Origin of the sequence: Pseudoalteromonas sp. SG44-8, assembly GCF_014164125.1 — a bacterium.
Classification (GTDB): Bacteria; Pseudomonadota; Gammaproteobacteria; order Enterobacterales; family Alteromonadaceae; genus Pseudoalteromonas; species Pseudoalteromonas rhizosphaerae.
On record NZ_JACJEQ010000033.1, the window covers coordinates 1 to 44090 of the forward strand.

Consider the following 44090-nt stretch of genomic DNA (forward strand, 5'->3'; position numbering starts at 1 on the left):
CCCGACTAGCAATAGTCGGGCTTTTTTACGTCTGGAATAAAGTAAAATGAAGGTTCGAGGTGAAAGGTAATAGTTTAGAGGAAAAGAATAAGCGCCTAATGCCGACTCTATACATTTGCTATGTGACTTTTTATCGCTGTAGGCACCACGACATTGCTAGGCTCCAAATTGAGAAAGCCGCTTCAGAAATGAAGCGGCTTTTTTACGTCTGTAGGAAAGCTAATGGCTTCGAGCCGTCAGTGTTAACCTTTGACATGTATGCGCCATTTTTAATCTTGAGAAACTAGCGCCCTTTAAAAGGAACTGCTATCTAGAAAATGCACTTCTAAAACAACCCATATTCTGCTGTTTCTTCAGCATGTTGATGCATTAAGTGATCAGGTCTAAAGATTGCACTTGGGTCTATGAGTACGCTATGTTTATGCTCAAGTTTTATTAATCCTCGCATCATATTTTTGGTCTGCGGGTCAATGTCAAAACCTACATCTGTTAGCTTATCTAAAGGCTTGATATCTTCTTTTTTATAACTGATATTATCCTCGACTTTATCAACAAGTAGTCCTATATGTGGGTTTCTACCATCTTTAGTTGTGAAAATGATGATTGGTTTATAATCTAAAATAATTTGTTCTTTGGCTGATTCGAACAGTCTAATTAATTGCATAAAATTGCTGTTTCGCTCAATATTTAGGTCAATAAGAGCTTGCTTTGGATTGCCTTTTTTTACTAGTTCAATTAGCTTATTAGCACGACTATACAAGCGTGCATGAGGGATCTTAAATCGTTCTATAATTGCTTTAAGATCTTCATTTTCGGTTTTAAAGCTGCTGTACCATTTTGCAAAGTTAGATTGCTGAATGTCAGTGTTGTGGTTAAAAGGTTGATTTTGGTTAATGCTATTTTCAAGTGCGAAAAACCATTCGTGTTGTTTTTGTTCCCACTCACTAAATAAATTCACTAATGATAAGTTGGTATCTTGTGTTGATTGTTTGTTGAGAATAATACCTAGATCAAATATTGGAGTGGGGGTTTCCATATAGTCTTTAACACCAATAAAACTTTTATTGTCGTTAGGTAATGAGGTTAAATTATCTTCAAAGCGTTCAGTTAAAAGTATGTCGAGAATTTTTAATGAAATTGTTTTCTGGCCTACTCTAAAATTAATTAAGTCCATAGTGTCCTCACCTCCTAAATATATAGCTTAATAATAGAACATTATTTAGAAAGCGCAGCTATTTTGTTAAAACACAGAGCGATAGACAGTATGCTTATTCTTATCAGTTTTATTGACGAATAACGCGTTTATTTGTTTATCTTCACTAAAAATAATATTTAGGCGCTGCATTAAACAATTATGTTGCAGTGGTTGCGGGCAGCGTTGTGCTGCGGCGCTAAACACCATTGCATTGAGATAGCCTTCAAAGTGCAGACGACTAGGTGTGCTAACTTGCGCTGCAGCCATATCTTTGAAGAATTCAGTGCACCAATAAGCGTTACATTTATTAGGGTTAGGAATTACTTCGGTCGCCATAAGTTTACTGGGGTATTTTAGGCGAGCAAATAAGTCATTGCTTGAGGCAAAAGATATACTGGTGTAGTCAGGCATAAACTGTTGTTCATATGCGCTATTTATAAATTCAGATAATGGTTTGTATGTGCCGACTAAGCAAATGGCAGTAGCACCGCTGGCTTTTAGTGCTGTGAGAGCATCCTTAATATCATTACTATTTCGTTGATAGCGAGCGACTTTAACTGGCTTTAGATTGTGTTTGGCGAGCGATTCTCGCAATCCAGATTCTACTACAAGACCAAATTCATCTGCTTGAATTAAAAACCCAATACGTGTGTGATTGTTTTCTTCGACTAGGTATTTTATTTGCTCGTCAGCTTCATCATCGTAGCTAGCTCTTATGTTGAATACATTAATTGTTGGCTGATAATGCAAAAATTTAGCGCCGCTGTAAGGCATTAAATATGGAATTTGCAGTTGTTCAAGGATTGGTAAAACAGCAAAGCTTGTTGGAGTTCCCATTGCACCGAATAGCGCATCTACTTTGTCTTGATAAATAAAGTGACGAGTATTACTTACTGCGCGTTTTGGTTCATAGCCATCGTCGGCGACTATTAATTCTACGTGTGCTCCGTTGATACCTCCGTTTTTATTTAGCTTGTTAAAATAGATATTACTACCTAGGTAAAGTTGTTCACCAATTTGTTTGGCAGGTCCTGTTAACGCGGTAGACATGCCTAATTTTATCGCTGGCTTGTTCTCGGCATAGGCGAAATTGCTATGTGAAAATGAAAAGAAGAAAAGAACGCTAAGGTAATTTTTTAAGTAAGTATTGTTCATACCAATTAGTAACAGCCTGTTTGAATAGTTTATCGAGTGATTTTTTACCACGGATCTGTAAAACTATTTGTGCCTTTTGTGATGACCAGTTTTGTAATATTAGTCTAATAAAAAGACATTTGGTATTTTCATCGCAATTAGATAAGCTGCTTGGTGTGCACCAAAGTGTCCGCCACAATAAAGGTTTGATGGTAAAAATTTGGTAATCTGTTGTTAGTAATGCAGCTAGACGTGTATCTTGGATGTTATCAGCGTTATGTTGAGCACAGTCACGCAGTACTTGTTCGACTAATTGTTGATCTAACTGATTGAAATGATCAAGTAGTTGCAATGCAAAGTCTGATTGAAAATCAGTTTTCAGATTTTTAATTAGCGAGCTGCGATCAGTTAAACTTTTAGCCACAAGAGCTGCATGTTCTGCAGTCGCTTTATCTTGCATAAAGCCTAGTTTAACTAAACTAAACCCCGCCATTTGCCAAAACTTGAGTAGGCTCGCATTAGCGCCAAAACTGGCTCCAAACCAGTCACAGCTTGATGCTAGTTGCTGTTCACAATGAGTAATAAGTTGTGAACCAATACATTTACTATGCTGTGATGGAGCTACAGCAATGCGCACAACACGAGCACACAACCTTGTTAGTACGTCAGCATTAGCACTTAACTGTGCTAATGTTTGCGCCATCAAATGCCCCTGTGGGCGACGTTGACCACTAACAACCTGTTGACTCAAGTCTGCGGTTAAACCGCCTTCAATCGCAATTAGGCATACTGCAATAATAACGCCTTGTTGCTGACATACAAAGATGCGTTGCTCTGTCGCGTCGAGTAAGTGGCGCAAGTCATTCACGCTAGTTTGATAATGCGCTAATGCTAATAGCCCAATGACTTGACGCAGTAGTGCTTCATTTTTAGCAAGGTGTTGGGGAGTCAGTTCAGAATAGAGCAGAGCGCTGGTGTCTAGCGTAATATCTTGATAATCGGCGTCAAGTGCTAACAAATTACAAATATGCTGTTCTAGCGGATCATTCGCTGCGAAGCGAATTGGTTGCTCTAGAGTAACACTATGCATATTTTTATAATGTTGCTCTAGGTAACGTTTGAATTTTAAAGTATACCCGCGGCCATTCCCTTCATAACCTACCATAGTGCTGGCAAATATAATGCGGGGATAATGCGTGAGCATTTTAATTAATAATGGTACTGGGATCGCAGCAGCTTCATCAACCAACAATACATCACAGTCAGGTAGTTCATTTAGTAATTGATCGGGTGCAATATAATGCAAGTTGGCGAGTTGTTTATCCCGAGTTTGATAGCTTAATCCTCGTGCTGCGGCAAAGTGTTTAAAACAGCTGTGTAGGGCGTTAAACTGCTGTGCACAAATGAGTATTTTTTTATCGTTAAGTGTTGCAGCAGCAAGCCCTAAAGCCGCCGATTTTCCGCGGCCACGATCTGCGCTGATCAATAAAGGGCGATTGGCTCTACCGTTGGCAGTTCTAATGATTTGCTCGATGCAAAATTGCTGTTCAGTTAGGTTTATTTTACCTGCTAGCTGGCTTGTTTCTGGTAACGTTTGCCAGCCTGATTGTTGGCTGAGGTGCAGATACAAATTACTCTGGAGTAAGTGTGCAAAGCGTTGGTTAAAATAACTCTGCTGTTGTTGTTGAGCAAATGATTGAAAGGCGGTCAGTGCTGGGTCACACCAATAGTGTAAATCATCAAGTTCTGGCAACAATACAATAAATAAACCGCCAGCCTGAACAGTGCCACTAAGAGCAGCAAATTTGTCTGGCACTAAGCCACTAAAACCGTCATAAATAACATGCTGAAATTCTTGGCCAAGAATTTGATGAGTATGTTCAGGCCAGCTACTGTCAGTGAGTTCGCCACTAGTTGATAATACCTTAACAAGCGGATGGCAAAGTTGCTTGAGTAACTCATTAGCCTGTTGATAACACCAGTTTTGTTCGCCAGTAATGAGTAGCAATTGCCTATGTTTAGCATAGGCAATTTGCGGTAGGATATTACTTATTAACGAGTTAAATGGCTTGTAGTCGTGCATAAACAGTTACTAACCACTTACTACCAAAGTCATCAAAATTCACTTGTACGCGAGATTGAGCGCCACTGCCTTCGTAATTAATAACCGTTCCCATACCAAATTTTGCATGTAATACGTGTTGTCCTAAGCTAAAGCCACTTTCTTCAAATACGGCATGACTTACTGATGAGCTAAATCGTCCTGCTGCGGGTGGTCGCGATACTTGAGTTTTAATACGAATTTCTTCAATACAATCTTCAGGCATTTCACGTAAAAAGCGTGATGGACTGTGGTACTTTTCTTGACCATAAAGACGGCGGCTCTCGGCATGGCTAATATAGAGTTTTTCCATGGCGCGAGTCATGCCGACATAACAAAGACGACGCTCTTCTTCTAACCGACCTGATTCTTCATTACTTTGTTGAGATGGGAACATGCCTTCTTCAACACCAACCATAAATACGAGTGGAAACTCTAAGCCTTTCGCTGAGTGCAACGTCATCATTTGCACTGCATCTTCATGTTCTTCAGCTTGACCATCACCGGATTCCAGTGAGGTATAAGCCAAGAATCCTTGCAGTGGTGAGCTAAACTCTTCATCTTCCGGGAGTTCGTATTGGCCACAGGCGCTGATCAGCTCTTCTAAGTTTTCTACCCGAGCGCGGCCCTTTTCGCCTTTTTCTGCTTGATACATCGCCATTAAACCAGATGTTTGAATAGCGTATTTCGCTTGCTCTTCTAAAGTGAGATCACCAATTTTATCTTCAATATGTTCTACCAGTTCAACAAACTTAGTAACAACCGTCGCCGCACGTCCTGATAAATGTTGTTGTTCTACGATGGCTTTGGCGGCGTACCATAATGGCAATGATTCGCTACGCGCACAATCGCGAATATGGCTTAAGGTTTTATCGCCAATGCCACGAGCAGGAGTGTTAATCACTCGCTCAAATGCAGCATCATCCTGACGATTACCTACGAGCCGTAAATATGCCAGCGCATCTTTAATTTCCTGACGTTCAAAGAAGCGCATACCGCCGTAAATGCGGTACTTCAAGCCTTCTTGTAACATGGCTTCTTCAAGTACCCGCGATTGCGCGTTACTACGATATAAAATCGCCGCATCTTGTAGGGCATTACCAGCGTTTAACCAGCTGCGTAATTTGCTGCTTACAAAGCGCGCTTCGTCTAATTCGTTAAAAGCGGCATAAACAGAAATAGGTTCACCATCATTGCCATCAGTCCAGAGGCTTTTACCCATTCGGTCTGAGTTATTTTGAATAAGTGCATTAGACGCTTTTAGAATAGTGGCAGTAGAGCGATAGTTTTGTTCAAGGCGAATAGTTTCGGCTTTAAAATCGGTCAAAAAGCGCTTAATGTTTTCAATTTTAGCACCACGCCAACCGTAAATACTTTGGTCATCATCACCTACGATCATGATGCTGTTGGTATCGCCGGCTAATAATTTAAGCCATGCATATTGAATGGTGTTGGTATCTTGAAACTCGTCTACTAGCATATGGGCAAAACGTTGCTGGTAGTGACGTAGTAAGGTTGGATTATTTTTTAGTACTTCAAAACTACGTAATAAGATTTCGGCAAAATCAACTAATCCTGCTCGATCACATGCTTCTTGATAAGCGGTGTAAACTTTAAGCATCATTTGTTCGTTGATGTCGTAAGCTTGGATATCTTTGGGGCGCAGACCTTCATCTTTCTTGGCGCTGATATACCAGCCAAACTGTTTTGCAGGCCATTTTTTGTCATCAATATTCATGGCTTTTAATAAGCGTTTGATCATTCTAAGTTGATCATCAGAGTCTAAAATTTGAAACGCTTCTGGTAAGTTTGCTTCGCGATGGTGGGCGCGCAATATACGGTGTGATAAGCCATGGAAAGTACCAATCCACATACCACCTACTGGTGCTTGAAGGGCTTGTTCAACGCGCGTGCGCATTTCTTTAGCTGCTTTATTGGTAAAGGTTACTGCAAAAATACTATAAGCGGAGGCTTGCTCAACCTGCATTAACCATGCGATACGATGAACGAGTACTCGAGTTTTCCCAGAGCCTGCGCCAGCAAGCACCAGCATATTTTGGAGTGGGGCTGCAACTGCATCCCGTTGTTTATCATTTAAACCGTCGAGTAATTCTGAAACGTCCATCATCACGCCTTTTCAATCAATATTAAAAGCAGTATAACAGGTGTTTTTGTTAGGCTAAATAAAATACTGTTTTTATAACCAGTTAATTTAATACATAGTCTAAAGGCTTTAAAAACTTAATGATTCATTTATAGTCATTTTTTAGCTAAGCTAGATCAATGGTGTGAAGTGATATCGCCAATTTGACTTATATTTAGTAAAAATCACGATTTTAGCTAGTTCTTCGTATTACCGTTGATTTTAACATATTGATTTTTAATAACTAAATAATTGGCATGAAGAATGTAAGTAGATAAGAATAAAATTAAATTAATAATTGAGGTTAACATGGCAGAGCAAGGTTCAGGCGGTAATGTTATCGCAGCGATTTGTAATATATTTTTCCCAGGTTTAGGGCAGTTAGTTCAAGGCCGGATCATGGCGGCAATTGGTTTCTTCCTAGCGTGGGTTATTAGTGGCGCGCTTATTTATGTTGCGATTGGTTTTATATTACTGCCGATCGTCTATATTTGGGCAATCATTGATGCCGCGCGGTTTAGATCTTATCGGTAGCTGTATCACTTCAAAGAATAGCGCTTTTTAGCGCTATTTTTGTCACTGGCTTTATTTATTCAGCACTGACTAGGGTATAATCCCGATCATTAGTTGTATTTAGGTAAAGTTATGGAATACCAATTTATACGCGATCCAATAAGTGGCCTGCGGATTAAAATTAGCAGTGAACATGCGGTTATTGGCCGTTGGTTAAATGAAGAGATCGGCAAAGACAAAATTGCTATGGTACAAGCTTTAATAGCCTCAGTATCAAGTAGTTTTGAGCCGTTAACGCTACAGGGCCAAGAAATTGATTTGATCTTAAATAAAGATGAAGCCATTTTTGAAGCCCATGCCTTGCACCAAGACTCTGAAGATTTATTTGCTTATCAAGATGATGAGCTTATGCTCGAGGAAAATGGTTTAAGTAGTGGCTGTGGTTTTGAAGATTTTGTTGATCTGATTAATTCATGGCAAGAATTTACTACAGGTAGGTAGCCGTCAGTTTTCAGTTAGCAAAATATCCTCGGGTGCCGCGTAATGAAATGCTCTTAGCTATATTGGCAATATTTGTGTTAGCGACCTCTGCGTATTAACCACAATCAGCACGTAGAATCGATTTCATCGAAGAGTATTTATCTGTATTATTAACTACAATTAAAAAATAGTAACCGGAAGAGATATGTCTGCCAATTTAAATAAACTCGTGGTGATGCTAGAAATGCAAAATGCCATGAACACCAAAGTTCATGATCAATGGTTTAGCCAAGGCTTTGAATGGTATCGCGCTATTTGGGTTGAATGCGCTGAAATGCTTGATCATTACGGTTGGAAATGGTGGAAAAAGCAAACTCCAGATACCGAGCAAGTTATTTTAGAATTGGTTGATATTTTTCACTTCGGTTTATCGTTACGCATTGATGGTGAGACCAGTTATTTAGAGCTTGCTAAGCAGTTGGAACAACAGTTAAGTGCACCGCAACAAGCTGATGATTTCAAACAAACGTTAGAAATTCTCGCCGCGTCAGCCGTCGCTGAGAAAACCTTTAACGCCGCAGCCTTCGCTGGATGTATGGCGCAAATAGGTATGGATATTGATTATTTATATCGAGGCTATGTAGGTAAAAATACGCTTAATTTTTTCCGCCAAGATCATGGTTATAAAGATGGTAGCTACATTAAAGAATGGCATGGCAAAGAAGATAACGAGCATTTAGTTGAGGTCGTTAAAAGCCTGAATACGGAACATGCTGATTTTGCAAAGCTTGTATATCAAGGCTTAGAGGCTCGCTACCCTAAAAATTAAGGCAGCATGTCACGAAAATCAGTGACGCTCAAATAGTCACTGATTTCATTGTGCGGTTGTTTACTATCTGGGTTTGCAACCGCCAATAAATGGCCAATACCATATTCTTTTGCGGCGTTTAGTACCGCTAAACTGTCGTCAACGAACAGCGTACGCTGCTTATCAAAACCTAAATCGAGTTGTACTTGCTGCCATAAGCTTTGCTGCTCTTTACTCACACCATATTGATGAGTCGACACCACACCATCTAAATAGTTATCAATACTGGTTTTTTCAAACTTGAGCATGACACTTTCCGGGTGTGCGTTGGTAAGTAAAATCAACTCTTTACCCGCTTTTCGCAACGATGTTAAAAATGCAGGTACATCCTCACGCATTTTAATGAGGTGCTGATGCTGATATTTTAGCTCCATAATAGGTAAATTAAGTTGTTGTTCCCAGTAATCTAAGCAATACCATTGGATTTGACCGCTAACGGCTTGATAGCGTTTTAATATATCCGCTTGGGCTTGTGCCAAACTAATATTCTTTGCGATAGCGAGTTGCTCAGGGATCACTGTCAGCCAAAAGTGATTATCAAAATGGAGATCGAGCAAAGTGCCATCCATATCTAGCAGCACAGTATCGATTTTTGACCAATTTAACATAGGAATTTCATCTTATAGGGTTTATTATTGAACTAACTGCCATGATAGCAAATTAATGCCAATGACACAGAAAAAGCACCCAACACCACCACAAATTCTTCGCACCGAAGTTGTTGCTAAAAGCCGATTATTTACGGTGGAATCACTTGAATTAAAATTTTCAAATGACGAACAGCGTCAATACGAACGGATCCGCGGCGGTGGCCGAGGGGCTGTAATGATAGTGCCATTAACAGCTGATAATGAATTACTGTTAGTACGAGAATATTGTGCTGGCACTAATGATTATCAACTAGGCTTCCCAAAAGGCTTAATTGATCCTGGTGAAACACCAGAACAAGCAGCAAACCGAGAATTAAAAGAAGAAGTTGGCTTTGGTGCTGAGCAACTTCAGCCACTTAAAGTGGTTTCAATGGCACCCAGTTACTTTAATGCGACTATGCACATATTGTTTGCGCAACAACTTTATCCGCAAACTTTAGTTGGGGACGAGCCAGAACCATTAGTGGTTGTTAAGTGGCCATTAACCGATTGGCAGTCATTATTACAACAATCAGACTTCACCGAAGCACGAAGCGTTGCAGCTTTGCTATTATTAACTAAGCATTTAGAATCAGGAGCTGCGAATGATTGAATTACTTGAGCCATGTATTGAGCTTGCGCAAAGCGCTGGTGCTGCGATTATGGCTATTTACAAGAAAGATGATATTGGCCAGCAAGAAAAGTCAGATCACACACCTGTCACTAAAGCCGATTTAGCCGCTAACGATGTGTTAGTTGCTGGATTAAAAGCACTAGCGCCAGATATTCCTATTATGTCAGAAGAAACACCAATCCCTGCTTTAGCGGATAGGCAAGATTGGCAGCGCTATTGGTTACTCGATCCAATGGACGGTACCGGTGAGTTTATTTTAGAAAGCGGCGACTTTGCGGTAAATATCGCTTTGATTGAAAACAATCGCCCAGTGCTTGGGGTGATTTATTGGCCAGCGAAAGAGACAACTTACTTTGCCAGTTATCAAAATGGTGCATTTAAGCGTGTCGATGGCGTAGAGCAGCAGATCAATGTTGCCACTCCAGATAACTTAACTTTGGCTGTTAGTCGTCGTCAAAAAATTGAAGCTGTTAGTCAATACTTGAACGCGCAGTTTACAACAGTTGCTGTAGGTTCATGCTCTTTAAAAGCATGTATTGTTGCTGAGGGTAAAGCTGACTGTTTTTTACGGATAGGGCCAACAGGTGAGTGGGATACGGGAGCATCGCAAATAATTGTTGAAGAAGCAGGTGGCTGTATTACTGATGCTGAATTTAATCCATTAACCTACAATCAGCGTGAGAGTACAGAGAACCCTGACTTTATAGTGATGGGTCACCCTGATTGGGAGTGGCAAAAAATGATCAGTCCACACCAAAGAGCGCTTTAATTACTCTGTTTGTTTGCTTTTTGTTCGGTTGAACAGCTTTAGGCAGTTTAACTGTTGCATTATAATATGATTCCTATACTATAGCGCTCTCTTCGAAACAGGCTCGCAAATAACGCGAAACCGTTGAAAAAGAAATTACAGGCGCGGGATGGAGCAGCCTGGTAGCTCGTCGGGCTCATAACCCGAAGGTCGTCGGTTCAAATCCGGCTCCCGCAACCAATTCTTTTTAAGAAGCGGTTACTGTAAACTCTAGGTGAGAGTTAAAAATCACTAGTCGATAGACTTAAAATATACAGGCGCGGGATGGAGCAGCCTGGTAGCTCGTCGGGCTCATAACCCGAAGGTCGTCGGTTCAAATCCGGCTCCCGCAACCAATTTTTATTGGAAGCCAAGTTGTCATGTATAGCAACTATAAATAAATCTGCAATTTCAGGCGCGGGATGGAGCAGCCTGGTAGCTCGTCGGGCTCATAACCCGAAGGTCGTCGGTTCAAATCCGGCTCCCGCAACCACTGAAATCAAGTAATAATGAATCGACACTCTTAATGAGTGTTTTTTTATGTCTAAAATTCAGTGAAATAAATAGCTCGTCGGTCTCAGCTCTACATTAGCCAGCAAAGGCCATCTATTTAAATCCGGCTCCCGCAACCACTGAAATCAAGTAATAATGAATCGACACTCTTAATGAGTGTTTTTTTATGTCTAAAATTCAGTGAGTGCAAAGATTGGGCTACTCATAACCCGAAGGTCGTCGATTCGTTCTTCATAAATTCTGGCTCCCGCAACCATTGAAATAAAGTAATAATGAATCGACACTCTTAATGAGTGTTTTTTTTGTCTGAAATTTAGTAACACGCATAAGTTGGGTTACTCATAACCCGAAGGTCATCGATTCGTTCTTCATAAATACTGGCTCCCGCAACCATTGAAATAACAAGTTCTATTAAATCGAAACGCCTAAAGCGTGTTTTTTTATGTCTAAAATTCAGTGAGTGCAAAAATTGGGCTACTCATAACCCGAAGGTCATCGATTCGTTCTTCATAAACACTGGCACCCGCAACCAACTGAAATAAAAATTAAGAATGAATAGACACTCTATATGAGTGTTTTTTATGCCTGAAATTCAGTGAAGATCTTGATGTTGCTATATAACCCGAAGGTCGTCGGTTCGCTCTCCATAAACTCAGGCTCCCGCAACAACTGAAATAAAGTAAGACAAATTAAATAGGTATTGTTGATGAGTGCTTTTTCATGGCAGTATTTTGATAGAACCTAGAGCTTTGGCTATTTCCAAAGATCAGGATCTTCTTCTGGACGGGAATCTTTTCTGTCTAATACCTGCGAAAAGCGATTAGCAAAGATACCTAAGTAGCCCCAAGCGGCGAAGAATAGTGCGATGGCTAAAATTACTAAGCCGATGATTTGTAAGCTGTAGTGGCTATAATAGCCGAGGGTGATTAATATCACGGCTAGCACAAACAGTGCTAAGCCGCGTAAAAAGCGCTTTAAACTGAGCTTAGGCTCTGAACCTAAGCGATATATCAGCGGCTTTAGCATGACTGCCTACTATTAATAGTAAGAATGATCGCCAGCTTTGTGATCAGTAATATCAGCAACACCGGTGATTTCATCGAACTTAGCAATCATTTCTTTTTCAATGCCTTCTTTTAGTGTGACATCGATCATAGAACAACCATTACAGCCACCGCCAAATTGAAGAACAGCAATACCTTCAGCAGTTACTTCTACAAGGCTAACTTGGCCGCCATGGTTAGCAAGCTGAGGGTTAACCTCTGTTTCTAACATGTGTTGAATACGTTCGTTAAGTCCTGCGTCATCACCGATTTTACGGGCTTTAGCATTGGGGGCTTTAAGTGTTAACTGAGTGCCCATTTTGTCGGTAACGAAGTCAATTTCAGCTTCTTCTAAAAATGGCGCGCTTTCTGTGTCAACTACAGCATCAAAGCCGTTAAAAGGAAGACGAATATCGGTGGCTTCTACTGCATCTTCAGGGCAGTAAGATACACCACATTCCGCTTGTGATGTGCCAGGGTTAACAACAAATACGCGAATATTTGTTTTTTCAGCTTGGTCAGCTAATAATTTTGCAAAATGCGATTGTGCGGTTTCGGAAATAGAAATCATAAAACAACTATACTTGACTAAATTACTCGGATACTGGTTATCATACTCCGCTCATCGCGTTGTCGCCAGTGTTGAGCGTAAAAATTTGGCATCTATTTTAAGCAATGGTAGCGTGCAAACATTGATCATTTACTGAGTGTTTTCTATGCGTTTGATAATAACAATCTTTACACTATTGCTAAGCTTTTCTTGTTTAGCACAACCGCTTTCATATTATTTCAATGATGATGTGAAATTTGATCCAACTATTCCCACTCCAGAGCAGGTTTTAGGCTATGAAGTCGGGCAGTGGCACGTACGTCATGATCAACTCGTTCGTTATATGGAAATATTGGCACAAAAAAGTGACCGTATTAATTTTGAAGTCATTGGTCGTACCCATGAGCAGCGCCCGCTCGTTATGATAACTATCACCGCAGCTGATAAGTTGGCGAATGTGGAGCAAACACGTAAGGCGCACTTGGCGCGTTTAGCCGATCCAGAAAAAGCCAAAGAAACCGATCAGCCAGCGGTCGTTTGGATGGGTTATAGCGTTCATGGCAATGAATCTTCTGGTAGTAATTCAGCCTTGCTAGTGGCTTATTATTTAGCTGCGGCGCAAGGTAAAGAAATTGATACGCTATTAAATAACACGGTTATTTTACTCGATCCTTCATTAAACCCCGATGGTTTAGCACGCTTTGCGAATTGGGCGAATAGTAATCGCGGTATGAACTTATCGTCTGATCCACAAACTCGGGAGCATATTGAAAGCTGGCCAAGTAGCCGTACTAACCATTACTGGTTTGATTTAAATCGTGATTGGTTGCTGCTACAACACCCTGAATCTCGTGCTCGTATTGCTAAGTTTCATTACTGGAAACCCAATATTCTTACTGATTTCCATGAAATGGGTCCCAATAGCACTTTTTTCTTTCAGCCAGGTATTCCATCACGTAAGCACCCGATCACCCCTGATGAAAATGTCAGTCTCACGAAGGCAATAGGTAACTATCATGCTAAAACATTGGATGAACACAACGCGTTATATTTTACCGAAGAAAGCTTTGATGATTTTTACTATGGCAAAGGTTCAACTTATCCAGATGTAAATGGTGGTGTGGGTATTTTATTTGAGCAAGCAAGTTCTCGTGGTCATCTGCAAGAAACCATAAATGGACCGCTGAGTTTTGCATTTACGATTAAAAACCAGCTGCTTACGAGCCTATCTACATTTCAGGCTGCGATAGATAATCGCCAAGCATTACTCGATTACCAAGCTAGTTTTTACAATAATGCTATAGAGCTTGCTAATGATGAAGATTATAAAGGTTATGTAGTGCAAGGCGGTGCAGATACAACACGTAGCGCACTTTTTTTAGATTTATTGAAACAGCATCAGATCAAAGCTTATCCACTTAATAAAGCAGTAAAAGCGGATGGTAAGAATTTTTCTGCGAAAAGTTATTTTGTGCCATTAGCCCAGCCGCAATATCGCTTAGTTAAAGCCATTTTTAGTGAGCAAAAGCGTTTTGTTGATAACACTTTTTATGATGTATCCGGCTGGACGTTAGCCCATGCTTTTAACTTGGAGTTTGCAGCAATTAAAAGTGGCTGGGGCTTAGACGTTAGTAAAAATGCATGGCAACAGCCTGAAAAACCACAATTTGCTGCGTTAGATGCACAGTATGCGTTTGGCTTTAAATGGGATAATTATTTAGCTCCGAAAATGCTTAATAAATTATTACAGCAAGGTGTGCAAGCTCGTGTGGCGCTCAGCCCGTTATCAGCTAAATCGCTTGCAAGTACACAGGAATTTGCTGCGGGTAGTATTATTATTCCTGCTGGGATTCAAAAAAATCCGCAATGGGTGTCGTTATTAAATAGTGCACAAAATGAGTTTGGTATTGCAATTACGCCTATTACTTCTGGCTTAACGGCAAAGGGTGTCGATTTAGGCTCGCGGACGTTAGCGGTAGTTAAAGCGCCTAAAGTATTACTCGTTGGTGGCCAAGGGACTAGTCAATATGAAGTAGGTGAAGTGTGGTATTACTTAGATCGCTTTGTTGGTGTGGCACCTACCATTGTGGAAATGGAACGTTTTGGTGATCTTGAACTTAGTGATTACAGCCACATTGTTTTGGCTCATGGAAATTACAATAAGCTTTCAGATGCTGACAAAATAGCAATTAAAACTTGGGTACGTAAAGGTGGAGTTATTTGGGGCCACAAAGGTGGGGCTAAGTTTTTAGTCGATCAACAACTATTAAAAACCAGTTATTTATCACGCCGAGATGTTGCCAGCGCCTTCAAAACGGATGGCTTAAACTATGGTGATAAAGATCATTTAGCTGGGCGTCAACGTATTGCTGGAGCGATATTTAATACTAAAGCCGATTTAACGCACCCACTTACTTTTTCATTACAGCGTGACACCTTACCAGTATTTAAAAATAGTACTTGGTTACTTGAAATGTCAGCTGCACCATTTGTAAATGTGTTGCAGTATACGCAAAAGCCATTACTAGCGGGCTTTACCGATGATGTGAATGTTGAGCAAGTAGCGGGAGCGGCTGGTTTAGTGGCACATTCGTATGGTCGTGGCAGTGTGATTGGTATGACAGATGATCCGGTATTTAGGGGCTATTGGTACGGTACCAGTCGTTTATTGAGCAATGCATTGTTTTTTGGTCACACATTTAGAGCGAATGCCGATTAATTAATTAGCTTAAGTATTAATGTCCTAATGGTGTTAAGCAGGTTACAAATGCCCAAACTTGCTTAGCACCAGCCTTTTTAAGGGCGATGGTAGCTGCATTAAGAGTTGCTCCTGTTGTCATCACATCATCAATTATAGCAACTGTTTTTCCGCTCATATCGGTATTACATATAAATGCGCCATGTAAGTTTTTTACTCGTTTAGCTTTGCTAAGTGATGACTGTGCTTGGGTTTTCTTTGTACGCTGTAAACTCTGAGAATCAATATTTTCATTTACTAAACATGGCAACCAGCATTGTGATACTTGGTTAAAGCCTCGCTTTAAAAAACGCTGCTGATGTAGAGGTAAAATAATAAATAAATCTGGCCATATTTCGCTATTTTTTTTACTAACAGTCAGTTGTTGGCTAATAATTAACGACAATGCGTTTTTATAATGAATCTGGTTACTAAATTTAAGTTGCGTGAGCCAACCATCAAAAGGGGGACGATACCACGCGCAAGCGAACAGGTAATCGAATTGGCAATCAGGAAATAACTCAACCACATCTGGGCGATACAGTAAATTAGCATGTGTGGTTATATCTAATAGCGGCAAATCAGCTAAACAATGTTCGCATAAACTATGTTTGGTACGGATAATACTTTGGCATTGCACACAAAAAGAAGGAAAAAACCAATCGCCCAGCTGTTGAAAACATTGATGAAAAGCAGTCATTGCATTCATTCCCTCAAACGCTATTATGAGCGCTAAGTTTGGAGCAAGGTTATAAAAAATGCAAAATGAGCTGGTGTTATTACATGGTTGGGGGATGAATCAAGGCGTATGGCAGTTGATCTTGCCGGAGCTTCAATTTATGCATAACGATACAGTACGCAGTGTTGATTTACCCGGTTACGGTAATAATCAAACATCGCCAAAGCCGTATACTTTGCATGCCGCTGCATTACAATTAAGCAATCAATTACAGCCAAACACTACCTTAATGGGCTGGTCTTTAGGTGGTTTATTTGCTCTTTATATTGCAAAGCACTGGCCTGAAAAAGTCGCGAAAGTGATATTAGTTGCTGCAACTCCATTATTTGCTGAAGGCGATGATTGGCCAGGAATAAAAGCAAATGTATTAGCTGCATTTAAAGAGCAGTTAGTCACTCATCGCGAGAAAACCATCGATCGCTTTTTGGCAATACAGGCGATGGGCAGTGAAAATGCCCGAGATGATATTAAACAACTTAAACAGTTACTCAATGAATTTCCGGCTCCACAAGAGTGCGCATTAACTGCTGGTTTGGATATTTTACAGCAAGATGATTTACGCGATGCTTTTGCCTGTTGTCCAGTGCCAATCCGTGCTGTATTTGGCCGTTTAGATGCATTGGTACCGTATCGCGCAGTAACCAAAATGAAAGTTTTAAAACACGATTTTGAGTATGAAGTGATCGATAAGGCGTCACACGCACCTTTTATATCCCATAAAAAAGAGTTTTTATCTGCCGTCAAATCAATGCTTTGAAAAGTAACTTTACGGTGGTTTGAAAAACTCTGCAGTAAAGCTTTATTTTGACTGTTTTATGAGCGATAATTAACCAATATATCATTGGTTGAGGTGTTGTATGCCAATCGGATCTGTGTTTAATAACGGTGTTGAAGGTTTTAATCGTGCCAGTCAGGGTATAGAGAAAGCCAGCGCAGAAATAAATCGCGCCAGCATTGAGCAACAAGACGACGCTCAGCTTGCCCAACAGCGCCAGCTGCAAGCTGCTCGTCCGGAAGAAGCGGTAACCGCTCCTGTGTCACAACCACCACGTATTGATGAAGCCTTGGTCAATTTAAAGGTCGAAGAGTTTAATGCCAAAGCCAATACGCAATCAATTCAAACCGCGGACGAAGTACTGGGGACTTTGATTGATATTCGTGTTTAATTTGCCATGAACATTGTCACGCCATTTCCAAATATTAATATAAACACCGCAAATGTTTATACGGAAACCGCTCGGCGTGACAACCAACTTCGGGAAGTTATCCCGCCACCTGCAGCTACAAAACCGACTAATGCTGAAAACAAAGCGCTCGGTGATAATGAAAAAACTAAACAACCCGGTACAACTGATACCGGCACTTATGATGCCAAGGGTAAACTTGCCGACGAAAAAGTAATTCAAGAGCGTCAGCAGGGAGATGCAGAGCAAAATCCAGAGCAAAATGAACAGCAACAACAAGATAAAGAGAAAGAGGCAAAGCAAAAAGAGCAAGTAGCTCAGCAAGAGCAACAAGACGCTGAGCAAATTAAAGAGTTAAAAGCGCGTGATACTGAAGTACGTATTCATGAGCAAGCTCATTCATCAGTTGGTGGTCAACACGCAGGTTCGCCAAGTTATGAGTACCAACGTGGACCTGATGGTACCAATTACGCTGTTGGCGGCGAAGTACAAATTGACGTTGCTGAAATAGCAGGTGACCCGCGAGCTACAATAGAGAAAATGCAAACGGTACGTGCTGCAGCTTTAGCGCCGGCAGAGCCTTCTGGTGCTGATCGTTCGATTGCTGCTGATGCCACTCAAAAGCTCGCTGCAGCGCAAGCAGAGCTTAGTAATATAGACAGTGATGATGAAAGCAGTACGCAATCAGCATCGTTCAAAGTAGATAACGAATTAACAAAGGATGAGAAAGTTGCAACTACTGCTGAATCAGAAACCGCAACGGCTAAGCGCGATATTGAAGTTGAGCAGCGTGCAGGTCGCATTGCGCAGTTTTATCAAGCCGCCACCTCGCCTTATGGACAGTCTGGCTTTTCTGCAACCATATAGTTGCTCCCTCGTAATATGTGTTTCCTCAATTTAAATCCAAATAAATCATTTTTTAAGTGTGGTTATTCACATTTATTTACCTAAAGATGTATGCAATTAATTGTGAAATATTACTGTAACTGCTATTTTCCCTACGATTTTTATTATGGAAGACAATTAAATGAAATATGCAGTAATCGCAGGTGCTTTATCACTTTTTTCAATAACAGCGGTGGCGAATGAAACGGCTGGCTTAAGTTATGACTATGTCGAAGTTGGCTATGCAAAAATGGACGTAGATGACTTGGATGAACTTAGCTTTGATGGTTATGCAGTTAAGCTTAGCAAGCAAGTAAGTAGTAATTGGTATCTAACCGGTTTATATGCAAGCACATCAGATGATCTGTCAAATAGTGTCTCTGAGGATTATCGTGATATCTTTCAAAACGGTGAGTATGTAGGAACGTCACAGTTATACACTGAAGGAAAGCTAGACGCTGAATTTACTAGATTAGAGCTCAGTGCGGGTTATATTCAACGTTTATCTGCAGTTACCAATTTAGATTACAGTATCAATCTAGGTAGACTGAAGTACAGCACTGACTTCATAAACCTCGTCGAAGAAAGGTTTAATGGCCAAGTATTCTCATCGTCAGAATCAGCTTACTCGGACTCAGATAGTGCTGATATCCTCTCTGCTAATGTGCAAGTTAGGCATTTAGTCACGGATAAATTCGAGGTAAATGCAGGCTTAGGTTACGAGCGTTTACATGATGAAGAAAGTGACAATAACGTTGTTTTAAAAGCGGGTTTTAATTACACCTTGACTGAAAAAGCAATTTTAGGTGCTTCATACCGTTACGTTGATGAGTATGCTGATATTGCAGCGACCTTACGTTATTACTTTTAAATCAGATTTAAATAGCAGAATTGCAAACGCCACAAACTGAGTTTGTGGCGTTTTTGCTTAAGCGTTATTTTTTCACTTTTGCATTTGCGAAGGCGTCTGCAAATGCATTACCCATCATTGCATTACCGGTATCGCGTGTTGGTTTTGCAGCGCGAGGTTGCTGAGCATTGTTACGATTATTGGCTTGCGGCTTTTGACTGACTGATGGAGCAGGTTTATTGCTGGTATCAATGTCATCGTCTAAACGCATGGTAAAACTAATACGTTTACGGGCAGCGTCAACTTCCACTACTTTTACTTTTACAATATCACCTGCTTTAACTACTTCACGCGGATCAGAGATAAACTTATTAGTGATCGCTGAAATATGTACTAAACCATCTTGGTGCACACCCACATCAACAAAAGCACCAAAGTTAGCTACGTTTGAAACCACGCCTTCTAAAATCATCCCTGGCTTTAAGTCACTGATTTTTTCAACACCTGCTTTAAACTCTGCTGTTTTAAAATCAGGACGAGGGTCGCGTCCAGGTTTATCAAGTTCACTAATGATGTCGGTAACCGTTGGTAAGCCAAATTTATCATCAATGTAGTCATTGGCAACTAACTTATTCAGCAGCTCTGAGTTACCAATTAGGTTATTTACATCGAGACTATTTTGTTCACAAATGCGTTTAACGATAGGGTAAGCTTCCGGGTGAACTGATGATTTATCAAGTGGGTCGCTGCCATTACTAATTTTTAAGAAACCGGCGGCTTGTTCAAATGCTTTTGGCCCTAAACGCTCTACTTTCTTTAGCTCTGAGCGTTTAGTGAATGAACCGTTAGCATCGCGATAATTAACAATATTTTGCGCTAAGGTTTTATTTAACCCTGAAACACGCGCAAGCAATGGCACTGAGGCCATATTTAAATCTACACCTACCGAGTTCACACAATCTTCAACAACAGAAGTCAGAGTTTGCCCTAGTTGGCTTTGTGATACATCGTGCTGATATTGACCTACACCAATTGACTTAGGCTCCACTTTCACAAGTTCAGCCAGTGGATCTTGTAAGCGACGCGCAATTGAAACCGCACCACGTAACGACACATCTAAATCAGGAAACTCATTAGCAGCAAATTCTGATGCTGAATACACCGATGCGCCAGCTTCACTGACCATAATTTTATTGAGTTTTAGCTCGCTATTTGCTTTGATTAATTCAGCAACCAGTTTGTCTGATTCGCGTGAAGCGGTGCCGTTACCAATAGCGATTAGTTCGACTTTATGTTGGCGGCATAACTGCTCTAGCGTTCGTACTGATTTATCCCAATGATTTTGTGGTGCATGTGGGAAGATAGTTTGTGTGGCTAATAACTTACCAGTGCTATCAACAACGGCAATTTTACAGCCAGTGCGCAGACCAGGATCTAGGCCCAATGTTATGCGAGGCCCTGCAGGGGCAGCCATAAGTAAGTCTTTTAAGTTTTTAGCGAACACATCGATAGCGCCTGTTTCGGCTTTTTCACGCATGGCTGCTAAAAATTCGTTTTCTAAATGTAAGCCTAGCTTAATTTTCCAGGCCCACTGCACGACAGTGAGTAACCAAGGGCTGGCTACTTGGTTGTTAATATCAAGGCGGTAATGATCGGCAATCATCACGGCACACATATGGGCCGGGTTTTCTGAACTTGGCTCAGGGTTGATTGTTAACTGTAGAATACCCTCGTTGCGCGCGCGCAACATAGCTAAAGCGCGGTGCGAAGGCACTTTTTTAAGCGCTTCTTGATGCTCAAAATAATCGCGGTATTTAGCGCCAGCTTGTTCTTGGCCTTTGATTAAGCTTGCTTCGATTTGACCGTGCTGACTGATGTGACTACGAAATTTGGCGAGCAGCTTGGCATCTTCAGCAAAGCGTTCCATTAAAATAAATTTAGCGCCATCCAGAACTGCTTTTTCATCAGCAAAGCCGGCTTCTGCATTTAGGTAGCCAGCGGCTTGTTGCTCAGGATCTAAAGAAGCATCATTAAATAAAGCATTCGCTAACGGCTCAAGACCAGCTTCAATAGCAATTTGTCCCTTAGTGCGGCGCTTAGCTTTGTAAGGTAAATATAAATCTTCAAGTTCAGTCTTGCTGTCCGCATTATTAATATCGGCAGCTAAGCTGGTGGTGAGTTTATCTTGCGCTTTAATCGTCGAAAGAATGAAGGCTCTACGTTCTTCCAGCTCTCTTAAATACGATAAACGCTGCTCTAACAATCGTAATTGGGTATCGTCTAAACCACCCGTTACTTCTTTACGATAGCGGGCAATAAAAGGCACTGTTGAACCTTCATCGAGTAATTTTGTAGCAGCTATAACTTGTTGCTCTTGAGCATTCAGCTCAGTGGCTAAACGTGCAGAGATATTGCTCATGCAAAAACCTTATTAAACAATTTGAAGACCAGAACGATAGTTTTGGCGTAATTAATTGCTTGAATAATATCACAGCAGGGCTTAATAAAAAGGCCTTAAAGTATGCTATTTATATACTTTAAGGCCTTTTAAAGAGGTGGTTCAATTAAACATGTATCAGTGCTTAATGGGGGTGTTCAATATGTTGCATTACTTCACTAAAACTGTGCGCGATAGGTGTGATATGTAACGGAATTTGTAATGTTTTAGCAATTTCTCGAGCTGAAATTAAACCACAAATTTCATTATGTGCGGTAGTAACCAGTAAAAACATAATACCGTTTTGTTCCATTGTTTGTAGTGCATCACCAATACAAGCATAGCTTAAGCTTTGCATACTTACGCCAGTTAAGTGGCTAAGTGGTGTCATTACATGAAGTAAGTTAACTTCGTTGCGAGGTACATTTAAGCGCTGTGCTAAAATCATAATTTTTGAGCTTTGTAGATCCGCACTAGATGCTATACCAAGTAATTTTTCTTTGTCATCTACTACTAAAATAAAGTCTGTATGTTGGCTAGTGATCTGTTTTAATGCATCAACAATGCTGGTTTCAAAATGAGCACGTAGCGGGTCTTTTTGAGTAAAATTATTGACCATTTTCAAAGCCGGAGACGTTAAATCAATTAACGGCTGAGTGTCACGGTAAGTGTGAGATAAAACGCCTTTAGAAATGTCTTGAGTACGAAGTTCTTTAAAGTTAGCCATAGTAATCACCAATTATGTTATTAAATTTAATCAAGTTTTTAAGCGATAAATTAAATAAAATAAGCCGGTGGTCCACGCTGATACGCATAGCTAAAAGGTTGTACGAAAGTGGTACTCACATAAAGTGATAAAATGTTTTCAGGGAGTGGTTGAAGCACCCTGATAGAGATCCCGTCAACGTGTGTGTCTAAGTCAACGTCAAGATTAGCTTGGTCAGGAATGTCACAAGCAACATAGTTTGCGGTTGGGGATAAATGGTCGTGGTCGTCAAAACCTTGAGCAATTACAGTCAAACTCACACTCATTAAAAGTGTAAATAACACGGCATTACTTACTATGCGATGTATTACGTTTGACATAACTACTACCTTCTAATATTCAACTCAAGCGCGAAATGCTTTACTTGAGTACTTTTATTTATAGTCTACAAATTCACTTTAGACAATCAATAATTAACCTTATCTGAATAATGAGAAGCGAGGAACTATCGTTTTACTGAGGATTTATGAAGCCCCAGGGTAATTGATACTGTTAACGTACCACTCTTTTTTGCCCTGCGGAGTTGTAACATAAAACTCATCATCCACTTGTTTTTTCAATAATGCGCGCGCCATCGGCGAATCAATCGAGATATAATCTTTGCGGTCATAAATCTCATCAGGGCCAACAATGCGAAACTTCAGCACTTCACCTTGTTCATTTTCTATTTCGACCCATGCACCAAAAAACACTTTACCAGCTTGCTGCGGCGAGTAATCAATTATTTTTAGATCTGGCATGCGTTTGCGTAAATACCGCACGCGACGATCTATTTGTCTTAACAAACGTTTATTGTACTGGTAATCAGCATTTTCTGAACGGTCACCAAGGCTAGCAGCCCAGCTCACTATTTTTGTGACTTCAGGGCGTTTAACATTCCATAAGTGGTCGTGTTCTTGTTGCAGCTGTAAATACCCTTCGCGGGTGATTAAATTAGTTTTCACGTTTAAATTATTACCTTGAGAAACACCTAGGCAAGGTATAAAAATCTTGTTGGCTTGTCGAGCTGATTTTTGTTCTCGCCAGCATTTTTGTGGGCTTGAAATGTTCAGTAACAATCTAGTGACCTAATTAGTTTTTTATTATCATGTTTTTCATTTATATTAATCATAACAGTACAGAAAAATAAGAATGAAAGTAATGGGACATGAAACCACAAAAGTATTAGTCGTTGATGATGATATGCGTTTACGCAGCTTGTTAGAGCGCTACTTGGTAGAACAAGGATTTATTGTGCGTACAGCTGCTAATTCAGAACAAATGGATCGGCTGTTAGAACGTGAAAACTTTCACTTGATGGTACTTGATTTAATGCTACCCGGTGAAGATGGCTTATCTATCTGTCAGCGGTTACGCCAAAAAGAAAATGAAATTCCAATTGTCATGTTAACGGCTAAAGGTGATGAGGTTGATCGTATTATCGGTTTAGAGCTTGGTGCTGATGATTACATCCCGAAACCATTTAACCCGCGTGAATTATTAGCGCGTATTAAAGCTATTTTGCGTCGTCGTTCAAAAGAAGTGCCAGGTGCACCGTCAGCAGAAGAAAATCATATTTCGTTTGGTGAGTTTTCGCTTAATTTAGCCACCCGTGAAATGAGCCAAGGCGACAAAACCATGTCGTTGACCAGTGGTGAGTTTGCGGTATTGAAAGCGCTTGTTACACATCCACGAGAGCCGCTTAGTCGTGATAAGTTAATGAACTTAGCGCGTGGTCGAGATTACAGTGCATTAGAGCGTAGTATCGATGTACAAGTCTCACGTTTGCGTCGCATGATCGAAGTCGATGCCGCTAATCCACGTTATATTCAAACTGTATGGGGCTTAGGTTACGTATTTGTTCCAGATGGTGAAAAATAGCCATAATGAGTATGTTTCCCAAAAGTGCATTTGGACAAACGGTGTTTTTAGTTGCGGCACTATTGTTGATCAACCAAGTAGTGTCTTACATCACGGTTAGCCTTTACGTAGTTAAGCCTACTATTGAGCAAGTTAACCTTATTCTCGCAAAACAAATCAAAACTGTGTTTATAGACTGGGAAGATGGCGTTGAAATAAGTGATGAGGTGTCTGAAAAGTTTTTTGAAATAACCGGTATCGAAGTTATGACCCAGCGCCAAGCGATGAGCGAAGGTTTGGCGCAAACTCGTGAATATTCGATGTTGTCGCGTAGTATGTCTGAGCAACTGCATGGTTCAGCCCGAGTGCGTATTAGCCAAACAGATCCGCTTGTTTATTGGGTAGAAGCGCCGCAAGCACCGGGTTACTGGGTTAAAGTACCGCTAACTGGTTTTAAAGAAAATAATCTCGAATTTCTAACCTTTTATTTATCTAGTATCGGCTTTTTAAGTGTACTCGGTGGTTGGCTGTTCGCACGTCATTTGAATCGACCTTTAAAAGCGCTACAACAAGCGGCGGTAAAAGTAGGGGTTGGAGATTTTTCTACAAAATTAGAGGAACACGGCTCAACTGAAGTCATCGAAGTAACCCGCGCATTTAATCAAATGTCACGTGGTATAGCAGCGCTTGAGAACGATCGCCGTCTACTTATGGCTGGGGTGTCTCATGATTTACGTACGCCGCTGACGCGCATTCGCCTTGCTACCGAAATGATGTCGGATGAAGAAGATTATCTGCGTGAAGGGATCATCTACGATATTGAAGACATGAATGCCATTATTGATCAGTTTATTGAGTATTTGCGTCATCACAAACGTGAGGAGTTAGCGCTTGAAGATCTCAACGCGATAGTGTCAGAAGTGGTGCATTCAGAACAAAAACATCAACGCACTATCACTTTTAGCGAAAATCCTAGTATTAGTAATATTCCTTTAAGTATGGTGGCAATCAAGCGAGTTATTACCAACATGATTGAAAATGCGATCCGTTATTCGGATGGTGATATTGATGTTGAAACTGCGCTAAGTCGTGATAAAAAATACGCTATGGTGATTGTAAAAGATCATGGCCCAGGTATTCCTGAAAGTGAACTTGAAACGGTATTTGAACCTTTTAAACAAGGCGATGCTGCGCGAGGCAGTGAAGGTAGTGGGTTAGGGCTTGCGATCATTAAGCGCATAGTTGATATGCATGGTGGTAAAGTAAAACTGGTTAATCGCCCTGAAGGCGGTTTAAATGCTGAGGTTTATTTACCAGTCAAAGTGAGTTAGCCGTATATACTTTTATACTACTCGGCTGCTGTCTGCGCTGCCAAAAAGGACTGTTTGACCAGCGTTGCTCTTGAGCGTAAAAATAGCGTTTGTGATCTAAATAACGATGCCAAATCTGTTCTATTTGTTGCTGGTATAGTTTTTTAAATTGTAGCTGGCTATCGTGTTCTATTTTATTGACTATCTCGAGTTTTTTCATCAGATCGGCAAGTTGCATCGCACTTGCCATAGCATTAAAAATTCCTTGCGATGAGATTGGATCAAAGCTCAGTGCTGCATCACCTAAAGCGGCCCATTGTTGGCCTGCAAAACACTCTAAGCGAGTGGAGTTCGCGCTGACGATACCGTGCAGTGTTATTGGCTGTTGGCATACATCGAGAATCTTCGCTTGATTGGCATAACATTGCGCATGTTGAGTAAATAACTTTGTATCACGTTGTAAGCCTTTGGTCAGCAAATCCGGATCCGTTTGAAATGCTAAAACACGACGTTGGTTTGGTAATGGTGCACTGTACCACCAGCCGTTTTGCGTGGCACAAATGCTGCCTAGTTGATTTTCAATAGTATTAGCCACGGTTGCCCAGCAAGATATTAGACGGTCATGTTGTTTGCGAGCGGTGTATTTTTTTGCAAAATGAGCCTCTCGGCCAGTGGCATCAATTACGAATTGACTCGCAATGTTGATTGTTTGCTCTTGTTGTAACTGTGTTAGTGTTATTTGCCAGCGTTGCCCTTGGTATTCGCTGTGTGCTAATTTGGCAGGCCAAATACAGCGGACACCCCGTTGCAGCGCTTTTTCGCGTAAAAAGCTCTCAAATACTTGACGATCCAAGCGCCAACCTAAACCATCCGGGTTACTGAGATTATCAGTAACATAGGGTGTTGATTGGCCCCAACTTATTTGCAATCCTGCATTGTGTAAATGCTGTGGGGTAAGTACGTTGGCCACCAGTTGGTTTTCAAATTCAGTTAACAAATCTAACTGTTGTAAAATACGCCGTGCGGCAGGTGCTAAGCATTCACCAATTCGCTCTTCGGGCATCTCAGACTTATCAATCAAAGTAACTTGATATGAATCACATAAAGCAAGTGCGGCGATACAGCCTGCCACACCTGCACCAATGATCACAACATCCGTTTGTAATTCGGTCTCTTGCAGCATTGCTTTAGCGTCCTTTGTTGCGATGAAAGCGGCTCGCTTTTTCAGTAACACCTAAGTTGGTTTGACTACGATGTGAAGCATGCTCAGCCGAGAGAGTCGCTTTTGTATGCTTTATCGCTTTAATCGCTAAGTTAACTTGTGCCTCATCTTGTGGATTGTTGGGCAATATACCAACCTGCATTGCGCTAGGAAATTGTGCATCGCCTATTACGCCGATATGCGGTTGTACAATCGCAAGTTCAGCAAAGTTGTCTATCATACTATTGATTTGGTTTGTATATGTGGCAGGATTACCGTGCAGAGGTAAATCATCAAGCCAATCAGTACGATAAGCAAAAGCCTGTTGACGAGTACTGTCAGGTAATGAGGTATCAAGCACTTGTTGATAGCGGAACTGATTCATTATTTGATTTGGCACTCGAGCAGGCCAAAATGTCGGTAAAAATGGATCGTACTCAGAGCTGTAGCCATCTCTACAGCTCGCGGTATCAGTTTGCCAAGGAATAGCCATCCAGCGTGTTATCCCTCCTGCTACTTGACCACCAAATAAAGGTCCTTGCGCGAGGGTATAAACGTCGCTATTCATCACAGGACCATAATAGTAACGGTCACTTTGTAAGTCCGCTTGGGCGTGTTTGAGTCGAAATGCCGACATATACATGCCTGCAGTTCGCATTGGCCAAGTCATTTCACAGCCCGGGTGAAATGCATCAGCAAGGCAAAACTCCATCGCGCCGCGAGTAAGTAGTTCTGGCTGCTCAGCAATTGGATAATCATCTAACGCGGTTACATTTGCATGTGCCGGACAAGCTGATTGAGGGGTGTAATCATTAATAAAATCACCTTTCACCCATTGCTCTAAAAAGCTCAACTGCAAATTTGATAGCGTTGCATGCTGGCGCACTGAGCCCGTGGGAGGAATGCTAATCGCATCGCCATACAGCCAAGGCCATAGTTGTGGAGCTTGCGCACCGGGAACATCAAAACGACGAAAGTTATTAGACAGTGTACGGCGTAATTCCTGATAGGCAGGAGATGGATCGCTAAGCTTTTCTAGCCATTCATTCGTGGTGTAATTAAACTGACCCCCCCAGCCAAATGCGCCAGCAAATCCGTCATTAACCCATTGTAAATCCGTCATTCGGGCAAATATGGGTTGAATGTCGTTAGTAAAAGAAGGTCGCTGTGGTCTTGCCAGCATACCAGCATCTACAGCAACGTCGCGCATTAAATCCCACATGGTGCGTACTGATTTTTGCATCGGTGCATAATCCGGTGGCGCGCAAATAACCCAAGCGGGTTCTACTCTTAGCGATATCCCCTGATATACAACCTCTGCTGTAATTGGGCCATCTGAGGTGTCATCATACCAGCCTTCATTATTTGCAAAGGTAATGGCTATATCGCCGTTTACGTTGCGTGACACGCCATGACCACCGAGCATTAGTAAGCGGCCATGTTGATCACTGCGCATTTCGCCTAAGTACACATCCTGATCCATAAATTGGCCAATAAACTCATGCTTAGATTTTACGTTTTTGCGGCTAATACTGTGTTTGCCCCCTTTGATTAACAGCTTGCTACGATCGGTTACATTGTTATTGCGCAGTAACGACGGCGGCGCATCTGCGGCTTCTGGAATATCTAAAGCAATTTGAAATTCGTACCAGCAGGCTTTTTGATTTGCTAATTCAGCATGCCAAGTAATGTCTGCATTATCGAGGGTTAGTTCTTTTATCGCTTTACCAGCGGCATTAAAACCGTAAATTCTAAACTCAGCTGCTTGGCGCTTTAATGCACCTGTTTTATCACGGTAACTGTATTCATCAGTATGAGCTATGGGCTGCGGTTGTTGCGGGCCAATAAAGTAGCCTTTTTTACTATTACCCACGCGCATTACACCAATAGGCGGATAAATACCGGCATAAACAATACACTCAGAGTCAGTATCTTGATCTTGCTGTGGCTTAAATTCACTTAACTGTTTAGGCTCTTGTAGCTGCTGACCGTTGGCTGTATGTCGGGCATGAGCACTGGCCGCATAGGCTGACTTTCGAGCCAATGCAATGCTACCTAGAGGCTCATGGGCGGCTAAAGTACGCCAAATATTAAACGCTAAGTTATTACCAAGCTCAGCTTGACCAATCGCGGTAATATTTTGTTGTGCTAAATGCAGCCGTGCAATACATACGTATGGGCTTTCTTCACAGCTCCACACGGCTTGTGCATCATCAAGTGGCATTGTTTTTGGGTTTGTTCTTAATTGTACTTCAAAGCGAAATGTTGCACTGCCTTGACGTAAACGTCGCTGCAAATCTAAAGCGAGGTAATTATTATCGACACTTGGTGCGCCAAGTTCACTGCCTTCAGGCACTAAGCGATATTTTACAATCTGTTGTTCGCCTAATTTGAACGGTAATATTGCCCAATAATTAGCGCTTAAACAGCTTGCTTCAACTTTTTGCATAGCCTGTAAAATATTGGCTGTTTGTATGTGTTTTGGATTATTTATATAGGCATCATAGTTTTTATCGATCACGCCTGCAGTGGTGAATTGGCACATCTGTTGCGCATTTTTGGTGAAAAATCGATTCATGTTTTGAAAAATAAAATCTGCGGTATCACCTTCGCCAATCAGCTTTGGCCCATCTACTCCAAAGAGCTTCACTGCCAATCCTAATGTGCTGTGTAAATCTGGTGATGATGGTAACGTATCACTTGAAAAGCGCACTGCACATTCGTATTCTTTGCCTGCAAAAATGCCAATTTTAAATTGTGGGTCTATATCTGGATTGATAATAAAGTGGCCGTAAGCGATGCCATGTTGCTTTCTAAATACAGCTCGTTGTGCTGGCTGTTGACCTTTGTCTATACGCGGCACTTGACCAAGGCCAACAAACATTTCAGTTAACCGCTGGCAGGCTAGTTCAACATCTTTGTCATTTGACCAACATGGCACATTGTTAGCAGTTGCTAGCGTTTTAATACTGCGATTTTTGGGTTTCTTAGCCATTATTATATTCCTTATAGTATTGAAGCGGCTCTAGAGGTATTAGCTCTAAAAGTCCTTTTAAGCAAGTTCACTATTATTGAGCTGACTGCACATTTAGTTGTTTATTAGTGCTGCGTAATTTTTCAAAATTATTAAATATATGGCTCACAGCCATGCTTGGTATTCCTACTGTTACTAACTAACTTTTTAATCTGTAAAAGTAGAGCAATAATGGGAATAAAACTATTACACGGTATTTCACGTGCTATTTATAGGATGTGTTAGGTATTTTCAGGGTGGATACAACAGAGCCATTAATATAAGCATAGTTGCTTTTGGTTGCAGTAATGATGATGCCAACAGCTTAATTGAAGTCATGAACTGTAGCATTGAATAATTATTTAGGGGCTAACTCAAGGCGTTAGCAGTATTAATTGGAAGCTCTTTATTTGCCGGTTGTTTATTAAAAAGAAGACGCGAGAGAAACTCGCGCCTCCTATTTTCACTATCGACTTCGCGCTATTATAAAGCTTTAAATCTAATTGCTGTGCCGCCGCTGGTGGCAAGTTTAAGCGTTAACTTATCAGCAGCTGTGACTATGCGCTTTTCGATTTTTAAATCGTATGGGTTGTTTTTCCATTCAGCATTATTACCATCACGATAAATTTGTGCCTCAAACTTTTTACCTTGCTCTAAGAAGTCGAGTTTTATCTCTATGCTGCGAGCTTGCTCATCGGTTACTGCTCCTAAAAACCAGTCGTTACCAGAGTAGTTATCACGCTTACGCTCTTTGCGAGCAAATACCACGTAATCGCCAACCTCACCCGCTAGTGCGATACTTTGTTGCCAATCTGTTGGTACGTCTTGAATAAATTTAAATGCGTCCGGTTTGGCTAAATAGTTACGCGGAAGATCAGCGGCCATTTGGATTGGACTATACATTACGACATATAACGCGAGTTGTTTCGCAAGTGTGGTTTGTGGACGATTTGTATCACCACCTAATCCATTAAAACTCATATCAAAAATGCCCGGTGTAAAGTCCATTGGCCCAGCTAACATACGTGTAAAGGCGAGCATTGGAATATGCTCTGGTGGATTTGGCGGTGTGCCCCATGCATTAAACTCTTGGCCGCGAGCACCTTCGCGGGCTATCCAGTTCGGATAAGTACGGCGCAGACCTGTGTCTTTTATCGGTTCATGGGTGTTAATACTGATTTTATGTTTTGCAGCCAGTTGCACGCTGTGTAGGTATTCATTAACCATAAATTGGCCATCGTGCCACTCATGGCGAGCAATGCCGTTTTCATCAATGCGTTTGATGTTGCCGCCATCTGCTACGTAACCTGTTTTTACTTGGCTAACGTTAGATTTTTCGTACAGTGCGTAGGCGTCTTCCATCTGGTTGCGGTAGTTGGTTACGTTGCCAGACGTTTCGTGGTGGCCAATCAGCTGTACGCCTTTTTCTTTGCCATAGCGAGTTAGCTCTGCAATATCAAAGTCAGCGTAAGGTTTGGTAAAACTAAAAACATCACCATTGAAGAACCAGTCGCCATCCCAGCCAATATTCCAGCCCTCGACAAGTACCCCATCAAAACCGTATTTAGCTGCAAAATCCATGTAACGCTTGGTTTCTTTGGTGGTCGCACCGTGCTTTTCACCGCTGCCCCAAGTGTTCTCATTGATATGCATGCCCCACCAAATACCGACATATTTACCTGGTTTAACCCACGATACATCACCGAGTTTATTTGGTTCGTTGAGGTTTAAAATAATATCTGAGTTGATCAAATCAACGGCTTTGTCACCAATTTGAATGGTGCGCCACGGAGTATTAAATGCGCCGTGTTTTTTAACCGCAACACCATCAGACCAAGGCGTTAAGTCGGCTTGTAAAGTCCCTGGGCGACGTTGATTGAGCACCATCCCTGCATAATCAACTAATGCAGCTTCGTGAATGCTCAAATGGACGCCATCAGCGTTTTTAAAGGTAAATGGAGTATGTGCAAGAGCAGCTTGTTGCAGTGGAGTGGTGTTATAAACATATTCATAACGGTTCCAACCACGAGCTGGGATCCACCATGCGGTGGCTTTATCCGCACCACTAATTGCAAATTCGGTTAGCTCCTTAGTGATTTCAATGTTTTCAAATCCAGCTTGTTTAGGTACTTCGTAACGAAAACCGACGCCATCATTAAAAGCTCGAAAACGAACCGTGTAAGTGCCGCCTTGTGGCGCTGGCTTTTTAAACGTAACCGTGAGCTCATTATGTTTATCTATAATAGTTTGGCGTTCACCCCAAGGTTGCTGCCATTGGCTGTTATGTTGGGAGTTGTTGACGTCGGTTATTGTAAAACCTTCAGCAAAGGCGGCTTGTTGTTTAAATTCGAAGCCAAGAGCTGAATTTTCAATAACATCTTTGCCGTTAAAGCTGATTTTATAACTTGGTGTAGCTTGCTGATCCGAAATGGTTATTGTTATATTTCCGTTTGGGGATTGAATCGTCGCGTCTTTAGCAAAACAAGCACTTGAAAGTCCAAGCAGAAGTAGCAAAGGTAATCGCATAGCTGTTCCTTGAGGTGTAACCTAATTGAAGCATTTAGCATAAAGCGCAAGGGCCTAGATTACGAGATGACTGCATACGTATTCAGCTCATTAGTTAGCTTAGGTTAAATATTGAAAAATAATTAACGAGATATTTTTAACAGAATATAATTAACAAAAGATTAATCTAATTGGTTTATAATGAATGAAGTTAAATAAGAAGATATTAAAATGTTAAAGCAGACCTTCATTCTTTCATTGTGTTTAATGGTTTTTAATAGTTACGCTGGTACTATCACCATTAATGATCAACAGCAAAAACCGCTCGCTAATGCCGTCGTCTGGTTAACGCCTGCGGATAAAAGTGTTGAATTCCCCGCGCCAACTACACCCTTTATAATGACTCAAAAAGACCGGCAGTTTATTCCCCATGTGTTGGTGGTACCGCAAAATGCTCAAGTTGAGTTTCCAAATGCAGATTCAATCATGCACCACGTGTATTCTTTTTCCAAAGCTAAATCGTTTGAGCTAAAGCTATACCGAGAGCAACCACAGGATCCGATCAGTTTTGAGCAAACGGGCGTAGTTGAATTAGGCTGTAATATTCATGATTGGATGTTGGGGTATATTGTGGTGGTTGATAGTCCGTATTACGCAATGACCAATGACAAAGGACAAATTGAGCTGACGCTTGAGGCCGGAGATTTTACACTCAATATTTGGCACTCCGAATTTAGTGACATCAGCAAAACTGAAAGCAAAGCCATTTCACTCACTAGTGCGCCGGTTGTTTATCAAATAAAACAGGCGATTATTTCTCGTGTTGCGGTGGGCGTTGATGAATTTGACGATTATGAATAAAGCTTGCTTTTACCTAGGTGTAGTGGGGCTAACATTAACGTGCAATGCTTTTGCACAAGTAAAGGGCTTAGTGCAACTAAGTGCAGTTCAGGGTGATCAATACGTAAGTTGGCAACAAGGTGACATAGGACTATACCGGTACGATAGTGACAATGATGGCATTGTGCTTTCTCAGGGAGTCGTTGATTTTAGAACTGATTTAACCACCGCTTGGTCAGTACATGGGGTTATTAATGCTTATCAAGATCCGCAGCCGACTTTAGGTTTTAGCCAAGCATATTTGCAATATAAGCCGCTAACAGCGAGTAACTATAAATGGCATCTGCGGGTAGGTGGTTTTTACCCGTTATTATCATTAGAAAATCCAGATATGGGCTGGCTTTCACCATATAATTACACTAACTCAGCAATAAACTCATGGATAGGTGAAGAGGTACGTACCGTTGGGGTTGAGGCCACTATCAAGCGGCCAGGGCGCAGCTTTAACAGTACCCATAGCTTTGCATTGGTTGGCGCTACATTTAAAGGTAATGATCCTGCAGGAACATTATTAGCTTGGCGTGGCTTTGCAATGCATGACCGCCAAACGACCTTTAATGAAAGTATTGCGTTTGCGCCAATCGCTTCATTTAATACCACCGAACTTCAGTATCAGGCAAATCAGGTCTTGCCCTTTGAGGAGGTTGATGGGCGCTTTGGTTATTATGCAGGAATTCACTGGGATTATTTAAAAAAATCACAATTTCGTTTTTATTATTACGATAATAATGGCGATCCTGCAGCACTAAATAGAAGTACTGGGCAATATGCATGGGATACTCGTTTTAGCAGCGTCGCGTGGCTATATAAATTTACTGCGAATACGCGCTTAATTGCGCAAATGATGTCGGGCACTACCGCTATGGGTGCTAAACGCGGTGTAAATAATAGCTTCTATAGTCACTTTGTATTAGTAAGTCATAAAATGGCCAAGCATCGCATTTCAATGCGTTATGATTATTTTGAGGTAACCGATCATGACGACTGGCAATTTGATCCTAATGCCAGTGAAGGTGAAGGTATAACCGCGACCTGGCGTTATCAATTAACGCCGCAGTGGCAACTAGGGATTGAAGGTTCTGCATTACACAGCCAAGCAGATAATCGCATGGCGATGAATAATCCCAAAAACCTATCACAGCAACAAATTAGCTTAAATGTTCAGTGGCGCTTTTAATGGTAATTCAGATAGTTTGAACTATATTAAGGTGTGGCTGATGTTGTATTTTATGCAAAGGTGAAAAATGAACTTACAGAGTATTCGAATCAAGAGCTCGCTGCCAATTGTGTTACTTGGGATTGCGATAATAGTACTGATAGCAGGCTACACGCACTTAATTAACTTACAAAAAGATGCGTTAGAAGCACAATCTGAGCGATTTTTAAATGCTATTTCAGTAGTGGTTAATAGTGATCGTGATCTCTACCAAGCTAAGGTAGCTGAATTACACTTAGTAACCAATAAGATAGGTAATGCCGAAGAACTGCAAGATCATCAAGAAAACGCACAGCAAGTGACCGATCGTTTTAATCAATATTTACATTTCTTATCAGCCTACCCGCAAGTAACGACGCAGTTTACTGGCTTTGATAGTGCCTTTGAAAAATGGTTATCAGCATCAAACGCGTTTATCAACGACCCGCAAAACAAGCAAAAAAATCAGCAGGCCAATACAGAGTTTGCAGCGCTGCGCGATATTTTAGATAAAGCAGGTGAACAAGCTGAGTTGACGTCGAAACAAGAAAAACAAAAATTGCTTGAGAAGATAACTACAACGAAATTGTTTTTACTGACTATGGTGGTGGTGCTGTTAGCCATTTCAGCTTGGTTCAGTTATGTGATCCCACGTCAGTTAACGAAGCAAATGCATTACGTGACTGCGAGAATTAATGATATTGCCTCTGGTGATGGTAATTTAACAGGACGTATAGCGATAGAAAGCCAAGATGAATTTGCCGAGCTGGCAACGGCATTTAATCGTTTTTTAGATAATTTGCAGCAACTGATCCGTGATATTTTAGGCCAAGCTAATGAGCTTAACCATTTAGGTACTGATTTAAGTCAGTTCGCAAATCAAAATAATCAGATCACTCAAAAACTCAGCCAAGCATCAGAATCAATTGTCAGTGCGGTTCATCAAATGAGTGTTGCTAGTCGCGAAGTGGCTAATGTGGCGCAGCAGTCTTCAAAAGAAGCTGATAACTCACAGCAACTGGCTAAGCAAGGTTTAACGGCTGTGGCTAATTCGAGTGATAAAATAGTCGCGCTATCTGAAAATATGGAACATGCCAGTAACAAATCAACCGAACTGCAACAAAGCTCTGATAATATAGCTAAAGTGCTGGAAGTGATCCGCGCGATTGCAGAGCAAACTAATCTACTTGCGCTAAATGCTGCTATCGAAGCGGCGCGTGCTGGCGAACAAGGGCGGGGGTTTGCGGTGGTCGCCGATGAAGTACGCACCTTGGCAACGCGCACTCAAGAAAGTACCAACGATATTCAAAAAATGGTTGAGCAGTTTGCCAATAGTGTCGAGCAGTCTTTAACGGCAATTAATGGTGGCAAACGCTTTGCAGATGAAGCCGTAGCCTCGTTTACGCAAACCAATGATGTACTTAATGCGATGCAAGAGTCATCAGTAAAAGTGAATGATATGGCTATGCAAACAGCCCAAGCTACCGATGAGCAAACAGCAGTAGCTGAAGAAATCAGTCATAATTTATCATCATTGAACGATCAAACCATGCAAGGTGGCGAGCTGGCACGTTCAACTGAAGAAGTTGCGGTAAGAATGAACCAATTAACAGATGAATTAAGCCGCCTAGTGCAGCGCTTTAAAGTTTAATTGTTTGCTGTAGGCAATAAAAAAGGGTTCGAGAGAACCCTTTTTTGCGTTGTTAGTATCTAATACCAATCGACTTAAATATTTAACCATTCTAGCGCGCTAAATAAAGTGCTAACTGCGTTAGTAATTTTTCATGTAGAACAACTACATGTCAAAATCTCTGCCTTGTTACCACTGTATTTTTCTGTCGCTATAAATGGTCAGTAACTTAAAACGATTGGTATAACGTTTACTTTTTTTCGAAAGCGCGCTTCATAAAGTTCGGTGTTGCTAATGCGCCATGGTGAATACCATTATTGTAATACTCTGTAGTTTGCGCAAGCTCTGCTGCTGCGTCTTCTCTAAAACCGGCGAATGCTTCATCTTTACGAGCAAGTGTTACTGACCATAAGCCACTTGGGTAAATAGGTTGTGGGAATGGCAGTGTTTGTAAGTCGTTAAAGCCTACATCAGTCATCGCATCGCGCATTTCAACCAGTAATGGCATATGCATAAGCGGTGATTCACTTTGTTGTACCATAATGCCGCCAGGGCGTAGTGCATTTAAACAGCTCGTGTAAAAGGCATGGTTGAACAAACCTTCACCAGGACCGACTGGATCAGTGCCATCAACAATCACGATATCGATTGATTCTGCTGCAGCTTCACGCATATATTTAATACCGTCGTCAAACATTACTGTAGCGCGAGGATCTTGGTTTGCTTCACATAACTCAGGGAAGTATTTAAGTGACATTTGCGTCACCACTTCATCGATATCGATTTGTGTAACAGACTCAACGCCCGGGTGCTTGAGTACCTCACGTAAAGTGCCGCAGTCACCACCACCAATAATAACTACATTTTTTGGGTTTGGGTGTGCAAGTAGTGCAGGGTGGCTGATCATTTCATGGTAAAAAAAGTTTTCACGGCTAGTTACCATAGTACAACCGTCAATAATCATTAGATTACCGAAGTCTGTTGTCTCGTACATTTCGACTTTTTGAAAAGGCGATTGCTGTTCTTCTAGCTTTTTGTTGATGCGCATAGAAAACGCACTGCCGTCACGTTCACTGATTTCTGTAAACCATTTACTTTGATCTAAATTTGCCATGTCGCTAGTTACACTTTTGAGTTGAGTATGAAAAAGGGGCAATTCTGCCAGTGCTTGGCGTTTTGCTCAATGAAATTTTATCAGTATAGCGAATATATTTTATCTTAGCTTTGGCTTAAAGGTCATTTTTTGTTAGCGTAGAGGGTTATGACGTACTAAAATGCGTGATTCCGCGAAACTTGTTAACTATAGAAGAATTTGCCATGACTTGGGGTTTAGATACAGCACGCTCTACATATAACGTTGCTCATTGGAGCGATGGTTACTTTGATATTAATAGCCAAGGTGAGCTGGTTGCTTTCCCAGATGGCGATCAAACGAAAGCCGCTATTTCATTAACCGAGTTAACGGAACAATTTAAAAAGCAGGGTTTAACGTTACCAGTATTAGTACGCTTTACCGATATCTTGCAAAATCGTGTAGATACTATGACCAGCGCATTTAGTAGCGCGCGCAATGCCCGTGCCTACCAAGGTCAATATACTTGTGTATATCCGATCAAAGTAAATCAGCAGCGTTCAGTAGTAAGTAAGTTATTGGCGCACCCAAGTGGCTTAGTCGGTTTAGAAGCCGGTTCAAAACCTGAGTTAATGGCGATTTTAGGTGTGGCAAAACAACCGATCACTATTGTTTGTAATGGATACAAAGACAGTGAGTTTTTACGTTTAGCATGTATTGGCCAAGCGATGGGCCATAAAGTTAAAATCGTAGTTGAAAAGCTATCTGAGTTAACAACGTTATTAGCCGAGATTGAAGAGCTAGGCATCGAGCCTGCCATTGGTATTCGCATCCGTTTAAACTCAGTGGGTAAAGGGAAGTGGCAAAATACCGGTGGCGAAAAAGGTAAATTTGGCTTAACAGCTGGGCAAGTATTAACGGCCGTCGAAGTACTCAAAAAACACAATAAGTTGCATTTAATGCAAATGGTACATTTTCATATAGGCTCACAAATTGCCAATATTCGCGATATTCATCGTGCTTTACGTGAATGTTCACGCCACTTTGCAGAATTAAGCCAGCTAGGTGTGCCATTAAATACCGTTGATGTAGGTGGTGGTTTAGGCGTTGATTACGAAGGTTCTGGCTCGCGCAGTGCCTGTTCCATGAACTACACAGTCGAAGAATATGCTCGTAATGTGGTGAATGCGTTTGCTGAAGTGTGCGAACAGCATGACTTAGCGCATCCGGCTATTATTACTGAATCAGGCCGTGCGTTAACTGCTCACCACGCAGTGCTGATCACTGATGTGATTGATGTTGAGCAAGCACCAAATCACAGCAACCCTAGTGCACCTGAGCCAAATAGTGCGTTAGTGTTAGATGAAATGTGGCAATGTTTACAGCGTTTAAACCCGCGTATGGCATTAGAAATTTACCATGATGCAATGCACTTATTTAGTGAAGCGCACGACCAATACGTACATGGTTTAGTAAGTATGTTGGAGTGGGCGAAAATAGAGCAGCTGTATTTTACTATTTTGCATCGCGTGCGAGCGTCATTAAGCAATGCGCGTGCTCACCGTGAAGTACTGGATGATTTAAACGAAAAATTAGCCGACAAATTATTTGTGAATTTTTCATTGTTTCAGTCATTGCCTGATGTCTGGGGGATCCAGCAATTATTCCCGGTAATGCCGATTGAAAACCTTGATAAGCCGTTAACGCAACGCGCTATCATTCAAGATATTACCTGTGACTCAGATGGGCAAATTCGTGAATATGTTGAGGGAGCAGGGATCGAAACAAGCTTACCTATTCCACAATATGTACCTGGGCAACAATACCACATTGCGATGTTTATGGTGGGAGCTTACCAGGAGATTTTAGGTGATCTACATAACTTATTTGGTGATACTGATTCAGTCCATGTAGAGCTCACCGAACAAGGTTATCAACTAACCAATGCGATCAAGGGTGATAGCGTTAAGGATGTATTAAAGTTTGTTGATTATGATAGCGATATTTTCTCGGATAACTTTGCTACCACAGTACAGCAACTCGACATTAGTGACTCTATTAAGCAGCAGTATTTAGCTGAGCTAAATGCGGGCCTTGAAGGGTATACATATTTTGAAGATTAATTGCGATACTCTTGTATTGCATTCTAAATTGCCGAACAGTTTTAATGAAAGGAATTAAGTAGTAATGTCTTGGATCCGTTGTGTTTTTAGTATTTTCTTTTACACCATAAATACACTAATTTGGTTTGTTCCCATTTTTATTTGTGGCCTAATTAAACTTATCCCTATCAAACCCTTACAAAAGTTAATGAGTTGGACAGCTAAGCAATGCGCCTCTATTTGGGTTACGTTTAATACGTTAAATCAAAAGTTATTAACACCAACCAAGCTAAGTGTTACCGGCCTTGAAGAGCTCAAACTAAAAGACTGGTACTTAGTGATTGCCAATCATCAGAGCTGGGTGGACATTTTAGTTTTACAGCGTGTGTTTAATCGTAAAATTCCATTTTTAAACTTCTTTTTGAAAAAAGAATTGATATACGTTCCTGTTTTGGGGCTATGTTGGTGGGCGCTCGACTTCCCTTTTATGACTCGTACCAGCAAAAGCCAATTAAAAAAGAATCCTAAATTACGTGGTAAAGATTTAGAAACAACCCGTAAAGCCTGTGAAAAGTTCAAAGAAATGCCGGTGAGTGTGGTTAACTTCGTTGAAGGTACTCGCTTTACAGCGCAAAAACATTCGCGCCAAAATAGCCCGTTTCCTCATTTACTCAAACCTAAAGCGGGTGGGGTGGCGTTTGTGATGCAAGCTATGGGTGAGCAAATCTCTAAAGTGGTAAATGTCACTATTCAGTATCCTGAGGGCATTCCTACGTTTATGGATTTTGCCAGTGGACGAGTAAAACAAATTAATATTTATGTAGAAGTGATGCCGGTAAGCCAAGAGTTGATAGGTGATTACACGGGAGATTCAGAATTTAGAGTACGTTTTCAATCAGAATTAAATCGCTTATGGCAAGAGAAAGAACAACAGCTTAGCGAGTTTGAGCAAAAACTTAAGTCATAGTCGCAAATGCTAATAGGTAACGGCCCAAATCAGTACTGTTAAGCTTGTATTGGTTTTGGGTTTGTTACAGTGTTAAGCAACAATCAATATAGCTAAAATGACTGTTATTGAGCCTCCCGCAGCAAGGAATTAGAATTATCATGACGACTCCAACTCATTTACAGCAATTTGTGCAGCCTTGGTTTCAGGGTATGCCTGACACAGTATTATTCAGTTCTCTTACAGCCACTGCAATTGGAGTGTTCTCGCTGTTAGTGGTGTATTTATTTACCCGCCGTTTAATGCTACCAGGTATTCAAAAGGTGGTGACTAAACTTTCTCCTGAGCGAATTGGGCTATTGGCGCCTATGCTGACAAAACTTAATCGTCGTTTTGCCGGGATGTTGTGCTGTGTATTATTCTTAGCAACATTTGATAGTGTTTATCCAGTTACTGAATTTGCTGCTGAAGTGCTGAAGACGATTGGCCAAACTTTATTAATTATTCATGTTGGCTTTATCATCAGCAGCATAGTAAGTATTGCAGGTGGCATTTATAACCAACTAGAGTTTGCTCGCGAAGTGCCGATTCAAGGGCTGATCCAAGTAGTAAAACTTATTACCTTTATGATTTGTGTGATTTTGATTGTCAGTATCGTACTGGAAAAATCGCCAACCTATATTCTTTCAGGCTTCGGGGCAATTGCTGCGGTGACCTTGTTAGTATTCAAAGACACTATATTAGGTTTTGTAGCCAGCATTCAAATTGCAGCAAATCGTTTAGTAACCTATGGTGATTGGATCCAAGTAGATAACTATGGTGCTGACGGCGAAGTAATTGACCTTGGGTTAAATACCGTAAAAGTACGAAACTGGGATAACACTATCACCACTATCCCCACTTATATGCTGGTGGCCGGCTCATTTAAAAACTGGCGTGGTATGCAAGAATCTGGAGGTCGTCGGATCAAGCGCTCACTCAATATAGATATGAATAGCATTCGTTTAGCTGATGACGAGCTGACTAAAACGATTTCTCAAACTATCGCGTTAAAAGAATATATTAAGATGAATACCTTACCTGATCCGGTATCAAATTTAGGGTTATTTCGTCGTTATGCTGAAGGATATTTAAAGCAGCACAGTAAAATAAACACGTCACTGACATTAATGGTGCGGGAGTTACAACCGTTAAATCATGGCTTACCGATAGAGTTTTATTGTTTTAGTGAAGATAAGCGCTGGATATCGTACGAGCATCTGCAAGCAGAGATCATGGATCATCTACTTGCGGTATTACCTATTTTTGACCTACGCGCTTATCAAAGTGTCTCGGGGCAATTTAGTCCTGCAGCAATCACCCCAACCGCTATTAAACCTACCATTAAAGTGGCAAATAATACTGAAGTAGGCCAAGGCTAACAAATACGATTAATAGCCACCAAATAGGTGGCTTTGCTAACCTTAGCCATGCAAAAGCTGCAACAACAATCACAATATGCCAAATGTTGTGAACTGCGGATGTCCAAATTGGTGAATACAATGCAGCCGCTAAAAAACCCACCACAGCGGCATTAAGCGCGGCAATACAGCTGGCAAAGCGGGGGCGTTCAGATAATTGCAGCCAGCTTTTTTGAAATGCTAACATTAATAAAAAACCAGGAGTAAAAATCAGTAAGGTTGCAATCACCGCACCAACAAGCGGCTGCTCGCTATTAAGCTCTGCGCCTAAATAACTAGCAATGGTGAACATTGGCCCAGGCACCGCTTGTGCGCTGGCGTAAGCTGATAAAAATTGCTCAGTGTTTAAACTTGGTAAGCCAGCTTGAAGTATCGGCAATACCACATGACCGCCGCCAAAAACCATAGCCCCAGCTTGATAAAAGGGTGCAAAATCTGCAAATTGAGAACCTAGTGGGACAAAGCTCACTAGCAATAATAGTGCAAATAGAATGAGTGCAGGCCAGTTAACTGTGCGCTGCTTAGTTGCTGTTTGATTACTTTGAGCTAGATTAAGCAATGGCCATATTGCGCCAATAGCAGCGGCTGCTAATAGAACCAATATTTGACTGCTCAGGCTCGGTAATAAGATCAGCACTAAGGTACTTAACATAGCAAGCGCTTTGAGTACCCAGCTAGTACAAAAGCTTTTTGCCATACTCAGCGTAGCATCGGCCACAATTACTACGGCAAATAGTTTTAAACCGGCAACTATTGCAAAGTAAATAGCATCAAATTGGTGGGCGCTAATCGCTAATAAAGCCATGATCAAAAAGGAAGGTAAGGTAAAGCCAACAAAAGCAGCAATACCGCCTAATACGCCTGCTCGCTCCACACCAATAGCAAAACCCACTTGGCTAGACCCAGGTCCAGGCAGAGCCTGACTAAGACTGATTAGTTGTGCATAACGTTGAGCATTGAGCCATTGCAAGTTATCAACAAAATGACGTTTAAAATAACCTAAATGTGCAGCTGGCCCGCCAAAGCTCATGCAACCAAGTAAAAAAAACTGCTTAAAAATAGCTAGTAACATGAATTCTCTCGTTTCTTATTGCCGTAACAGCTTAGTATGACAAAATTTCGTGACAATTTTATGGTTTTTAATCTTTGTGCCTGTCTACAATGTAAAAAAGGCTTTGTTAAAGTTAAGTAGTTATGCGATTTATTGTTTATATTTTTATAATTTTTGCCTTTATAAACTATGCCTATGCTGCAAATGAACCTAATGCGGCTGTGCAAAAAATATCGTTAATGCACCACCCGTATAGCCAAATTAATCAAAATGGTGAAGTATCAGGCGCGATTGTTGATATTTTTCGAGAGATGAAAAAGCAACTTCCTTTTAAGTTAGAGCTGGTTGGTTGCCCATTTTCACGCTGTGTAAGAATGTTAGAGCAAGGCGAAGTTAATGCGATGGGAGGTTTGATCCTCACACCTATGCGTCAGCAAGTAATGCAATTTGTAACCCCACCTTATATGGTTTTAACCTCGTCATTTGTATTTTATGCACGCGAAGATAGCCAATTACAAATCAACAACTATGACGATTTATATGGTAAAAAAATTGCGATTATGCGAGGTGCCGTACATTTTAAACGTTTTGATGAAGACGATGAACTGACTAAAATAGCTGTTTTAACAGAAAGCACAGCTATTAACCTATTATTGAAAGGGCGTGCAGATTTAGTTATTGCCGTTGAAGATACCGCGGATCATGCTATGAGTGTGCTGAATCAGCCAGCCAATAAACTGGTTAAAATGCAGTATCGTTTTAATGATACAATCTATGGTTATCTCGCTTTAAGTAAACAGTTTTCAGTAACCCCATTAGCGTAGCGGGTTGATGCGCTAATGAAAACAATGGCTGCCACTGGTCAGCTAAATACATTAATTGCTCCCTATGAACTTCCTCCTCTTAACGAGCAAGCGCTGAGCTTTTAACATCTTCTTCATATTTCGTTCATTACAATGTTTGCATACTAGCTGTTAATGAAAGAATTAATAACCAAGGAAATACCATGACTTTAACCAAACCATTACTAACAGCGACTATTGTTGGATTATTATTAACGGGTTGTGAGACCACCAACACAGGAATGGGAGCTGGTATTGGTGCAGCTACAGGCGCAGTACTTGGTAAGGCAACCGGAGATCATGATGATAAACGTATCTTCATTGGTGCCGCTATTGGCGCGCTAGCCGGCGCTGCGGTTGGTGACTATATGGATAAACAAGAAGCGGCTTTTCGTGATGAGTTAGCCGGCTCCGGTGTTGAAGTTGTGCGTGAAGGCGATAACTTACGTTTAGTGATGCCAGCTAATATAACTTTTGCCACCGATCAATCGTATATTTCATCTGGCTTTCATAACACCCTTGATGCTATTGCTAAAGTGATGAATAAGTACGAAAAAACTTATTTAAGTATTGAAGGCCATACCGATAGCACAGGTAAAGATAGCTACAACATGACGTTATCGCAACAGCGTGCGCAGAGTGTGAAAGGTTACTTAGTGAATCAGCAAATTCTAGCTGGGCGTATTAGTACACGTGGTTACGGCGAAACTCGCCCAATTGCCAGCAATGACAGTGCCAACGGCCGCGCGCAAAACCGCCGCGTGGAAGTTCAAATTGTACCAAATACTAAAGGTTAATGTTTTATCTCAATCATTTGCTACCTAAGCAAATGATTG

Annotated in this window: 37 protein-coding genes and 3 tRNA genes; 23 read left to right on the forward strand and 17 right to left on the reverse strand. The window is 41.2% G+C overall.

The window, feature by feature from the left end:
* Window positions 1-325 precede the first annotated feature (325 nt).
* The 4 genes from H5163_RS18195 to uvrD all read right to left on the reverse strand — a co-directional run bounded on the left by H5163_RS18195 (window position 326) and on the right by uvrD (window position 6555).
* Window positions 326-1174 (reverse strand): chemotaxis protein, encoded by an 849-nt coding sequence (locus H5163_RS18195; protein ID WP_145242578.1) that lies wholly within the window; start codon window positions 1172-1174, stop codon window positions 326-328.
* Between the two features lie 66 nt (window positions 1175-1240).
* Window positions 1241-2245 (reverse strand): ABC transporter substrate-binding protein, encoded by a 1005-nt coding sequence (locus H5163_RS18200; protein ID WP_259399834.1) that lies wholly within the window; start codon window positions 2243-2245, stop codon window positions 1241-1243.
* Window positions 2246-2318: 73 nt separating this feature from the next.
* Window positions 2319-4412, reverse strand: coding sequence for a GNAT family N-acetyltransferase (locus tag H5163_RS18205; protein WP_182735696.1), 2094 nt, complete (start codon window positions 4410-4412; stop codon window positions 2319-2321).
* A complete protein-coding gene (uvrD, locus tag H5163_RS18210) occupies window positions 4390-6555 on the reverse strand; it encodes a DNA helicase II (protein WP_145242582.1) in 2166 nt (721 codons plus the stop codon). The genes H5163_RS18205 and uvrD overlap by 23 nt, the downstream gene beginning before the upstream one ends.
* Before the next feature lie 327 nt (window positions 6556-6882).
* Between uvrD and H5163_RS18215 the strand changes: the two genes are divergently transcribed.
* The 3 genes from H5163_RS18215 (at window position 6883) to H5163_RS18225 (ending at window position 8395) form a co-directional block, all read left to right on the forward strand.
* Window positions 6883-7107, forward strand: coding sequence for a hypothetical protein (locus tag H5163_RS18215; protein ID WP_145242571.1), 225 nt, complete (start codon window positions 6883-6885; stop codon window positions 7105-7107).
* A gap of 111 nt (window positions 7108-7218) precedes the next feature.
* Entirely contained in the window at window positions 7219-7587 is a 369-nt protein-coding gene (locus tag H5163_RS18220) for a YacL family protein (RefSeq protein ID WP_145242569.1), read from the forward strand.
* A 184-nt stretch (window positions 7588-7771) separates the two neighbouring features.
* Window positions 7772-8395 carry a dUTP diphosphatase gene (locus H5163_RS18225; protein ID WP_182735697.1) on the forward strand — a complete coding sequence of 208 codons (624 nt, stop codon included), beginning with the start codon at window positions 7772-7774 and terminating at the stop codon, window positions 8393-8395.
* Here H5163_RS18225 and yrfG read toward each other — a convergent pair.
* Window positions 8392-9042, reverse strand: a complete 651-nt coding sequence (yrfG, locus tag H5163_RS18230) for a GMP/IMP nucleotidase (RefSeq protein WP_182735698.1) — start codon at window positions 9040-9042, stop codon at window positions 8392-8394. The two genes, H5163_RS18225 and yrfG, sit on opposite strands and share 4 nt — an antisense overlap.
* A gap of 61 nt (window positions 9043-9103) precedes the next feature.
* On the opposite strand from yrfG, the gene nudE reads away from it, so the two are divergent.
* The 5 genes from nudE (at window position 9104) to H5163_RS18255 (ending at window position 10977) form a co-directional block, all read left to right on the forward strand.
* Entirely contained in the window at window positions 9104-9676 is a 573-nt protein-coding gene (gene nudE, locus H5163_RS18235; protein ID WP_179959231.1) for an ADP compounds hydrolase NudE, read from the forward strand.
* Window positions 9669-10466, forward strand: coding sequence for a 3'(2'),5'-bisphosphate nucleotidase CysQ (gene cysQ, locus H5163_RS18240; RefSeq protein ID WP_145242561.1), 798 nt, complete (start codon window positions 9669-9671; stop codon window positions 10464-10466). Before nudE ends, cysQ begins: the two co-directional genes overlap by 8 nt.
* 142 nt (window positions 10467-10608) lie before the next feature.
* Window positions 10609-10685: transfer RNA gene (locus H5163_RS18245), tRNA-Met, on the forward strand.
* Window positions 10686-10763: 78 nt separating this feature from the next.
* Window positions 10764-10840: transfer RNA gene (locus tag H5163_RS18250), tRNA-Met, on the forward strand.
* Window positions 10841-10900: 60 nt separating this feature from the next.
* Window positions 10901-10977, forward strand: a tRNA-Met gene (locus tag H5163_RS18255).
* Between the two features lie 773 nt (window positions 10978-11750).
* Here H5163_RS18255 and H5163_RS18260 read toward each other — a convergent pair.
* Both H5163_RS18260 and nfuA read right to left on the reverse strand, forming a co-directional pair.
* A complete protein-coding gene (locus H5163_RS18260; protein ID WP_145242551.1) occupies window positions 11751-12023 on the reverse strand; it encodes a hypothetical protein in 273 nt (90 codons plus the stop codon).
* Window positions 12024-12035: 12 nt separating this feature from the next.
* Window positions 12036-12611, reverse strand: a complete 576-nt coding sequence (gene nfuA, locus H5163_RS18265; protein ID WP_145242549.1) for a Fe-S biogenesis protein NfuA — start codon at window positions 12609-12611, stop codon at window positions 12036-12038.
* 145 nt (window positions 12612-12756) lie between these two features.
* Here nfuA and H5163_RS18270 point away from each other — a divergent pair, with 145 nt between their 5' ends.
* Window positions 12757-15309, forward strand: coding sequence for a M14 metallopeptidase family protein (locus H5163_RS18270; RefSeq protein ID WP_182735699.1), 2553 nt, complete (start codon window positions 12757-12759; stop codon window positions 15307-15309).
* Between the two features lie 16 nt (window positions 15310-15325).
* Here H5163_RS18270 and H5163_RS18275 read toward each other — a convergent pair whose 3' ends face one another.
* On the reverse strand, window positions 15326-16027 hold the full coding sequence (locus tag H5163_RS18275) for a ComF family protein (protein ID WP_182735700.1): 702 nt from the start codon (window positions 16025-16027) through the stop codon (window positions 15326-15328).
* Between the two features lie 58 nt (window positions 16028-16085).
* On the opposite strand from H5163_RS18275, the gene bioH reads away from it, so the two are divergent.
* From bioH to H5163_RS18295, 4 genes are all read left to right on the forward strand, one after another.
* Window positions 16086-16823: a pimeloyl-ACP methyl ester esterase BioH gene (bioH, locus tag H5163_RS18280; protein ID WP_145242543.1), complete on the forward strand. Its 738-nt coding sequence runs from the start codon at window positions 16086-16088 to the stop codon at window positions 16821-16823.
* A 100-nt stretch (window positions 16824-16923) separates the two neighbouring features.
* On the forward strand, window positions 16924-17232 hold the full coding sequence (locus H5163_RS18285) for a hypothetical protein (RefSeq protein WP_145242541.1): 309 nt from the start codon (window positions 16924-16926) through the stop codon (window positions 17230-17232).
* A 6-nt stretch (window positions 17233-17238) separates the two neighbouring features.
* Complete coding sequence (locus tag H5163_RS18290; RefSeq protein ID WP_149983058.1) at window positions 17239-18117, forward strand: putative metalloprotease CJM1_0395 family protein; 879 nt, start codon at window positions 17239-17241, stop codon at window positions 18115-18117.
* 160 nt (window positions 18118-18277) lie between these two features.
* Window positions 18278-19006 carry a hypothetical protein gene (locus H5163_RS18295; protein WP_145242537.1) on the forward strand — a complete coding sequence of 243 codons (729 nt, stop codon included), beginning with the start codon at window positions 18278-18280 and terminating at the stop codon, window positions 19004-19006.
* A gap of 64 nt (window positions 19007-19070) precedes the next feature.
* On the opposite strand, the gene H5163_RS18300 is transcribed toward H5163_RS18295, so the two are convergent.
* The 4 genes from H5163_RS18300 to greB form a co-directional block, all read right to left on the reverse strand.
* Complete coding sequence (locus H5163_RS18300) at window positions 19071-21404, reverse strand: Tex family protein (RefSeq protein ID WP_145242535.1); 2334 nt, start codon at window positions 21402-21404, stop codon at window positions 19071-19073.
* A 163-nt stretch (window positions 21405-21567) separates the two neighbouring features.
* Entirely contained in the window at window positions 21568-22149 is a 582-nt protein-coding gene (locus H5163_RS18305) for a CBS domain-containing protein (RefSeq protein WP_145242533.1), read from the reverse strand.
* A 50-nt stretch (window positions 22150-22199) separates the two neighbouring features.
* Window positions 22200-22508, reverse strand: coding sequence for a hypothetical protein (locus tag H5163_RS18310; protein ID WP_145242531.1), 309 nt, complete (start codon window positions 22506-22508; stop codon window positions 22200-22202).
* A gap of 144 nt (window positions 22509-22652) precedes the next feature.
* Complete coding sequence (greB, locus tag H5163_RS18315) at window positions 22653-23132, reverse strand: transcription elongation factor GreB (protein WP_182732327.1); 480 nt, start codon at window positions 23130-23132, stop codon at window positions 22653-22655.
* Between the two features lie 196 nt (window positions 23133-23328).
* Between greB and ompR the strand changes: the two genes are divergently transcribed.
* On the forward strand, window positions 23329-24048 hold the full coding sequence (ompR, locus tag H5163_RS18320) for a two-component system response regulator OmpR (protein ID WP_145242004.1): 720 nt from the start codon (window positions 23329-23331) through the stop codon (window positions 24046-24048).
* A 5-nt stretch (window positions 24049-24053) separates the two neighbouring features.
* Window positions 24054-25358, forward strand: a complete 1305-nt coding sequence (gene envZ / locus H5163_RS18325; protein WP_145242002.1) for a two-component system sensor histidine kinase EnvZ — start codon at window positions 24054-24056, stop codon at window positions 25356-25358.
* On the opposite strand, the gene H5163_RS18330 is transcribed toward envZ, so the two are convergent.
* The 3 genes from H5163_RS18330 to H5163_RS18340 form a co-directional block, all read right to left on the reverse strand.
* Window positions 25345-26520: a tryptophan 7-halogenase gene (locus tag H5163_RS18330; protein WP_182735701.1), complete on the reverse strand. Its 1176-nt coding sequence runs from the start codon at window positions 26518-26520 to the stop codon at window positions 25345-25347. The genes envZ and H5163_RS18330 overlap by 14 nt on opposite strands.
* A gap of 4 nt (window positions 26521-26524) precedes the next feature.
* A complete protein-coding gene (locus H5163_RS18335) occupies window positions 26525-29533 on the reverse strand; it encodes a LodA/GoxA family CTQ-dependent oxidase (protein ID WP_182735702.1) in 3009 nt (1002 codons plus the stop codon).
* 501 nt (window positions 29534-30034) lie between these two features.
* Window positions 30035-32077 (reverse strand): glycoside hydrolase family 97 protein, encoded by a 2043-nt coding sequence (locus H5163_RS18340; RefSeq protein WP_182735703.1) that lies wholly within the window; start codon window positions 32075-32077, stop codon window positions 30035-30037.
* A gap of 210 nt (window positions 32078-32287) precedes the next feature.
* Between H5163_RS18340 and H5163_RS18345 the strand changes: the two genes are divergently transcribed.
* The 3 genes from H5163_RS18345 to H5163_RS18355 all read left to right on the forward strand — a co-directional run bounded on the left by H5163_RS18345 (window position 32288) and on the right by H5163_RS18355 (window position 35802).
* A complete protein-coding gene (locus H5163_RS18345; protein ID WP_145241994.1) occupies window positions 32288-32917 on the forward strand; it encodes a methylamine utilization protein in 630 nt (209 codons plus the stop codon).
* A complete protein-coding gene (locus tag H5163_RS18350) occupies window positions 32910-34133 on the forward strand; it encodes a hypothetical protein (protein WP_182735704.1) in 1224 nt (407 codons plus the stop codon). The genes H5163_RS18345 and H5163_RS18350 overlap by 8 nt, the downstream gene beginning before the upstream one ends.
* Before the next feature lie 67 nt (window positions 34134-34200).
* Entirely contained in the window at window positions 34201-35802 is a 1602-nt protein-coding gene (locus H5163_RS18355; RefSeq protein ID WP_182732332.1) for a methyl-accepting chemotaxis protein, read from the forward strand.
* Window positions 35803-36031: 229 nt separating this feature from the next.
* Here the strand turns inward: H5163_RS18355 and speE are convergent, their stop codons facing one another.
* Complete coding sequence (speE, locus tag H5163_RS18360; protein WP_145241990.1) at window positions 36032-36895, reverse strand: polyamine aminopropyltransferase; 864 nt, start codon at window positions 36893-36895, stop codon at window positions 36032-36034.
* Window positions 36896-37098: 203 nt separating this feature from the next.
* Here speE and speA point away from each other — a divergent pair, with 203 nt between their 5' ends.
* The 3 genes from speA to H5163_RS18375 all read left to right on the forward strand — a co-directional run bounded on the left by speA (window position 37099) and on the right by H5163_RS18375 (window position 41322).
* Window positions 37099-38976 (forward strand): biosynthetic arginine decarboxylase, encoded by a 1878-nt coding sequence (gene speA / locus H5163_RS18365; RefSeq protein WP_182719102.1) that lies wholly within the window; start codon window positions 37099-37101, stop codon window positions 38974-38976.
* 64 nt (window positions 38977-39040) lie between these two features.
* On the forward strand, window positions 39041-39922 hold the full coding sequence (locus H5163_RS18370; protein WP_145241986.1) for an acyltransferase: 882 nt from the start codon (window positions 39041-39043) through the stop codon (window positions 39920-39922).
* A gap of 140 nt (window positions 39923-40062) precedes the next feature.
* Window positions 40063-41322: a mechanosensitive ion channel family protein gene (locus tag H5163_RS18375; RefSeq protein WP_145241985.1), complete on the forward strand. Its 1260-nt coding sequence runs from the start codon at window positions 40063-40065 to the stop codon at window positions 41320-41322.
* Here the strand turns inward: H5163_RS18375 and chrA are convergent.
* Window positions 41285-42433 carry a chromate efflux transporter gene (chrA, locus tag H5163_RS18380; RefSeq protein WP_149983071.1) on the reverse strand — a complete coding sequence of 383 codons (1149 nt, stop codon included), beginning with the start codon at window positions 42431-42433 and terminating at the stop codon, window positions 41285-41287. The genes H5163_RS18375 and chrA overlap by 38 nt on opposite strands.
* A 122-nt stretch (window positions 42434-42555) precedes the next feature.
* On the opposite strand from chrA, the gene H5163_RS18385 reads away from it, so the two are divergent.
* Both H5163_RS18385 and H5163_RS18390 read left to right on the forward strand, forming a co-directional pair.
* Entirely contained in the window at window positions 42556-43236 is a 681-nt protein-coding gene (locus tag H5163_RS18385; protein WP_259399835.1) for an ABC transporter substrate-binding protein, read from the forward strand.
* Between the two features lie 182 nt (window positions 43237-43418).
* Window positions 43419-44051 carry an OmpA family protein gene (locus H5163_RS18390; protein ID WP_149983073.1) on the forward strand — a complete coding sequence of 211 codons (633 nt, stop codon included), beginning with the start codon at window positions 43419-43421 and terminating at the stop codon, window positions 44049-44051.
* The last annotated feature ends 39 nt before the right edge of the window (window positions 44052-44090 follow it).

Coding starts and splice junctions, on each gene's coding strand:
- speA (WP_182719102.1), top strand. CDS start 37,099: ATGACTTGGGGTTTAGATACAGCACGCTCTACATATAACGTTGCTCAT.
- uvrD (WP_145242582.1), bottom strand. CDS start 6,555: ATGGACGTTTCAGAATTACTCGACGGTTTAAATGATAAACAACGGGAT.
- H5163_RS18260 (WP_145242551.1), bottom strand. CDS start 12,023: ATGCTAAAGCCGCTGATATATCGCTTAGGTTCAGAGCCTAAGCTCAGT.
- ompR (WP_145242004.1), top strand. CDS start 23,329: ATGGGACATGAAACCACAAAAGTATTAGTCGTTGATGATGATATGCGT.
- H5163_RS18275 (WP_182735700.1), bottom strand. CDS start 16,027: ATGACTGCTTTTCATCAATGTTTTCAACAGCTGGGCGATTGGTTTTTT.
- H5163_RS18215 (WP_145242571.1), top strand. CDS start 6,883: ATGGCAGAGCAAGGTTCAGGCGGTAATGTTATCGCAGCGATTTGTAAT.
- nudE (WP_179959231.1), top strand. CDS start 9,104: ATGACACAGAAAAAGCACCCAACACCACCACAAATTCTTCGCACCGAA.
- H5163_RS18290 (WP_149983058.1), top strand. CDS start 17,239: ATGAACATTGTCACGCCATTTCCAAATATTAATATAAACACCGCAAAT.
- H5163_RS18370 (WP_145241986.1), top strand. CDS start 39,041: ATGTCTTGGATCCGTTGTGTTTTTAGTATTTTCTTTTACACCATAAAT.
- H5163_RS18200 (WP_259399834.1), bottom strand. CDS start 2,245: ATGTCTACCGCGTTAACAGGACCTGCCAAACAAATTGGTGAACAACTT.
- H5163_RS18285 (WP_145242541.1), top strand. CDS start 16,924: ATGCCAATCGGATCTGTGTTTAATAACGGTGTTGAAGGTTTTAATCGT.
- H5163_RS18355 (WP_182732332.1), top strand. CDS start 34,201: ATGAACTTACAGAGTATTCGAATCAAGAGCTCGCTGCCAATTGTGTTA.
- yrfG (WP_182735698.1), bottom strand. CDS start 9,042: ATGTTAAATTGGTCAAAAATCGATACTGTGCTGCTAGATATGGATGGC.
- H5163_RS18385 (WP_259399835.1), top strand. CDS start 42,556: ATGCGATTTATTGTTTATATTTTTATAATTTTTGCCTTTATAAACTAT.
- H5163_RS18375 (WP_145241985.1), top strand. CDS start 40,063: ATGACGACTCCAACTCATTTACAGCAATTTGTGCAGCCTTGGTTTCAG.
- H5163_RS18345 (WP_145241994.1), top strand. CDS start 32,288: ATGTTAAAGCAGACCTTCATTCTTTCATTGTGTTTAATGGTTTTTAAT.
- H5163_RS18205 (WP_182735696.1), bottom strand. CDS start 4,412: ATGCACGACTACAAGCCATTTAACTCGTTAATAAGTAATATCCTACCG.
- H5163_RS18225 (WP_182735697.1), top strand. CDS start 7,772: ATGTCTGCCAATTTAAATAAACTCGTGGTGATGCTAGAAATGCAAAAT.
- cysQ (WP_145242561.1), top strand. CDS start 9,669: ATGATTGAATTACTTGAGCCATGTATTGAGCTTGCGCAAAGCGCTGGT.
- nfuA (WP_145242549.1), bottom strand. CDS start 12,611: ATGATTTCTATTTCCGAAACCGCACAATCGCATTTTGCAAAATTATTA.
- H5163_RS18220 (WP_145242569.1), top strand. CDS start 7,219: ATGGAATACCAATTTATACGCGATCCAATAAGTGGCCTGCGGATTAAA.
- H5163_RS18270 (WP_182735699.1), top strand. CDS start 12,757: ATGCGTTTGATAATAACAATCTTTACACTATTGCTAAGCTTTTCTTGT.
- H5163_RS18305 (WP_145242533.1), bottom strand. CDS start 22,149: ATGGCTAACTTTAAAGAACTTCGTACTCAAGACATTTCTAAAGGCGTT.
- H5163_RS18330 (WP_182735701.1), bottom strand. CDS start 26,520: ATGCTGCAAGAGACCGAATTACAAACGGATGTTGTGATCATTGGTGCA.
- H5163_RS18195 (WP_145242578.1), bottom strand. CDS start 1,174: ATGGACTTAATTAATTTTAGAGTAGGCCAGAAAACAATTTCATTAAAA.
- H5163_RS18340 (WP_182735703.1), bottom strand. CDS start 32,077: ATGCGATTACCTTTGCTACTTCTGCTTGGACTTTCAAGTGCTTGTTTT.
- H5163_RS18310 (WP_145242531.1), bottom strand. CDS start 22,508: ATGTCAAACGTAATACATCGCATAGTAAGTAATGCCGTGTTATTTACA.
- envZ (WP_145242002.1), top strand. CDS start 24,054: ATGAGTATGTTTCCCAAAAGTGCATTTGGACAAACGGTGTTTTTAGTT.
- H5163_RS18295 (WP_145242537.1), top strand. CDS start 18,278: ATGAAATATGCAGTAATCGCAGGTGCTTTATCACTTTTTTCAATAACA.
- H5163_RS18300 (WP_145242535.1), bottom strand. CDS start 21,404: ATGAGCAATATCTCTGCACGTTTAGCCACTGAGCTGAATGCTCAAGAG.
- bioH (WP_145242543.1), top strand. CDS start 16,086: ATGCAAAATGAGCTGGTGTTATTACATGGTTGGGGGATGAATCAAGGC.
- chrA (WP_149983071.1), bottom strand. CDS start 42,433: ATGTTACTAGCTATTTTTAAGCAGTTTTTTTTACTTGGTTGCATGAGC.
- H5163_RS18335 (WP_182735702.1), bottom strand. CDS start 29,533: ATGGCTAAGAAACCCAAAAATCGCAGTATTAAAACGCTAGCAACTGCT.
- speE (WP_145241990.1), bottom strand. CDS start 36,895: ATGGCAAATTTAGATCAAAGTAAATGGTTTACAGAAATCAGTGAACGT.
- H5163_RS18350 (WP_182735704.1), top strand. CDS start 32,910: ATGAATAAAGCTTGCTTTTACCTAGGTGTAGTGGGGCTAACATTAACG.
- H5163_RS18390 (WP_149983073.1), top strand. CDS start 43,419: ATGACTTTAACCAAACCATTACTAACAGCGACTATTGTTGGATTATTA.